This is a genomic window from Microcoleus sp. Pol7_B2 (assembly GCF_036701035.1).
Taxonomy (GTDB): domain Bacteria; phylum Cyanobacteriota; class Cyanobacteriia; order Cyanobacteriales; family Microcoleaceae; genus Microcoleus.
Genome location: NZ_JAUBQB010000033.1, coordinates 1 through 57,671 on the forward strand (window position 1 = coordinate 1; position 57,671 = coordinate 57,671).

Annotated in this window: 45 protein-coding genes and 1 pseudogene (1 of these 46 running past the window's edge); 31 read left to right on the forward strand and 15 right to left on the reverse strand. The window is 44.8% G+C overall.

What is annotated here, in order from left to right:
* Window positions 1–75: 75 nt before the first annotated feature.
* The 6 genes and pseudogenes from QUA57_RS14415 to QUA57_RS14440 all read left to right on the forward strand — a co-directional run.
* Window positions 76–408, forward strand: a pseudogene (locus QUA57_RS14415) (transposase); the annotation flags it as partial.
* A 63-nt stretch (window positions 409–471) separates the two neighbouring features.
* Window positions 472–678 carry a glycogen debranching protein gene (locus QUA57_RS14420; protein ID WP_333061728.1) on the forward strand — a complete coding sequence of 69 codons (207 nt, stop codon included), beginning with the start codon at window positions 472–474 and terminating at the stop codon, window positions 676–678.
* Between the two features lie 374 nt (window positions 679–1,052).
* Window positions 1,053–2,048, forward strand: coding sequence for an AEC family transporter (locus tag QUA57_RS14425; protein ID WP_333061729.1), 996 nt, complete (start codon window positions 1,053–1,055; stop codon window positions 2,046–2,048).
* A gap of 74 nt (window positions 2,049–2,122) precedes the next feature.
* On the forward strand, window positions 2,123–2,962 hold the full coding sequence (locus QUA57_RS14430; protein WP_333061731.1) for a Uma2 family endonuclease: 840 nt from the start codon (window positions 2,123–2,125) through the stop codon (window positions 2,960–2,962).
* Window positions 2,963–3,038: 76 nt separating this feature from the next.
* Complete coding sequence (locus tag QUA57_RS14435) at window positions 3,039–3,452, forward strand: nuclear transport factor 2 family protein (protein ID WP_333061733.1); 414 nt, start codon at window positions 3,039–3,041, stop codon at window positions 3,450–3,452.
* A gap of 362 nt (window positions 3,453–3,814) precedes the next feature.
* A complete protein-coding gene (locus QUA57_RS14440) occupies window positions 3,815–4,303 on the forward strand; it encodes a hypothetical protein (RefSeq protein ID WP_333061790.1) in 489 nt (162 codons plus the stop codon).
* 123 nt (window positions 4,304–4,426) lie between these two features.
* On the opposite strand, the gene QUA57_RS14445 is transcribed toward QUA57_RS14440, so the two are convergent.
* From QUA57_RS14445 to QUA57_RS14455, 3 genes are all read right to left on the reverse strand, one after another.
* Window positions 4,427–5,095 carry a 2OG-Fe dioxygenase family protein gene (locus QUA57_RS14445; protein WP_333061734.1) on the reverse strand — a complete coding sequence of 223 codons (669 nt, stop codon included), beginning with the start codon at window positions 5,093–5,095 and terminating at the stop codon, window positions 4,427–4,429.
* 188 nt (window positions 5,096–5,283) lie between these two features.
* Window positions 5,284–6,048: an aldolase/citrate lyase family protein gene (locus QUA57_RS14450; protein WP_333061735.1), complete on the reverse strand. Its 765-nt coding sequence runs from the start codon at window positions 6,046–6,048 to the stop codon at window positions 5,284–5,286.
* Window positions 6,049–6,137: 89 nt separating this feature from the next.
* Complete coding sequence (locus QUA57_RS14455; RefSeq protein WP_333061736.1) at window positions 6,138–6,650, reverse strand: hypothetical protein; 513 nt, start codon at window positions 6,648–6,650, stop codon at window positions 6,138–6,140.
* Window positions 6,651–6,811: 161 nt separating this feature from the next.
* On the opposite strand from QUA57_RS14455, the gene QUA57_RS14460 reads away from it, so the two are divergent.
* The 9 genes from QUA57_RS14460 (at window position 6,812) to QUA57_RS14500 (ending at window position 21,652) form a co-directional block, all read left to right on the forward strand.
* Window positions 6,812–8,920, forward strand: coding sequence for an FAD-dependent oxidoreductase (locus tag QUA57_RS14460; protein WP_333061737.1), 2,109 nt, complete (start codon window positions 6,812–6,814; stop codon window positions 8,918–8,920).
* Window positions 8,921–9,212: 292 nt separating this feature from the next.
* Window positions 9,213–15,029 carry a HAMP domain-containing protein gene (locus QUA57_RS14465; protein ID WP_333061738.1) on the forward strand — a complete coding sequence of 1,939 codons (5,817 nt, stop codon included), beginning with the start codon at window positions 9,213–9,215 and terminating at the stop codon, window positions 15,027–15,029.
* Window positions 15,030–15,209: 180 nt separating this feature from the next.
* Entirely contained in the window at window positions 15,210–16,037 is an 828-nt protein-coding gene (locus QUA57_RS14470; protein ID WP_333038100.1) for a protein-glutamate O-methyltransferase CheR, read from the forward strand.
* On the forward strand, window positions 15,991–16,716 hold the full coding sequence (locus tag QUA57_RS14475) for a chemotaxis protein CheB (protein ID WP_333061740.1): 726 nt from the start codon (window positions 15,991–15,993) through the stop codon (window positions 16,714–16,716). Before QUA57_RS14470 ends, QUA57_RS14475 begins: the two co-directional genes overlap by 47 nt.
* Before the next feature lie 7 nt (window positions 16,717–16,723).
* Entirely contained in the window at window positions 16,724–18,790 is a 2,067-nt protein-coding gene (locus tag QUA57_RS14480) for a response regulator (protein WP_333061741.1), read from the forward strand.
* Window positions 18,791–18,932: 142 nt separating this feature from the next.
* Window positions 18,933–19,760 carry a type I methionyl aminopeptidase gene (gene map / locus QUA57_RS14485; protein ID WP_333061742.1) on the forward strand — a complete coding sequence of 276 codons (828 nt, stop codon included), beginning with the start codon at window positions 18,933–18,935 and terminating at the stop codon, window positions 19,758–19,760.
* Window positions 19,761–19,965: 205 nt separating this feature from the next.
* Window positions 19,966–20,658 (forward strand): response regulator transcription factor, encoded by a 693-nt coding sequence (locus QUA57_RS14490; protein WP_333038110.1) that lies wholly within the window; start codon window positions 19,966–19,968, stop codon window positions 20,656–20,658.
* Between the two features lie 124 nt (window positions 20,659–20,782).
* Complete coding sequence (locus tag QUA57_RS14495) at window positions 20,783–20,941, forward strand: hypothetical protein (RefSeq protein ID WP_333061743.1); 159 nt, start codon at window positions 20,783–20,785, stop codon at window positions 20,939–20,941.
* Between the two features lie 351 nt (window positions 20,942–21,292).
* The gene (locus tag QUA57_RS14500) at window positions 21,293–21,652 is read left to right on the forward strand and encodes a hypothetical protein (protein ID WP_333061745.1); all 360 of its coding nucleotides are present in this window, start codon (window positions 21,293–21,295) and stop codon (window positions 21,650–21,652) included.
* Between the two features lie 260 nt (window positions 21,653–21,912).
* Here QUA57_RS14500 and QUA57_RS14505 read toward each other — a convergent pair whose 3' ends face one another.
* Entirely contained in the window at window positions 21,913–22,221 is a 309-nt protein-coding gene (locus tag QUA57_RS14505; protein WP_333251174.1) for a hypothetical protein, read from the reverse strand.
* Window positions 22,222–22,252: 31 nt separating this feature from the next.
* Here QUA57_RS14505 and QUA57_RS14510 point away from each other — a divergent pair, with 31 nt between their 5' ends.
* Together QUA57_RS14510 and QUA57_RS14515 are read left to right on the forward strand one after the other, a co-directional pair.
* Window positions 22,253–27,460: an nSTAND1 domain-containing NTPase gene (locus QUA57_RS14510; protein WP_333061747.1), complete on the forward strand. Its 5,208-nt coding sequence runs from the start codon at window positions 22,253–22,255 to the stop codon at window positions 27,458–27,460.
* Between the two features lie 357 nt (window positions 27,461–27,817).
* Complete coding sequence (locus QUA57_RS14515; protein ID WP_333061748.1) at window positions 27,818–30,103, forward strand: FdhF/YdeP family oxidoreductase; 2,286 nt, start codon at window positions 27,818–27,820, stop codon at window positions 30,101–30,103.
* Between the two features lie 163 nt (window positions 30,104–30,266).
* On the opposite strand, the gene QUA57_RS14520 is transcribed toward QUA57_RS14515, so the two are convergent.
* Together QUA57_RS14520 and QUA57_RS14525 are read right to left on the reverse strand one after the other, a co-directional pair.
* Entirely contained in the window at window positions 30,267–30,479 is a 213-nt protein-coding gene (locus tag QUA57_RS14520; protein ID WP_333061749.1) for a hypothetical protein, read from the reverse strand.
* Window positions 30,473–30,787, reverse strand: coding sequence for a glycosyltransferase family A protein (locus QUA57_RS14525; RefSeq protein WP_333061750.1), 315 nt, complete (start codon window positions 30,785–30,787; stop codon window positions 30,473–30,475). The genes QUA57_RS14520 and QUA57_RS14525 overlap by 7 nt, the downstream gene beginning before the upstream one ends.
* A 391-nt stretch (window positions 30,788–31,178) precedes the next feature.
* On the opposite strand from QUA57_RS14525, the gene QUA57_RS14530 reads away from it, so the two are divergent.
* Together QUA57_RS14530 and QUA57_RS14535 are read left to right on the forward strand one after the other, a co-directional pair.
* Window positions 31,179–31,586: a hypothetical protein gene (locus QUA57_RS14530; protein ID WP_333061752.1), complete on the forward strand. Its 408-nt coding sequence runs from the start codon at window positions 31,179–31,181 to the stop codon at window positions 31,584–31,586.
* Window positions 31,580–34,081 (forward strand): protein kinase domain-containing protein, encoded by a 2,502-nt coding sequence (locus QUA57_RS14535; RefSeq protein WP_333061754.1) that lies wholly within the window; start codon window positions 31,580–31,582, stop codon window positions 34,079–34,081. The genes QUA57_RS14530 and QUA57_RS14535 overlap by 7 nt, the downstream gene beginning before the upstream one ends.
* A gap of 102 nt (window positions 34,082–34,183) precedes the next feature.
* Here the strand turns inward: QUA57_RS14535 and QUA57_RS14540 are convergent, their stop codons facing one another.
* A complete protein-coding gene (locus QUA57_RS14540) occupies window positions 34,184–35,596 on the reverse strand; it encodes a hypothetical protein (protein WP_333061756.1) in 1,413 nt (470 codons plus the stop codon).
* Window positions 35,597–35,673: 77 nt separating this feature from the next.
* On the opposite strand from QUA57_RS14540, the gene QUA57_RS14545 reads away from it, so the two are divergent.
* Window positions 35,674–36,699 carry a hypothetical protein gene (locus tag QUA57_RS14545; RefSeq protein WP_333061759.1) on the forward strand — a complete coding sequence of 342 codons (1,026 nt, stop codon included), beginning with the start codon at window positions 35,674–35,676 and terminating at the stop codon, window positions 36,697–36,699.
* A 139-nt stretch (window positions 36,700–36,838) separates the two neighbouring features.
* On the opposite strand, the gene QUA57_RS14550 is transcribed toward QUA57_RS14545, so the two are convergent.
* Window positions 36,839–37,162, reverse strand: coding sequence for a TMEM14 family protein (locus tag QUA57_RS14550; RefSeq protein ID WP_333061760.1), 324 nt, complete (start codon window positions 37,160–37,162; stop codon window positions 36,839–36,841).
* Between the two features lie 126 nt (window positions 37,163–37,288).
* Here QUA57_RS14550 and QUA57_RS14555 point away from each other — a divergent pair, with 126 nt between their 5' ends.
* The 4 genes from QUA57_RS14555 (at window position 37,289) to QUA57_RS14570 (ending at window position 40,903) form a co-directional block, all read left to right on the forward strand.
* Window positions 37,289–38,593 carry an ATP-binding protein gene (locus QUA57_RS14555; RefSeq protein ID WP_333061761.1) on the forward strand — a complete coding sequence of 435 codons (1,305 nt, stop codon included), beginning with the start codon at window positions 37,289–37,291 and terminating at the stop codon, window positions 38,591–38,593.
* 237 nt (window positions 38,594–38,830) lie between these two features.
* Complete coding sequence (locus QUA57_RS14560; RefSeq protein ID WP_190739853.1) at window positions 38,831–39,277, forward strand: tellurite resistance TerB family protein; 447 nt, start codon at window positions 38,831–38,833, stop codon at window positions 39,275–39,277.
* Window positions 39,278–39,429: 152 nt separating this feature from the next.
* Window positions 39,430–39,855: a thioesterase family protein gene (locus QUA57_RS14565; protein ID WP_333061792.1), complete on the forward strand. Its 426-nt coding sequence runs from the start codon at window positions 39,430–39,432 to the stop codon at window positions 39,853–39,855.
* Between the two features lie 76 nt (window positions 39,856–39,931).
* Entirely contained in the window at window positions 39,932–40,903 is a 972-nt protein-coding gene (locus QUA57_RS14570) for a putative 2-dehydropantoate 2-reductase (protein ID WP_333061762.1), read from the forward strand.
* 46 nt (window positions 40,904–40,949) lie between these two features.
* Here QUA57_RS14570 and QUA57_RS14575 read toward each other — a convergent pair whose 3' ends face one another.
* The 4 genes from QUA57_RS14575 to menA form a co-directional block, all read right to left on the reverse strand.
* The gene (locus QUA57_RS14575) at window positions 40,950–42,395 is read right to left on the reverse strand and encodes a 2-succinylbenzoate--CoA ligase (protein ID WP_333061763.1); all 1,446 of its coding nucleotides are present in this window, start codon (window positions 42,393–42,395) and stop codon (window positions 40,950–40,952) included.
* Window positions 42,396–42,471: 76 nt separating this feature from the next.
* Entirely contained in the window at window positions 42,472–43,509 is a 1,038-nt protein-coding gene (locus QUA57_RS14580) for an o-succinylbenzoate synthase (RefSeq protein WP_333061764.1), read from the reverse strand.
* Window positions 43,510–43,520: 11 nt separating this feature from the next.
* Window positions 43,521–44,321, reverse strand: a complete 801-nt coding sequence (gene menH, locus QUA57_RS14585; protein ID WP_333061765.1) for a 2-succinyl-6-hydroxy-2,4-cyclohexadiene-1-carboxylate synthase — start codon at window positions 44,319–44,321, stop codon at window positions 43,521–43,523.
* Between the two features lie 133 nt (window positions 44,322–44,454).
* A complete protein-coding gene (menA, locus tag QUA57_RS14590) occupies window positions 44,455–45,351 on the reverse strand; it encodes a 2-carboxy-1,4-naphthoquinone phytyltransferase (protein ID WP_333061768.1) in 897 nt (298 codons plus the stop codon).
* Between the two features lie 405 nt (window positions 45,352–45,756).
* On the opposite strand from menA, the gene QUA57_RS14595 reads away from it, so the two are divergent.
* Entirely contained in the window at window positions 45,757–47,190 is a 1,434-nt protein-coding gene (locus tag QUA57_RS14595; RefSeq protein WP_333061769.1) for an isochorismate synthase, read from the forward strand.
* Window positions 47,191–47,242: 52 nt separating this feature from the next.
* On the opposite strand, the gene QUA57_RS14600 is transcribed toward QUA57_RS14595, so the two are convergent.
* On the reverse strand, window positions 47,243–47,542 hold the full coding sequence (locus QUA57_RS14600; RefSeq protein WP_333061770.1) for an antibiotic biosynthesis monooxygenase: 300 nt from the start codon (window positions 47,540–47,542) through the stop codon (window positions 47,243–47,245).
* Window positions 47,543–47,615: 73 nt separating this feature from the next.
* On the opposite strand from QUA57_RS14600, the gene menD reads away from it, so the two are divergent.
* On the forward strand, window positions 47,616–49,532 hold the full coding sequence (gene menD, locus QUA57_RS14605) for a 2-succinyl-5-enolpyruvyl-6-hydroxy-3-cyclohexene-1-carboxylic-acid synthase (protein WP_333061772.1): 1,917 nt from the start codon (window positions 47,616–47,618) through the stop codon (window positions 49,530–49,532).
* A 44-nt stretch (window positions 49,533–49,576) separates the two neighbouring features.
* Here menD and grxC read toward each other — a convergent pair whose 3' ends face one another.
* Complete coding sequence (gene grxC, locus QUA57_RS14610; RefSeq protein ID WP_333061774.1) at window positions 49,577–49,891, reverse strand: glutaredoxin 3; 315 nt, start codon at window positions 49,889–49,891, stop codon at window positions 49,577–49,579.
* A gap of 264 nt (window positions 49,892–50,155) precedes the next feature.
* On the opposite strand from grxC, the gene QUA57_RS14615 reads away from it, so the two are divergent.
* Complete coding sequence (locus tag QUA57_RS14615; RefSeq protein ID WP_190731630.1) at window positions 50,156–50,371, forward strand: hypothetical protein; 216 nt, start codon at window positions 50,156–50,158, stop codon at window positions 50,369–50,371.
* A 174-nt stretch (window positions 50,372–50,545) separates the two neighbouring features.
* On the opposite strand, the gene QUA57_RS14620 is transcribed toward QUA57_RS14615, so the two are convergent.
* Window positions 50,546–51,406 carry a WYL domain-containing protein gene (locus QUA57_RS14620; RefSeq protein WP_333061776.1) on the reverse strand — a complete coding sequence of 287 codons (861 nt, stop codon included), beginning with the start codon at window positions 51,404–51,406 and terminating at the stop codon, window positions 50,546–50,548.
* Window positions 51,407–51,467: 61 nt separating this feature from the next.
* Between QUA57_RS14620 and QUA57_RS14625 the strand changes: the two genes are divergently transcribed.
* The 4 genes in view from QUA57_RS14625 to cas3 are tightly spaced (at most 17 nt apart) and all read left to right on the forward strand, a layout consistent with a single transcriptional unit that may run on beyond the window.
* Complete coding sequence (locus QUA57_RS14625; protein WP_333061778.1) at window positions 51,468–54,257, forward strand: CRISPR-associated protein Csc3; 2,790 nt, start codon at window positions 51,468–51,470, stop codon at window positions 54,255–54,257.
* Between the two features lie 17 nt (window positions 54,258–54,274).
* The gene (gene cas7d, locus QUA57_RS14630) at window positions 54,275–55,294 is read left to right on the forward strand and encodes a type I-D CRISPR-associated protein Cas7/Csc2 (RefSeq protein WP_333061779.1); all 1,020 of its coding nucleotides are present in this window, start codon (window positions 54,275–54,277) and stop codon (window positions 55,292–55,294) included.
* 3 nt (window positions 55,295–55,297) lie between these two features.
* Window positions 55,298–56,059: a type I-D CRISPR-associated protein Cas5/Csc1 gene (gene cas5d, locus QUA57_RS14635; RefSeq protein WP_333061780.1), complete on the forward strand. Its 762-nt coding sequence runs from the start codon at window positions 55,298–55,300 to the stop codon at window positions 56,057–56,059.
* Window positions 56,052–57,671: the 5' portion of a type I-D CRISPR-associated helicase Cas3' gene (gene cas3 / locus QUA57_RS14640; protein WP_333061781.1), read on the forward strand. Its footprint extends 666 nt past the window's final position; 1,620 of the gene's 2,286 nt are visible here — the first part of the coding sequence; its start codon is at window positions 56,052–56,054; the stop codon falls past the right edge of the window. Before cas5d ends, cas3 begins: the two co-directional genes overlap by 8 nt.

Genomic DNA, 57,671 nt, shown 5'->3' on the forward strand with positions numbered 1-57,671 from the left:
GCACGCTAACTTACTCTCCATTTTTGGAAACAATACCTAATTTACCAGGGTTTGAGCCTTAACTGAACCGTATTGGACTTAATTGCACCAATGCTCTTTATGGGTAGTTTAAATGCAGAAGGATTTGAAGGATGGTTATCTTTGTATTTGTTACCAGATTTAACAAGTCAATCTATATTAATTATGGATAATGCACCCATTCATCGTAAGACGGTCATTAGACTATTGGTTGAGGATGCGGGTCATCAGATAATATTTTTACCAAAATACTCTCCTGACTTAAATGATATTGAGCATGATTTTAGTGCATTAAAGAGAGCTAAAATGTATGCGTCTCCTGGCACATCTCTTGATGAAGTTATTCGTGCTTATTGTGCAGAAAGAGTGTCTCATACTTATTTGAAATGACTATAATTGGCAAAAATATAGGAAAATTTAAATAACAGTAGATTTTGATTGAGAGAGTAGATCGTGATTATTTGGGTAAACGAGCAAATCGATCCGTCGGGCATTCTTTATTCTTGCATTGCTTGTTGCGATGAGACTCAAGCGAAGGATTGCCACGAATCTTTTGAGAAGAATTTGACGTCAGAGCAAAAACAGCAGGGCTGGGTTGCTACCTTGCGGACTGTTAGTTCTTGGGATGAGGTGCCTGTTAATGCTTTGAAATTGAATTAATGAGTGCAAGTCATTAGCAGCTTTAGTATCGCCGTATTTCCGTTAGAGCGAAACGGCAGGAAAACGTTCCACGTCTGTTCGGAAAAGGCAAGATAACTCGATCGCACATTGGTCAAATTAAAAAAGGTTTTGTGAATCTGAAGGCAAAAAGCTGCAAGCATTTGGGGCTGCCAGTCTGAGGATTGTGCCCTGCAAGGTGCAGGGATTTGGGCGGAATTTTTTGGGCCTGGAGTCCTGCGAACACGCTAGGACGAAAAAGCGTGCAAGTGCGATCCTCTTCGAGGGTTCCGCTAACGACAATTCGCATTTCTTAAACGGATTTTAGCATTACTATTAATAGATAGAGGCATTTCCAATTGTCTAGTTAAATTTTTATGATTGAAACCTTATTTCACGCTTATACCCCTCTAGTTATCTGGACGGGCTTAGGACTGCTGCTGTTTCGGTACATCCCAGTTGATTTTCCCAAGCTGCTGAGCCACTTTCTTTTCTGGATTGGGATACCGCTGCAAATTCTAGTGTTAGCCCGTCAGAGCGATTTTTCGGGTGCTGTGGGATTCACGCCGGCGATCGCCATATTCGTGTTATTTCTGAGTACGAGTTTTGCTTGGCTGACTTGGGTATTATTGCGTAGGCTGAGTGCGGCCCACATCCAAAAGCCCTATTTTCAGGGCAAAAATTCTCTGGTAAATTTATTTTTATTAAATTTTAATTCCCTGAAGCGATCGAGCGAAGGGAGTTTTATCCTAGCTGCGATGTTAGGGAATACTGGCTTTGTTGGATTAGCAATCACCCCGTCTATCATCAGCACCGATAACACCAACTGGGCTGTCTTGTACAGCGTCACTAACAACGTTATTGGAACTTATTGTTTCGGTGTATTTATTGCTAGCTATTTCGGGAACTCCGAGCAAAAAAATCACTGGTGGACTCAGATCCGCGACGTGCTGACAGTTCCCGCTCTGTGGGCATTTTTAATTGGTTTTTATACTAGGAACATTCCCCTGCCCGAGACAGTGGAATCGGGATTGCAGACTGCTGTTTGGGTGGTAATTGCCAGTGCTTTGCTGCTGGTTGGCATCCGGCTGAGGTCTATTAAGAAATGGGAAAGTTTTGAACTGGCTTTAATCCCGTCGCTGTTAAAAGTGGTAATTGTGCCGGTGTTGATCGGATTGGGTGCTAGTTATTTCGGATTGAGTGGCGATCCGAGGTTCGTGTTGGTGTTGATGTCGGGAACGCCCACAGCTCTTTCGGTGCTGATTTTAGCAGAAGTTTACGAGCTCGATCGCGATTTGTTAGCTAGCAGCATCGCCATCACTTCTGTCGGGTTGCTGTTGATGCTTCCGCTGTGGTTAGCTGGGTTTAGTTAATATTAGCTAGAGTTTCAAATCGGATTGCTTTAAAATTTCGCAGTACAATCAACCATAACTGCACGGAAAAGACTATGAATGAGATAATAACTGCTACAGGTCTGCCTCCTGCATTCCCCGATCATACCCAACTGCCAGACGAAGACGGTACATTTGTGAAAAATTTTCAGGAGCATCCCCAGAGTATCATTCTGACAGATTCGATCGGGCCGGTTGTAGAGCGGCTGCATCCAGACGGACAATATGCGATCGGGCAAGATTGCGGCATTTACTGGCGAGAAACTGACCCGCCAGAGCGAGGTGCAGAAGCACCGGATTGGTTTTACGTGCCGAATGTACCGGCAACACTCGATGGTTTTCGCCGTTCTTATGTACTTTGGCGGGAACACATGGCTCCGTTCATTGCTTTAGAATTTGCTAGCGGTAATGGAGATGAAGAGCGCGATCGTACTCCCTTGACTGTGGCCGCTGACGGTACCACCACTAAACCCGGTAAGTTTTGGGTGTACGAGAGAATTATCCGCATTCCTTACTACGGTATTTATGAAATGAGAACGGGCAATTTAGAGGTCTATCACCTGATAGATTTTGTGTATCAAAGGATGCAGCCAAACGCACGCGGTCACTATCCGATTCCTGTACTAGATGTAGAATTGGGACTGTGGCAGGGAAGCTATCAAAATCAAGAACTGCTTTGGCTGCGGTGGTGGGATTCCCAGGGGAATTTGCTGTTAACTGGCTCCGAACAAGTTGAAATTGAGCGGGCTAGAACCGAGCAAGAACGGGAAAGAGCCGAGCAAGAACGGGAAAGAGCCGAACAAGAACGAGAAAGAGCCGAACAAGCAGAGCGAAAAGTTACCCAGTTAGCCGATCGACTGCGAGCAATGGGAATCGATCCCGATGCTGAGGATTGATATCAAATTCCCAAAACTCTCTCTGTAGCGCGAGCATCCCGCACCTTACCTTTTATAATCACAAAAAACCAAGCTGATGGAAACTAAACCACCTCTACCGCCCTTTACGTTGGAAACGGCTAAAGCCAAAGTTCAAGCTGCTGAAGATGCCTGGAATACCCGCGATCCAGAACGAGTAGCCTTAGCTTATACGGAAGATTCTCAGTGGCGAAACCGTGCCGAATTCTTCAGCGGACGGGAAGAAATCAAGGCTTTTTTAAGACGAAAATGGGCAAAGGAATTAGATTACCGTTTAAAGAAAGAACTGTGGAGTTTTACAGAGAATCGGATTTCTGTTCGTTTCGAGTATGAGTGGTATGATGATTCTGGCTACTGGTATCGCGCCTATGGTAATGAACAGTGGGAATTTGCAGAAAATGGGTTAATGCGAAGACGTGAAGCTAGCATTAATGATGTTCCAATTCAAGAGTCTGAACGGAAGTTTCGATAAAATTTATCTGTGAGTTGCTAGACGCATAAACCTGGTTTTTTAGGAAAATATGCAGGTTTATAGTAAGAACTTTAGTCATGATTGACTAAAAGCCAGAAAGAGGAATAAAGTCCTCACTACTAACGAAAGGTTTGTAGTAAGGAGTTGAGTCATGATTATAACTCTTGCAAAAATACAAAGCACCTCACCCCAAACCTCCCCTTGAATCAGGGGAGGAGGCAAGATTATTCTTGTTTCCCCCCTTAATAAGGGGGGACTTGCGGGGGGTGAATTTGACTTTTGCAAGAACTCTAGAGAAGTTTATAGAGCATCTGCGATGGTGTAGAATCTGAAAAAACAATTTTAATGGAGTTTTGTTGCAAATGAAATTTTTGGCGATCGAAACACTAATTGTTAGTTCTATCCTTCTGTCAATCTCATCATTGTCCTCTGCTCAAAGTAATCTACAGGGCTCTACAATTCTCCCCACAGGAGCTTACTACGCTCAAGGAACAATGTTCAATAACTCCCGTAGAGAGATTGCACATCAAAACAATAGAATCTGCATCAAGATCGTCGATGGCCCTGCAAATCCCTACAAAGGAGTCGAATCTATCACAATTAGCAGCGTGTCTTTGAAAAATGGGAAATTCTATATTGATGCAACTGGCACAGAGCTAGTATTAAAAAACAATGGAAAAGCATTCTCTGGCGACATTCGCGGTACATGGGAGTATAGAGGTATCTCGCCCGATCCAAGGAGTCAACCCATACAAGCTAAAAAAATGGCAGAATGTGTAGCTGCTCAAGGACGATATGTGCAGAAGATGGAAGGAATATCTATTTCAGGAATCGATTTTCCCAAGCATTAACCTCGATCGAGATGGGTGGGGGCGAAACCAAAAGGTGCTCTGTGAGATCCAGTAATCGGTAATCGAAGTAAGGTGCGGAGTACGCACCCTACTTCATTAGGTTATGCGTCCAAGACTGTATCCTCAATCGCAAAGCAAACTCGGAGAAGTCAGCACAAAGACATCCCTGGTTCCCACCCCTTCAGATTCCGGTTTAATCGGCGTAGTAAAGTGGAAAAACTCGTGGTCGTTAACTAACAGCAATTCCCCTGGCTGCAGAACTTTATTAAAAACAGGCTTCTCTTTTTTAGCCAAGTACAAATGCGTTTCCCCGCCTACAATATTAGTTCTGTCAACCGAGAAAATCCCGATAAAATCAGTACCGTCTTGGTGAATGCCTTCCGGTGCGGGGTTGCCGAAATTGTGCGGCGAACAAGTCGTCCTGATTTGATGGATGCCGATTTCAGCTTCCGGGTGAATTTTGCAGGAATCGAAAAAAGCAAAAATCATCTGTTTGAAATTATCGAGGGCGATTAGCCGATCGTCCAATTCGGCAAATTCCCGCCTGATATCACCCACTAGCGGATTGTATGTTTTGCTTTGATACAAATAGCCGTGAGGTAACTTAACTAACTCATCTCCGTTGACTGCAAACCGCGACAATCTTCTCGAACGATACTTACCTTTCACATACGGATCGACAGGCATATCGTCAAAAAATTCCTTAAAACCTTCTAGCTTAATCGAGTTTACTTTTTTGAAAGTAAACATGAAGGCATAATCCAAATGAATGGATTCTAATACGGTTTTCATAGATTTTACTCCCTGAAGCCTTGCTCCCCTCCCTAATTTTGCCTTTAGGAGGTGTATGCTTCTACTCTAGCGCAGGTTTTTTGTATGTGTCGTAAAAGACACTACTAAAATTGCAAAGATATCGTAAAGCTTGCAAGATGGATCCGGGGGCTTGTTCTTCTTTTAATCCCAAATCCAAAATCTAAAATCTAAAATCGATTGACAGCTTTCACCAGCGACTGACAGGCGCGCAGGAAAACGGCAACATCGACCCCAAGTGTGACGTACTGAACGCCAGCATCAATCCACTGCTGGGCGATTTCGGGGTTGTCAGCAAAAGTACCGGCCGCTTTGCCTGCTTTGCGGATGGTTTGCACTGCCTCCTGCATCATGTCGATGACTCGGGGATCGCGGACTTGGCCGGGAATGCCGATCGACTGTGACAGATCGTAAGGCCCTAGAAAAATCACGTCCACCTCTGGCACAGTAACAATTTCTGCCAGGTTGTCGATGCCGCCTTTGCCTTCGACATGAATCACAACTAAGGATTCTTCGTTGAGTTTGTCGGTGATATTTGTACCTGCGGCGGTGTAAAGTCCCGCCCGCGTAGCGAAGGAAAGGCCTCGCGTGCCCAGAGGACTGTATTTAGCGCTTTTGACAGCGGTTTCGGCATCGATTTTGCTTTCTATTTGAGGTACTTGAACGCCTGCACTGCCGATGTCGAGAGCTCGTTGAATTTGCGGCCCGTCGTTTTTGCGGACGCGAATAATCGGTGCAATTCCAGTGCAGTCGGCGGCGCGACACAAATCTTCAGCAGCAAGCGGGTTCAGGGGGCCGTGTTCCATATCGATAACGGCGAAATCGAATCCAGCATGACCGCATATTTCCATGAATGCGGGATAAGCGCAGTTCATAAATAAACCGAGGACTGTTTCCCCTTGTTTAATTTTTTGTTTGAGTTGATTTTGACGCATAAATTTGGAGTTTTTTTACCGCCGCTGACGGCCGATGAACCTAAATTGTATTTAATAATACACCTAAAATCTTGCCGTTACAAATTACTTTAGGTTAAGAGAATAGACAAAAATTTTGTAGCTGCTTTTGCTTCTATTTTAAAAGGAATCAAGCACAAAAGCCAGCCAAAAATAAACATTCCTAAAATTGGTAAAAATATTGCTCCCACGGAGGGTTCGACCAACCAAGCAAATAAAGCAAACATTCCAATACTGCCAGTTGTCCACAGCCAAAGAATCAAAATTCCTATAACTATTTTATGTAAAGTCATCCTAATTTTGATGGAACAACCGAACTGTTGAGTCTGTATTTTTCCTTGTATAATTGGGAACAATAAATTTCGACCGATCATGATGCGATTGATTGTGAAAGTTTTGCCAGAAATCGTTCCTTCATAGGGTTTAGCAGGTGGCGGCCCAAAGGGTATAATTATTCTAACAACTTTGGGAGGAGTAACAACTTCGTCCAACCTGCGTAAAACCTCCGAAAAAGTTAAACTGGTGGTAATTGTTAAACTCTCAAAAGGAATCAATGACCTAAAAATTTTGACGATTTTGAGCATAAGGTAGAGCCGGCTGTTCAATAGTTGTTGCTGGTATTAATGCCTCTTCTCTAAAAAAGTTTTCCCTGACAACACCGCGAAATACCAGTATACTGCAAAATAAACATTTAGATGGCATGAGTGTTTTTCGCGCTATGTCAAAATTAATTCCACAATCTCTGATGAAACTTCGACAGTATCTATTTTTGCTCAAAGGTCGATCGATCCTTAGCCTCACCCTCGGCATAATTTCCGCGATAGGGAGCATTTCGCCAGTATTTGCCGCACCTCCGCGCAATCCAGACAATGCAGAAACTTGCGACATTCTAGTAGCAGGCGGCGGGCTCGCAGGCGCTGCTACCGCTTACGAAGGTTTGCTGGCGGGGCGCACAGTTTGCCTTACTGAAATTACTGACTGGGTAGGCGGTCAAATTTCCTCCCAGGGAACTTCCGCACTCGATGAAAGAGAGACTCAGCGATCGCTCTTATTTTACCCCCGCGGCTACCTCGAATTGCGGGGGCGGATCAAGGAACATTACGGGCGGCTAAATCCTGGAGGCTGTTGGGTTAGCTATTCGTGTTTCATGCCCTACGACGGTCACAAAATTCTATTTAACATCTTGCAGGATGCCGCTAGAAAAGGCAAAGGCACGCTGAAATGGTTTCCCAATACGGTTATTAAAGAACTAGCAATTACTCCTGCTGTGGGGGGAAATGCGGTTGGGGGCCAACAAATTAAAAGTGCGATCGCCATTCAACACAAACCCGCCGCCAACACGCCACCACTCAACACCGAAACTCTTTCTCAAACTATCGAAGATGCCTATCGCTACGAAAATTCTCCGCGATTTAACAAAACTATTATTCGGTTTATTTCTAAAGCATCTCAGAACCCCCCTAACAAAAAAAGGGGGGGAGATTCCCCAAGTTCCCCGCCTTTACAAGGGGGTGCTGATTGGTACGTTGTAGATGCCACTGAAACAGGGGAATTGATCGGACTTGCCGATGTTCCCTACCGCCTCGGAATTGACCCGCGTTCCCCCCTCGAACCTTCCTCCCCCAGCGCAACCGGCGACGCTTACTGCACTCAAGGTTTTACCTACACCTTTGCGATGCAGGCAACGAAGGAACCGCAACAGCATCAAGTGCCGTCTTTTTATCAACAATACGCTCCTTACTACAGCTACGAATTGCAGAGATTGGCGAGCTTTCCCTTAGTTTTCACCTACCGCCAAATCAGGAGCATGAGACCGGATGAAAAGCGACCTTCAGACCCGAAACAATTTCCGATTTATCCGGGCGATATTTCGATGCAAAACTGGACTTGGGGCAATGACTATCGTCCCGGTTCTGCCCAGGATAATTTAATTTATTCTCGCGAGCAGTTGGAAGAAGCAGGTCAACTGCAACCGGGGGGATGGATGGGCGGTTTGCGAACGGAAACTTTGCGAAAGGGAGAGGAAAATGCCAAAGGATTTTTCTACTGGCTGGTAACAGGAACTACTGACTCGCAGCTAGGAGATGGAGTGAAAAAGCCTAATCCAAACAATCGTTTTTTGAGCGGGTTGGATTCGCCGATGGGGACGGTGCACGGACTTTCTAAATATCCTTATATGCGGGAGGGCCGGCGCATTATTGGGCGGCCGAGTTTCAATCAGCCTCAAGGTTTTATGGTGTGGGAAGTTGATATGTCTCGCACTGACTTTACGGCTGATTTTTATCGCCAGAATTTGTCGGAGGAAGAGTATCGGAATTTGTGGTTGGCTGTGGGTGGTTTGAATGCGCCGGCTTTGGCTGTGGGAAGTCAATCTGTTGAGGATACAAAATCGCGATCGCGCGCTACGATTTATCCTGATTCTGTGGGTATCGGTCATTATGCGATCGACTTTCACCCCTGCATGACCAACAGTCCGCCGGAAGCACCGGGAAATACCGAACGGGAAGGTACTCGCAAAGCTCAAGGGCAAGCTTACCCCTTCCAAATTCCGCTGCGGGCAATGATTCCCCAGAAAATTGACAATATGTTAGTGGCAGGTAAAAGTATTGCTGTCAGCCACACAGCGGCGGCTGCTTATCGAGTGCATTCTTTTGAATGGTCTGCCGGTGCGGCGGCCGGAGTTACGGCTGCTTTTTCCTTGGAAAAAGGGATTCTACCTTATGAATTAGTGGACGAATTGCCCTCCCGCGAGCCGAACTTGGAAGTGTTACAGTTGCGGTTGCAACAAAATGCCAATCCGATCGCCTTTCCGGGTACTTCTATTTTCAATAGTTCGTGGCAAAATTGGAAATAATCGCAGTTGGTAATCTGTAGCGCTGGCATCCTGCCCGCCCTACAATAAAATTCACTCTTTGTAGAACAGGATGGAACAGGCTTTCGGGCTTGTTCCTGACACCCGACAATTAACTGGTTACCAAGAAGAGCCTGCGAACCAGTATAAAATAACCAATAACAAAATAGCTGATAAACAGCAATTTGTCATCCATCTTTCGACAGAAGCAATCAGACACTGCTTTAGTTGGATAATATCAATAATCTCAAAAATATTCCCCCCTTCCCCTTCAAACTCGTCAAAGGTAACGCTCATGTCAACTGCACAGATAACAAGCCCCAATTCCAATAATGGTTATGCCAAACAGTTACTTAGAACCTTAGTGGCAGTCAAAAAAGGGGACTTTTCAGTTCGGATGCCCATAGACCAGACCGGTCTAGCGGGGAAAATTGCTGACGAACTTAACGACATTATCGATCTCAATGAGAGAATGGCGGCCGAACTCGAGCGGATCGGCACAGTTGTCGGTAAAGAAGGCAAAATCGCCCAGCGGGCAACCATTGGCAGCGCCGAGGGGTCATGGGCAGCTAGCGTAAACTCTGTCAATACCCTAATTACAGATTTAGTGCAACCAACCTCTGAAACCGCCAGAGTAATTCGGGCCGTAGCAAAAGGAGATTTATCGCAAACCATCGCCTTAGAAATAGAAGACAGACCCCTCAAAGGAGAATTCCTCCAAACAGCGCAAATTGTTAACACAATGGTAGACCAATTGAGCTCCTTTGCGTCGGAAGTAACGCGGGTGGCTAGGGAAGTGGGAACCGAAGGGAAATTAGGGGTGCAAGCTGAAGTTAAAGGAGTTGCTGGAACTTGGAAAGATTTAACGGATTCAGTTAACTCGATGGCGGGGAATTTAACAGCACAAGTGCGTAACATTGCCGAAGTGACAACGGCGGTGGCAAATGGCGACTTGTCGAAGAAAATTACAGTAGATGTAAAGGGTGAAATTCTCGAACTGAAAAACACGATTAACATCATGGTGGATCAGTTGAGTTCCTTCGCATCAGAAGTAACACGGGTGGCGAGAGAAGTGGGAACCGAAGGGAAATTAGGGGTGCAAGCTGAAGTGCGGGGAGTTGCAGGAACATGGAAAGATTTAACGGATTCAGTTAACTCGATGGCCGGCAATCTTACCGCACAAGTACGGAATATTGCCGACGTGACGACTGCTGTGGCAAATGGTGACTTATCTAAAAAAATTACTGTAGATGTTAAAGGTGAAATTCTGGAGTTAAAAAACACTATTAACATCATGGTGGATCAGCTTAATTCCTTCGCTTCTGAGGTAACGCGGGTGGCGAGAGAAGTAGGTTCCGAAGGCAAACTCGGCGGTCAAGCAGAAGTTAAAGGAGTTGCCGGAACTTGGAAGGATTTAACGGATAGCGTTAACTTCATGGCAGGCAGTTTGACAGCACAAGTGCGGAACATCGCTGAAGTGACAACCGCAGTGGCAAAGGGCGATTTATCTAAGAAAATTACCGTAGATGTTAAAGGGGAAATTCTCGAACTCAAAAATACCGTCAATACGATGGTTGACCAGTTAAATTCATTCGCATCTGAAGTAACCAGGGTTGCTAGGGAAGTGGGAACAGAAGGGAAATTAGGCGTGCAAGCTGAAGTGCAGGAAGTAGCAGGAACCTGGAAAGATTTAACGGATTCAGTTAACTCGATGGCCGGAAATTTAACAGCACAAGTCCGCAACATTGCTGAGGTGACGACGGCTGTTGCTAACGGTGACTTATCTAAAAAAATTACGGTACAGGTTAAAGGCGAAATTTTAGAACTGAAAAACACCATTAACGTGATGGTGGATCAGCTTAATTCCTTTGCCTCTGAAGTAACCAGGGTTGCTAGGGAAGTGGGTTCCGAAGGTAAACTCGGCGGTCAAGCGGATGTCCGAGGCGTAGCAGGAACTTGGAAGGATTTAACGGATTCAGTTAATTTTATGGCGGGTAGTTTGACAGAGCAAGTACGGAATATTGCGGCTGTTACTACTGCTGTGGCAAATGGCGACTTGTCGAAGAAAATTACTGTAGATGTAAAAGGTGAAATTCTGGAGTTAAAAAACACCGTCAACACGATGGTGGATCAGTTAAATTCTTTTGCTTCGGAAGTAACCAGGGTGGCGAGGGAAGTGGGAACCGAAGGGAAATTAGGCGTGCAAGCTGAAGTTAAAGGAGTTGCTGGAACCTGGAAAGATTTAACGGATTCAGTTAACTCGATGGCGGGGAATTTAACAGCACAAGTGCGTAACATTGCCGAAGTGACAACGGCGGTGGCAAATGGCGACTTGTCGAAGAAAATTACCGTAGATGTAAAAGGTGAAATTCTCGAACTGAAAAACACGATTAACATCATGGTGGATCAGTTGAGTTCCTTCGCATCAGAAGTAACGCGGGTGGCGAGGGAAGTGGGAACGGAAGGTAAATTAGGTGTGCAAGCTTACGTGCGGGGTGTAGGGGGAACTTGGAAAGATTTAACCGACAACGTAAACTTGATGGCTGGGAATTTGACGGCGCAGGTGCGGAATATTGCGGAAGTGACGAAAGCGGTGGCAAATGGCGATTTGTCTAAGAAAATCACCGTCGATGTCAAAGGCGAAATTCTGGAGTTGAAAGACACTATTAACGTGATGGTGGATCAGCTTAATTCCTTCGCATCTGAGGTAACGCGGGTGGCGCGGGAGGTGGGAACTGAGGGTAAATTGGGCGGTCAAGCTGAGGTGAAAGGAGTTGCGGGAACTTGGAAAGATTTAACCGACAACGTAAACTCGATGGCGGGGAATTTGACAGCGCAAGTGCGGGGTATTGCTAAGGTTGTGACGGCGGTGGCGAATGGCGATTTGAAGCGCAAATTAATGCTGGAAGCTAAGGGAGAAATTGCGACTCTGGCAGATACGATTAACGAGATGATTGATACGCTGGCGACGTTTGCCGATCAAGTTACTACCGTGGCGCGGGAGGTGGGAATTGAAGGGAAATTGGGCGGCCAGGCGAAGGTTCCGGGCGCGGCGGGGACGTGGCGAGATTTGACGGATAATGTGAATGAATTGGCGGCGAATTTGACTACTCAGTTGCGGGCGATCGCAGAAGTGGCAATTGCTGTTACCAGAGGCGATTTAACGAGGTCAATTTCCGTCGCCACGGAAGGAGAAGTTGCGATCGTTAAGGACAACATTAACCAGATGATCGCCAATCTCCGGGAGACTACGCAGAAAAATACTGAGCAAGATTGGCTGAAAACAAACCTTGCTAAGTTTACTCGAATGCTACAAGGTCAGCGGGATTTAGAAACTGTTTCTAAACTAATTCTCTCAGAATTAACGCCGTTGGTTTCTGCTCAGCATGGCGTCTTCTTCATGATGGAATCGGTCGAACACGATCCGTTTCTCAAACTGTTAAGTACCTACGCATACCGCGAACGCAAACAGTTAGGAAATAGATTCCATTTAGGCGAAGGTTTGGTAGGACAGTGCGCTCTGGAAAAGGAACGCATACTGTTGACAGAAGTGCCGGAAAACTACGTTAAAATTGGCTCGGGACTGGGAGAATCTACGCCGCTGAATGTGGTGGTTTTACCCGTACTATTTGAGGGACAAGTGACGGCAGTAATCGAGTTAGCTTCGTTCCGCCGATTCAGCGAAATACACTTGACATTCCTCGACCAACTTACAGAAAGTATCGCCATTGTCTTAAATACAATTGCGGCGAGTATGCGGACGGAAGAGTTGCTGAAACAGTCACAGTCTTTGGCAGAAGAGTTACAAACTCAGCAAAAAGAACTAACGGAAACTAACAAGCGTCTGGAACAACAAGCGCAGTCACTCCGCGCATCTGAGGAACTGTTAAAGAGTCAGCAGGAAGAGTTGCAACAAACGAATGAAGAACTAGAAGAACAAGCGGAATTGCTAGCGCTGCAAAATAAGGAAGTGGAGCGGAAAAACCGAGATATCGAACAGGCGAGGGGGTTGTTGGAAGAAAGAGCAGAACAGTTGGCTCTAACTTCTAAGTATAAGTCGGAGTTTCTGGCAAATATGTCTCACGAGTTGCGAACTCCGCTAAATTCGCTGTTGATTCTGGCTCGATTGCTTTCTGACAATACTGAAGGCAATTTGACTCAGAAGCAAGTTGAATACACGCGCACAATTTACTCGGCGGGAAATGATTTGCTGGGGCTGATTAATGACATCTTGGATCTCGCTAAGATTGAATCAGGCACGATGTCGGTGGAAATAGAGCAAGTGTTGTTTACGGACTTGCGAGATCATTTGGATCGCACTTTCCGCCAAATCGCCCAGGATAAGAAGTTGAGTTTTAAAATAGAGCTTGAGGCTGGGTTGCCAAAAGGTCTCTATACTGATGCTAAACGGCTGCAACAAGTTTTGAAGAATCTCCTCTCTAATGCGTTTAAGTTTACAGAGCGAGGTGAGGTGAAATTGCATGCCGAAGTAGCGCGGGAAGGGTGGAGTTTAGAGATACAAAGTTTAAGGAGTTCCCCTACTGTTTTGGCTTTCTCAGTTAGCGATACCGGGATTGGGATTTCTGCTGAAAAACACAGGGTTATTTTTGAGGCTTTCCAACAAGCAGATGGTAGCACTAGCCGCAAATACGGGGGCACGGGTTTGGGTTTGTCAATTAGTAGAGAAATCGCTAATTTGTTAGGTGGAGAAATTAAATTGACAAGTCACCCTGGTGAGGGTAGTAAGTTCACGCTTTATCTGCCACAAACTTACCAAGAATCGCGAATAATGAATGATACGGGATCGGGAATGGGCAAGCAAACGCCTCAATTATCCCCTGCTAATCCTCCCGCACTTCCTTTGCCGAATTTCCACTTGCCGATCGCGCCTTACCCCTCACCTTTAATCTCTGATGATCGAGAAAATATTGAGAGTGGCGATCGCGTGCTTTTGATTATTGAAGATGATGTAAACTTCGCTCGAATTCTGTTGGATATGGCGCAGGAACAGGGTTTTAAAGGTTTGGTGGCTTTGCGGAGCGATATCGGTTTGGCGATGGCGCGAGAGTTCAAGCCAACTGCGATTATGCTGGATCTAAATTTGCCTGTGATGGATGGCTGGACAGTGCTCGATCGCTTGAAGCACGACCCAAGTACGCGCCACATTCCGGTTCACATTGTATCAGTTGAAGAAGGACGGCAGCGCAGTTTGCAGTTAGGGGCGATCGCCTACTTACAAAAGCCTGTCAGTCGCGAAGCATTGAGCAAAGCTTTGACTGATATTAAGGGGTTTGTGGAGCGGCCAGTGAAGAATTTGCTAGTCGTGGAAGACGACGAAACACAGCGTCTGAGCATTGTGGATTTAATCGGTAATCACGATGTTTCTACAACGGCTGTGGGGAGTGGTGCAGAGGCGCTAGAAATTTTGAAATCGGGGCATTTTGACTGCGTTGTACTCGATTTGGGACTACCAGATATGACTGGTTTTGAACTGATCGAGCAGATCAAGCAAGAGGCTACTTTGAAAAGTCTGCCGCTTATTATTTATACTGGCAAAGAGTTGACAAGATCCGAAGAAAGTCAACTCAAGCGCATGGCCGAAACAATCATTGTTAAAGATGTGCGATCGCCGGAACGTTTGTTAGATGAAACAGCTTTGTTTTTGCACCGAGTGCAAGCAAATTTGCCCGAACCCAAGCGCCAAATGCTAGAGCAATTGTATCAAACAGATTCGACGCTGGCGGGCAAAACAGTCTTGATTGTTGACGACGATATGCGGAATATTTTCGCCCTCACAAGTATGCTGGAACGCCATAAAATGGAAGTTGTGTATGCTGAGAATGGCAGAGAGGGCATTGCTAAATTGCAAAATACGCCTGAGATAAATATTGTGTTGATGGACGTGATGATGCCAGAGATGGACGGTTACGAAACCATGCAAGCAATTCGTAATATGCCTCAATTTGCTTCCTTGCCAATGATTGCTCTGACAGCGAAAGCTATGAAGGGCGATCGGGAAAAATGTATCGAAGCTGGTGCGTCTGACTACATTACCAAACCTGTTGATACGGAACAGTTGCTCTCGCTGCTGCGTGTCTGGCTTTATCGATAATGGAAGTAAGTTGTCAGTTGGCAGTTGACTGTTGGCAGTTTTTAGTTATTAGTTGTCAACAGTCAACAGTCAACAGTCAACAGTCATCAGTCATCAGTCAACAGTCAACAGTCATTAGTCAACAGTCAACAGTCAACAGTCAACAGTCAACAATGCCCAATAACCAATTAGTAATTAAAAATGTCCGAAAGCCATGAACTTGAAACAATCGAAATTCAACTCCTACTAGAGGGAATGTTTCGCTATTACGGATTTGATTTTCGCAATTATGCTCTTGCCTCTCTCAAGCGCCGTATTTGGAACACTATTCGCTCGGAACGGCTCACCACTGTCTCGGCACTTCAGGAAAAGGTACTGCACAATCCTGCTTATCTAGACCGTTTACTGCTGGACATTTCTGTCAATGTAACGGCGATGTTTCGCGATCCCAGCTTTTACATTAGTTTCAGAAATAAAGTGGTGCCGCTGCTGCGTACTTATCCTTTTATTCGGATTTGGCACGCTGGATGTTCAACGGGAGAAGAAGTCTATTCTATGGCAATCTTGCTGCAAGAAGAAGGACTGTACGACCGTTGTCGGATTTACGCTACGGACATGAATGAATTAGTTTTAAAAACAGCCAAAACAGGGATATTTCCGCTGAAACAAATGCAAGAATATACGCAACTCTACCACCAAGCGGGGGGCAAGAAAGCGTTTTCTGAGTATTACACTGCTGCCTATGAAAATGCGATTTTTCGCTCTTCCCTTAAAGATAATATTGTGTTTGCTCACCACAACTTAGCAACGGATAACTCTTTTAATGAATTTAATGTTATTTTATGCCGTAATGTGATGATTTATTTCAATCCACACCTCCAAGAGCGGGTACACAAGCTTTTTTATGAGAGCCTGGGAATGTTTGGGGTTTTAGGACTAGGACATCAGGAGTCTCTAACTTTTACACCTTATGAAAAATACTATGAACCCATTGAAAGTAGTGATAAACTCTACCGGAGAATTAAATAAAAAAAATTTTGAAATAGTGGTTGTGGGCACGTCTTTGGGAGGGCTACAGGCTCTGACTGTGCTGCTGGCAGATTTGCCACAAAGCTTTCCTTTGCCTGTAGTTATTGTCCAACACCGCCATAAGAGTTCTCAGAATAGGCTTACTGATATTTTACAACAGCAATGCTCTCTGCAAATCACAGAGGCCCAAGACAAAGAGGAGATCGTACCTGGACGGGTTTACTTGGCTCCTGCTGACTATCATTTGCTAATAGAATCGCCCTCTGACGAGGAGTTTAGCCTGTATGAAAACGACTTTACAGAAGGGGGGAGCGTGGCAGTGGAGTCAATCCACAATTCAAAATTCCCAATCCCCTATCGCGGAACTCCTAAATTTGCACTATCAACTGAGGGTCCTGTCAGCTACGCGCGGCCCTCAATCGATGTGCTGTTTGAGTCTGCTGCGGATGCCTTTGGGGAGAAAGTTATCGGCATAATTTTAACGGGAGCTAATTCGGATGGCAGTAAAGGGCTGGCAAAAATTAAAGCTGAGGGAGGATTGACATTTGTGGAGGAACCGGCTTCAGCTCTATGCCCGGCCATGCCAGCGTCGGCGATCGCAAATGTTGAAGTAGACTGGATTTTACCCCTCTCTAAAATCGCTCCCTGTTTAGTCAATTTGCTAAGAATTAAAGATTAAAAAAATTATGAATCTGCAGTCCCCCCATCGAGTAAATGTCCTTTTAGTTGACGATCGCCCAGAAAATTTGGTAGCTCTCGAAGCTATTCTCAACAGCCCCTCTTATCATCTAGTACAAGCTAATTCGGGCGCGGAGGCTCTGAGATGTCTGCTTAATGAAGATTTTGCAGTAATTTTGCTTGATGTGCAGATGCCGGGAATGGATGGATTTGAGACAGCAACATTGATTCGCTCTAGAGATCGATCGCGAGCCACTCCGATTATTTTTATCACAGCATTCAGCAGTAATGACACCCACGTGTTTAAAGGTTATTCTCTGGGTGCGGTGGATTACCTGTTCAAACCCTTGGAACCGGAAATATTGACCTCGAAGGTGCAGGTATTTGTGGAATTGTTCCAAAAAACAGTCGAGGTGAAGCAGCAAGCAACACAGTTAGCTGCAGTTAATAGTGAACTAAGTAAAAGTGAAGAGCGGTTTCGCACTTTGTGTGCTTGTTCGCCGCTGGGAATTTACTTAGCTGACGTTGAAGGCCGCTGTACTTACATCAACCCGCGTTGTCAAGCGATTTGCGGGCTAACTTTGGAGGAAAGTTTGGCAGAGGTTTGGCAGCGGGAAGTTCATCCAGAAGATCGCGAGCGCGTAGTCACAGATTGGTTAGCTTGGATTAAAGAAAGTCAGGAATATTCTAACGAGTTTCGATTAGCTGGTAGCGAAACTGTGCGTTGGGTTCACGTGCAGTCGTCACCAATGTTTTCAGATTTGGGAAAACTGATCGGTCACGTGGGCACGGTTAGAGATGTCACAGACCGCAAGCAAGCAGAGGAAGAACGCGGCAGACTACTCCGGGAACAAGTGGCGCGGCAAGAAGCTGAGAGAGCTAACCAGATGAAGGATGAATTTCTAGCTATTCTCTCTCACGAACTCCGCACTCCTTTAAATGCAATTCTCGGCTGGTCTAGGCTGCTTCGTACCAAAAAATTTGACCAAGACACTATTGAGAAAGCCCTAGAAACAATTGAGCGCAATGCTAAATCTCAATCTCAACTCATCGAAGATATTTTAGATGTTTCGCGGATTCTGCGGGGGAAACTAAATTTAAATAAGCATCCGATTCGGTTGGAATCTGCGATCAACCTGGCAATAGATTCTTTGCAGCCCCTGGCTGAGGAAAAATCAATAGTCCTAGAATTAACGTGCAGTCCAAATGTAGGTGAAGTTATCGGCGATTTCGATCGCTTGCAGCAAATTGTGTGGAATTTGCTGTCAAATGCGATTAAGTTTAGTCCGCAAGAGGGTAAAGTACAGGTGCGGTTAGAGTCAGTTGGAAATGAGGCTCAAATTGAGATAATTGATAGCGGCATTGGTATCGCTCCTGATTTTTTGCCTTATGTTTTCGATCGCTTCCGCCAAGCTGATAGCAGCACAACTAGGTCTTACGGGGGTTTGGGACTGGGATTGGCGATCGTCCGTCACTTGGTGGAACTGCACGGCGGTAAGGTGTATGCAGAGAATAATCCGGGCGAGGGTGCGAAATTTACGGTGGCTTTACCTCTTGCTCAGAGGAACGCCCTCGCTGCTGACGATGATTGGTCGTCGCTCAATGACGCGACAGAGGTTCTCCCCACTCTGGCTAATTTGCAATTGCTGGTGGTGGATGATGACGATGACACGCGGGAGTTTTTGATTGCTTTACTCGAGGACGAAGGAGCTATCGTGCGCTCGGCGGCATCGGTGGCCGGGGCTCTAGCTGCACTGGAGAGTTATTGGCCGGATCTGCTGCTGAGCGACATTGGAATGCCGGAAGCAGACGGCTATGAGTTGATCGCGCGCGTGAGAGAAATGGAATTGCTCAGGGGTGGAAAGATGCCTGCGATCGCTCTGACGGCCTACGCCAGAGAGGAAGAGCGCCAGCAAGCGCTGGAAGCTGGTTTCCAGATGCACTTATCTAAACCAGTTGACATAAATAAGTTAATTGCCACAATTGCTAACCTCACAGGAATGCTCGGAAATCCCGCTCCAACGGGCTCGGCGGTTGAAACCGCTTTGTTGACCCGCCAATCCCGTGCCGATTAGTGAGAAAAATATTAAGCTAGCTACAAGGACAAGCGATCGACAGTTCGGAACAAGACACTCGTTTTTCCACAAAAAAGTGGATATTTGCCGTTTTTTTGCTTCAACCTGCCGTCAAAGTACAAAATTACCCGCCAATCAATTCATGAATATTTTTAGCAGTCTGCTTTCTAGCCCAACTCAAGCACCCCAAGTCAAAAAACAGCGTCGAGGCATTGAAATTAAGTCTGAACGCGAAATCGAAATTATGCGGCAGGCAGGGAAAATCGTTGCAACGGTACTCAAAGAAATTTCCCAAATGGTGAAACCGGGAATGACTACTGCTGATTTGGATGCTTATGCCGAAAAACGCATCCGTGCTATGGGGGCAACTCCGAGTTTTAAAGGCTATCACGGTTTCCCAGGATCGATTTGCTCTAGCATTAATAACGAAGTTGTTCACGGCATCCCCAGCGCCAAAAAGGTAATTCGGGCAGGAGATGTTCTCAAGGTAGATACGGGGGCATATTACCAAGGTTTTCACGGCGATTCTTGCATCACGATCGCAGTTGTGGAAGTGACTCCGGAATCGGCAAAATTAATCCGAGTCGCAGAAGAAGCTCTGTACAAAGGTATCGAACAAGTGAAGGCTGGAGCCTATTTGCTCGATTTGGCTGGTGCGATCGAAGATCATGTCAAAAGCAACGGTTTTAACATCGTTGAGGAGTTTACCGGCCACGGTGTCGGGCGAAATTTGCACGAGGAACCGTCGGTTTTCAATTTCCGCACGCGGGAAATGCCGAACGTGAAATTGCGAGCGGGCATGACATTGGCGATCGAACCAATTCTGAATGCCGGTTCTAAGTACACTCGAACGCTTTCTGACAAGTGGACTGCTGTAACCGTTGACAATGCTATGTCGGCTCAGTTTGAGCATACTGTGTTGGTGACAGAAACTGGTTATGAAATTTTGACCGATCGTTCCAAAGTTTAAGTGGAAGGGTTCAATAATAATTTTGAGTTTTGAGTTTTGAGTTTTGAATTAAAGATTTAAGAACTTTTTCATCGTTAAATCAAAACCTAACTCAAAGCTCTTGAGTTGAACAATAATTTTTTTAGTTCCTTCGAGGGATGGAGTGACAATAAGACTTAAATGCGGCTAAATTAAAAAATAGTGGTAAAGCGTAAGGGTAACAACTATGTCAGCACGATTATTATTGGTAGATGATGAACCGGGCTTGCGGGAAGCAGTACAAGCTTATTTGGAAGATAGCGATTTTGCGGTTGAAGTTGCCAGTAATGCTCGGGATGGCTGGGAACTCTTGCAGCAGTACAATCCCGATTTGGTGATTTCAGACATTATGATGCCCCAGGTGGACGGTTATCAATTTCTCAAGCAAGTGCGGGAAGATCCTCGCTATAAGGCTTTGCCGGTGGTATTTTTGACGGCTAAGGGGATGACGAGCGATCGCATTCAAGGCTATCAAGCAGGCTGCGATGCTTATCTTTCTAAGCCCTTCGATCCCGACGAGTTAGTAGCAATAGTAACCAATTTGCTGGCCCGTCGCGCGGCTGCTAAGGAGACGAGCGAAAATGCTGAAAGTCCCGATATTGCTGCTTTGACAAGCCAAATGGCAAGAATTGAGTCTTTGCTGAGTGGGCGGAGTTCGATCGCCCAAAGTCCTTCGCCGATTAAAATTGATTTGACTCCGCGAGAACAAAGTGTTTTGGATTTGGTTGCTCAAGGTTTGATGAATAAGGAAATTGCCCGCCGCTTGGAAACTAGCGTGCGTAATGTGGAAAAGTACGTCAGCCGTTTGTTTAGCAAGACGGGTACTAACAGCCGTACTGAGTTGGTTCGCTTCGCTCTCGAACACGGCTTGACGAAATAGGAGTCCTCTCTCTCGACTTGGCTGGAGGCTCTGCCTCGCCGAGCTGCGTTACCAGGCTCTTCCTGGTAACGAGAATTATGCAACAACTTAGAAATGTTAAGATATAAGTATTGACAGATATCCGGTGGCTGTGGTATGTCACATCAGCTTGCTGGTGGCAGCGCGGGAGTGCGAAAACTGGTGTGCGAAAACTGGTGTGCGAAAACTGGTGTGCGATCGAACTTTTCACCCACTTTGCTTTGAGTCTGAGATTAACACTCGCAAAGGTTGGGGAATTACTTAACGGGAAAACCTGACTGTTTAAGAGTTTTCACGTAGTAAATAGAAAGGCAAACACTTGACCGGATATGCTCCGTTAAGCAAACTTGCCACAAACAATCACAGATAAGGTTATATCCTGTGGAAAAACAAGCCACTATTAATTAATGAATCTGCTCAAAAACGGATACTTGCGAACTACAGGAGTGGGAAGTAGCCCACAATTTTAGACCATAGTTAAAGCTCTCAGATTCATATGTGGAGTAAATCTAAAATCTAAAATCTAAAATCTAAAATCGGCTGACAGCGCCGGAAAGTAGCTGCAGAACTTGAATGTATAGCAGCACTAAAGTTTAGTTTATATCAGGAGGATACCATGAGGAAAATCACGGCGCGACAAACAATAAGTGCCATAGTAGCACTGCCGATCGTACTAATAGCCAATACAACTCAAGCTTTAGCCACTGATACCAGTCCGAAAATAGATCCAATTAAGAAAGTTTCGGATTTTGGCGATGAACCCAATTTTGATATTGGGCCACCAACAACAATCAGCATTGAAGAAAGCGAGGATTGGGATGAACCTGAGTTTGCAGCTACTTTAGATATGGAGATTAGTAAATTTATGACAAAAAATCTTCAACCTGTAATTGATGAGCCCCCGCCGATAGTTTATCTCAGTGCGGCCAGGGGCCAGTCAACCCGGGAATGCCGGATTTCTGGGATATGCGAATAACTGAATCGGATTTGTGCGATTTTGGCGATAGCTGGGAGTCCCGCAAACAAAGACTCTTTTGCTGGCTAGAATTTGAGCACTTATCAAGATTTCAGTAAAATCCGGTTGATTTTGCTGGGAATATGCGAATAACAGAGTATGTATTTTTTTGGGTATGCTTTAATGCGATCGGCTAAAATAATAAGTATGCAGGCTAAAATAAACTTAACTAATTGATAGTTTCCAGTGATGGGAAATCGCCCAAAGGGGCAGAAATAAAATTAATCATGTGATTGTTCGCTGTGATTAGCAAACGTAAAAACTGGTAAAAGTAAACTTAAAGCAACCGTCAAAACGGTTAGGACGTTCTTAATTGCACTTTCCCCTGCCGTCGATTCCTTCCATCCGTTACATCCGTTAAATAATCCGTTGCCGAACTTCCATCCGTTACATCCGTTAAATAATCCGTTGCCGAACTTCCATCCGTTACATCCGTTACATCCGTTAAATAATCCGTTGCCGAACTTCCATCCGTTACATCCGTTAAATAATCCGTTGCCGAACTTCCTTTTTTCGGCAGTTGACAGCACCTATTCTGAGAAACTTTTTCAAATATTAATTATGATTAATTCGCATTGCCAGCAAGAAACCGCAGCACAGCAAAACAAAAGTTCGCTGCAAACTCTCACCCGGACTCTGAGAATGTCTCAGGGGCAATTTTCGCTGATTTTGGTACGGTGCAATTACAGTGCGATGAGAGAGCAAACGGCACGGCAATTGCGGGAGGAGTCGGGTATCGAGATTCGAGAAATTGTCCTCCCGCCATCTGTTAAAACTCTTTACACGACGATAGAAACCAAAGTTTCCTGCAGCCACCCGTCAGCTTTAATGGTGTTTGGATTGGAATCGGTAAGTGCGATCGATCGACTGCTAACTTCTACCAACTACGTGAGGGAAGAATTTCGGAATAATTTTCCCTTCCCGGTGGTGCTGTGGGTGACAGACAAAATCTTAAAAAAACTGATTCGGTTAGTAACAGATATCGAAACTTGGGCGACAAGTGTTGAATTTGTGATTGGCCCCGACGACTTGGTGGATTTCCTGGGCAAAAGTGCCGATCGCATTTTTTCCAACATTTTAGAAAGTGGCAATTGGCGTTTAACTAATTCTACCATTCTCGGAGCCAATTCTTTGAGTGAACTAGAGTCGGCTAGCCAAGACTTGCAAACTTGCAATATCAGATTAGAACCAGCTATTGAAGCGAGTTTGCAATTTATTCGCGGTAGGCACGAATATGCTCGTCACCGCATCCCTGCAGCTCTTGAGTTGTATCAAAAAAGTCTCAGCTTTTGGAAGCATCAAGTAGCATTTATCGGAAAAAAAACAGAATTTAGCGATTTGTTATTTACTGTTCACCCAGCACCGGTGTTAGAGGGAATTCTGCTATTCCACATCGGTCTTTGCTACCGCTTCCAAGCAGAACAACGCCGCAGTGGAAACCGTCCTTACTGGACGGAAGCTAAGAATTATTTTCAGGAATGTATTGATGTTTTAGAACGCGCGGGGCGGCCGGATGCCGTTGGTATATTCATCAATCAACTTGGCGAAGTATTGCAGCAGTTAGAAGATTGGGATGCACTGTGGAATTTAGCTATCAAAGCTCGGAGGTTACATGAAAATATGGAAAATTCAGCAGTTAATTTGGCTCAAGATTACGGCTTTTTGGCTAGAGTAGCCTTAGAGCAAAAGAACTGGCAAGGAGCGAAAGAATGGGCTTTAATGGCTCTAGACGTTCTCAACTCAAATTTAGAAGCGATGGGACAGGGAACCCCTGTAAAGTCGCAGCATCTAGGCTTGTATCTGTTAATTTTAGCAGAGGCCCAGAGTCAGTTGGGTGAGGTACAGGAGGCTATCGCGCATTTAGAGCTTGCTCGCTTGGAAACCGAACCTTGCTACAACCCGCAACTGTATTTGCGGGTTTTAGAAATGCTGCGATCGCTCTATTTTCAGCGGGGAGAATATCTCAAAGCATTTCAAATTAAGCAAGATTATCGAGCGGTGGAACACACGTATCGGTTCCGAGCTTTTATTGGAGCCGGAAAGTTGCAGCCGCACAGAGAAGCGGTTAATTCCGTCGCCGAAACTATTGCCGGCGCTGCTACTATTGCTGACGAAATTACTGCTTCCGGCAGAGAGCAAGACCTCAACCGCTTGATATATAGAATGAACAATACCCCCGACAAACTGACAGTAATTTACGGTCAGTCTGGAGTTGGTAAAAGTTCCATTGTCACGGGAGGATTAGTACCAGCTCTCAAACAAAAAAAAATAGAAATGCGGACTGTTTTGCCCGTAGTGCTGCAAGTTTACAACAACTGGCCACGGGAATTGACCAGACAGTTATCTGCTGGGAAAGCTGAAATATTCGACCCGGAAATTGCCGAAGCAGTACCAGGAACTGATCCGGTAGATTTGACCGTAGAAGCAGCCGAAGTCAAGGGAAATCTTATTTCGCGATTTCATGGTGGAGCGACTGGGAATAATGAGGATCAAAAAGAGCACTCACAGCCAGTTGAATTAATCATACAACAACAGGCGATCGAATACGAAAACATTATAAAGGAGCTGCAAAGAAATTCCGAACATTTAGTGACTGTTCTGATATTTGACCAATTTGAAGAATTTTTTTTCGTGTGGAAAGAGCCAGCGGAAAGACAAATATTTTTTGATTTTTTGCGGGAATGCTTGAAAATAAAATATTTAAAAGTCGTCCTGTGTTTGCGGGAAGATTACCTGCACTATTTGCTGGAATTTTCCCGACCAAAAAACCAGACAGGATTCGTTAACAATGATATTTTGGAGGACATTCTCAGCAAAAACATTCTGTTTTATTTGGGAAATTTTTCGCTGATAGATGCGCGATCGGTAATTCGCACTTTAACTGAGCGAGCGCAGTTTTACTTAGAACCGGAGCTGATCGAAGAATTAGTCAAAAATTTAGCTGGAGAATTGGGAGAAGTCCGCCCGATCGAACTACAACTTGTCGGCGCTCAACTGCAACAAGAGAACATTAGAACTTTAACTCAATATCAGGAGCTTGGCAACAATCCGCAACAAAAATTAGTCGAAAGGTTTCTCGAAGAAGTCATCAAAGATTGCGGCCCGGAAAATGAAGTGGCCGCGCGCCGAGTTTTGTATTTGCTGACAGATGAAGATGAGATACGTCCCCTAAAAACTCGCGCCGAGTTAGCCTCTAATTTAGCGACATTTGCTGAAGCTGACAAATTAGATTTAGTATTAGAACTGTTAGTAAACTCTGGTTTAGTTTTTCGCTGGACAGAACTGCCAGCAGAGCTTTATCAGCTCGTTCACGATTATTTAGTTAGCTTCATTCGCCAGCAGCAAGAATTAGATAAAAAGGCAGAATTTGAGGAACTGCGAAAGCAAAACCAAATTAACCGAGATGAAATTGAACAAATTCGCAAAGACAGAGAGCAAGATGCTTTGCTGTCGGAAGCTAGAGACAAACAGTACCAAGCGGAAGCTCAACTTTACCACACTCGGAGATGGCAATTGCGGGCGGCGGTTCTAGGAGTGCTTGTACTCGCAGGTGTTTCGGGGATGGCATTCGAGCAAGCAAAATTAGCAGAAAGCGCACGGCAGGAAGCAGAAAAAAGTCGGACTGATGCCCTAAATTCGGCGTCGGAAGCTTTGGTGCTTTCTAATGAAAAAAACCAATTAGGAGTGTTGGGAAATAGTATCAAAATTGGTCGTGATTCTCTGAAAAGTACAGCGCTGCCTGTGGACACTAAAACTCAAATTGCAGAAAGACTCAGACAAGCAGTTTCCGGGGTGCAAGAACGCAACCGTTTCGAGCAGCACAGCAAGTTTGTTTTGGATGTGAGTGTCAGTCCAGACGGCAATTCAGTTGCTTCGGCAAGTGCTGACAAAACTGTTAAATTGTGGAGCAAAGAAGGTAAGTTATTAAAAACTTTCAATCATCCCGATAGCGTGACGAGTGTTAGTTTTAGTCCCGATGGGAAAACGATCGCTACTGGTTGTGCCGATCGCACAATTAGAATTTGGCAAGTAAATAACGACAAAAGTGCGATTCCCTACGGGATAGCTCCGCTTCACGGCATTTTATCGGGTCACCGCGATATCGTCACCAGCGTTAGTTTCAGTCCCGACGGCAAAACCCTAGCTTCCGCCAGTCACGACAACACCGTCAAAATCTGGAACCTTGCGAACAAAAAATTGCTGCAAACCTTAACGGGACACAAAGACTGGGTACTCGGCGTCAGTTTCAGTCCCGACGGCCAAACAATAGCCTCAGCAAGTGTTGACAAAACTGTCAAACTTTGGAACCGAGAAACTAAAACCCAGAAATTTACAATTAATCCCAAAACATTAACCAAACATTCTGACATTGTGTACAGCATTAAGTTCAGTCCAAACAGTCGAGAACTCGTCTCAGCAAGTGCCGACACCACAGCCAAAATTTGGAACCGAAACGGTGAGGAAATCAGAACTCTCAAAGGACACAACGATGAAGTTGTCAGCGCGAGTTTCAGTCGCGACGGCAAACAAATTGTCACCGGCAGCGCCGACGATACGGTGAAAGTTTGGAGTCGCAGCGGCACTTTGCTTAACACTTTTCGAGGACATCAAGACGACGTAAGAGCCGTAAGTTTCAGCGGTGACGGCAGTATTGCTTCCGCAAGTAAGGACAAAATAGTGAAAATTTGGAAACCGGATAGCACTCCGCTGAATAAGATTTTATCAGGACACGGAGACTGGGTTTACAAAGTCAGTTTTAGCGCTGACAGCAAAACAATTGCTTCTGCTAGCCGGGACAAAGCCGTGAGACTTTGGCGGGCTGACGGCAGTTTATTCAAAATCTTAGAAGGTCATAAGGATTCTGTTACCTGGGTGAGCGTTTCGCCTGATGATAAAACTGTTGCTTCGGCGAGCGATGACAAAACAGTGAAAGTCTGGAGTTTAGACGGCAAACTGTTAGATACTCTCAGCCACAGTGGCATTGTCCGAAGCGTGAGTTTTAGTCCAGACGGAAAGATAATTGCCGCCGCCAATGCCGATCGCAAATTGTACCTCTGGCGCTGGAACGGTTCTAAAGCAACTTTGTTTGCCAAACTCGATCACAGCAATCCAGTAATTAGCGTTAGCTTCAGTCCCGACGGCAAAACTATTGCTACTGCTACCGCTGCTGAGGACAAGGCAAGCGGGAAGAAAAAGGCTTTTGAAATTACCGGAGAAAAGAGAGTTTACCTGTGGCAATTTAACGGTTCATCTGCGAAAATTATGAAAACTATCGACCACCGGGACAGCGTTAAAAATGTTAGTTTCAGTCCCGACGGTAAGACTATTGCTGCTGCTTGCGCTGACAAAAAAGTTTACTTGTGGGGGTTTGATGGAAAGGTGGCGAATTTAACTGAAAAACTCGACCACAGCGATACTGTAGAAAGCGTGAGTTTTAGTCCAGACGGCAAGTTGATTGCGGCGGCGAGTGGGGGAAATACTGTTAAGCTGTGGGATTTTGACGGCAAGAAGGCGCTGCTATCGAAGACTTTGGAGTCGAGCGATCGCGTGTTGAGCGTTACTTTTAGTTCTGACAGCAAAACTCTGGCTTTTGCTAGTAGGGATAGGACTGTAATTCTCTTGCCTGTGGCGAATTTGGAACTGAATAATATCATTGCTCGCAGTTGCGAGTGGTTGGGAGATTATTTGCAGAATGACTCGAATGTTGCTGAGGGCGATCGGCTGCTTTGTCTTGGGTTTGGCAAGCAGGCGTTAAATAAGAGGAAGTAAACCTGGTTGGTAGTGAGGACTTCAGTTTTCTCTCTGCCTGTGCATGAGGATTAAAGTCCTTACTGCTAACCTATTCTTGAAGAGAAATTAAAACATCTATCTGTTGAGTAGTTTTTTCTGTTGTAAATTTGCGGTAAAATTCAAGTAATAAATTTAACTCCTCTGGCGGTTCCCCCGCCGAGTCAATAGAATTTACTCGGTATGCGGCAGAATTGTATTGTACAGTGCGCTCAAAAAAATCGCTTTGAAAAACAACAAAATTCTTGCCTTCAAAATTTTTATTTCATTCTGCCGAATGCCTTGTACTCCGGCTGCATTTCTTCAACTAATCCGCAATTCAAACAAAAGGTAAACCACATGGATGTCAACTCCCAAAATGCCCAACCAATCCCGCCATTCAACGAGACAAACGAGGAAACACCAGAGATAGGTGGCGGTTTGCCCGTAATAGAATATTGGGCAAAACATACATTGTCCCCGGAAGGGCCGAAACTTTGGAAAACTTTGCTGCACAAAAGTGCTTGTTTGTCCTGTTCTTGGGGCACTGGCGGGCAGAAAGGAGGTTTTACAAATGAAGAGGGCGAAAAACTTCAGCGCTGCATGAAAAGCGTTGAAGCAATCTCCGCTGAAATCAAGCCGGCTATCTCAACTCAATTTTTTGAAAAGAAGAGTATTGCTGAACTCCAGCAATTAACTTCAATGGAAGCAGACAGGCTGGGAAGGCTGAGTTTTCCGATGATTTTGCGGGCGGGTTCATCTCATTACGATCGCATTTCTTGGGAAGAAGTTTATCAAATTGCCGAAGCTGCTTTTCGCAAAACCCCGGAACGAGTAGCATCTTACAGTTCCGGCCGCTCTTCCAACGAAGCGGCTTTTCTGCTGCAATTGATGATGAGAGCGATGGGTTCCAATAACTTAGCAGATTGTTCCGATCTCTGCCACGCTCCCTCGACAACTGGCTTAAGCGAAATGTTTGCCACTCGCACCTCCATAGTGAGTCTAGAAAACTTAAAGCAAGCAGATTGCGTCGTACTCGCAGGTGCGAATTCTGCCTACAACCATCCCCGCTTCATGAACGAATTAATTAAAATTCGCGACAAAGGCGGTAAAATCATTGTAATCAACCCGGTGATGGAAATCGGGTTAGTCAAGTTTGGTTCTCCCGCATTTCCCGTCAAGTCGCTCATCCCCGGTTCCGATATTTCCTCCTTATACTTGCAACCAATTCCCGGCAGCGATACGGCGCTATTTGTCGGTATTCAAAAGTCTATAATCGAACAAGGACTCCTGGACAAAAAATACTTACAAGCGTATACAGAAGGTTGGGAAGCAGTAGTCCAGCACGCCCGCGAAATCGATTGGGAAACTATTACTAAAACCTGCGGAGTTTCCCAAGCCGAAATTGAGGAGGCAGCCAAAATTATCGGCACGTCCCAGCGGGTTGTATTCGGTTGGGCGATGGGAATTACCCAACACGATAACGGTGTAGATAACGTTTTCAGCATTGCCAATACTGCTTTAATGACAGGAAATGTCGCCAAAGAAGGGGCGGGATTAATGCCCGTCAGAGGACACTCAAACGTCCAAGGATTCGGCTCTATGGGCGTCACTGTGAAGCTGAAAAAAGAAATTCAGGCCGCTCTCGAAAAGTTGTTAGGGCGTCCCCTCAGCCGCGTTAAGGGTTACGAAACTCGATCGCTCATTGAAGCAGCAGATGCAGGCAAAGTCGATACACTGATTTGTCTGGGCGGTAATTTGTATGGGGCGAATCCAGATTCAACGCAGGCAAAACGCGCTTTAAGCAATGTTGAAACCGTTATTTACCTTGCAACCAAACCGAATTTAGGGCATTTTCACGGATTGGCAAAGCACAATACAATTGTGATTCCTGTACTGAATCGCTTTGAAAATCCCCACAAAACAACGGTGGAATCGGGGAATAACTTTGTGCGTTTAAATGATGAGGGTGAAACTCATCTCACTAATTCGGATTTGATTCCTGAAGTAAATTTTTTAACAGAATTAGCGAGCCGAATTCACGGTACTTATCCGGTAGATTGGCGCCAACTTCAGGACACCCGCTACGTTCGGCAATTGATTGCTAAAACCATTCCTGGGTTTGAAAAAATGGCAACAATCGATGAAACAAAAGAGGAATTTACCATCGGCGGTCGCATTTTTACGGAACCTAAATTCCCTACTGCTTCTGAGAAAGCGAAGATGTTTGTCGCGCCTTTACCTAAGCTGAGATTACCGGAAGCGAAAGAGTTTGGAGGATCGAAATCAACACAGGGTATTGTTGTGGCATTGATGACGGGACGCAGCTATTCTCAGCACAATACTGTGGTTTACAAAATTGATGACAAGTACCGGGGAATGCCGCACCGCAACTGCATTTTGATGAATCGTGCGGATGCAGAAAGCACGGGTTTTCAAGAACATCAGCGGGTTACGGTGCAGGGAAATGTCGGGAAAATGGAAAATGTCGAGGTGATTTATGGGGCGGTTCGTGAGGGTGCTGCTTTGATGTTTTATCCTGAAGTTAATGTAATTTTTCACCCGGAGATTGAAAAGCGATCGGGTACGCCTGCTTACAAGCGCGTACCTGCTTTTGTATACGCGGAAGCTCGGCAACGGATGTAAGGGAAGTAACGGATGTTATGATTAGCTCTGCCTTATTTCTTCTTCCTTCTTTCTTCTATAACTCACATTGTGGATGATTTTTAAGAACAGGCAAGATGCCTGTTCCACAACGAGTTAATTTTTTGTGGGGTGGGCCTCTTGCCTGCCCATATGCAAGTCTTAATTAACTCTTAATTTGCCAAGTTCTACCGCGCCAAGTCCATCCCCAATCGGTTTCAGTTTTAATCGCAGAACCAATCGCCATCGCGGCCACTAACGCACCTCCCAAACCTCCTAACCACCAGTATTTCGTCGGACAGTCACAAATCTCAGCACCCAAGCGGCGCAAAGTGTAATGCTGCCAAATTACGATTACGGATAAACAGATAGTTAACAAGGTAATTGGTTGGTTAGTCGCGGCTGACCTGCTAATATTTTAAGCCGGAGGTCGTTGAGAGGCTGTTGCAGGGTTGGCCCGATCGCTAACGTGTCGTCTGTCGAGCGATCGTCTACAATTAAAACCTCTAAGTTTTCCACAGACAACGGTGTACTCTCCAAAATGGCGATCGCGCAATCCCGAATATTCTCTGCCTCGTTGTATGCTGGTACGATTACCGAAACTTTAGGGAACTGCGCGGCGGACTCCGGTGACAGCTTAGCCAAACTTCTGTCGGTTCGAGGCGCATTTTCGACTGATCGGCGCAAATTCTTAGTGTAAGCTCTACTTACAATGAGAGAAAAAATTAGCAGGGTTAACAATATCAAAGCGAACTGACCTCAAAATTTCGGTACACGATTTGTCTCCCTAAATATTAAAAAATATTAAAACAAAAAGCTAGTCGATCGCCCGAAAAGTTATTTTGACCGCCTCTTTTGCTATAATTTGTGAGCATCTTTCGGCTCGCCCGCAGCGAGGGGCAAGACCCCTCACCCATACAGCGACCGAAAAGCCGAGGATAGATATCAGTTTTCAGAGGATATTGCAATGGGCGAATTTTTTACAGTCGATGTGTTTGCGAACACGATAGCGGTACTCGGCGCTTTGGGTTTTTTCTTTTTGGGATATCAAGCTTTGCAGATGTTGAAAAAATAAAGTATGTCAGAAATGAGATGTTGCACCATTGTCAAGAACGGGCAAGATGCCCGTTCCACAAAGAATGATTTTTCTTGTGGAACAGTCATCTTGCCTGTTCCTAAACAAGTATTTGAGAAGGGTGCAATATCTCACTTAGAAGTCAGAAGTCAGAAGTCAGAAGGAAAGAAGTCAGAAGGAAAGAAGTCAGAGGGAAGAAGTCCGATGGAAGTCGGAATAAGGAAAGAAAGAAGAAAGAAAGAAAAAACTATTACGAATACCCAATGCCCTGTTTTGCCAATGCCCAATGCCCTGTTTTGCCAATGCCCAGGAACACCGAATTTACCTGAAAAAGGCTATACAACTGACTCAACATTGCAACTGTTTCTTGCGAAAATCAACCAAAAAAAGGCTGCGTTATTATCATGGTGAGCCAACTTTTAGATGGACGCTATCAAATCATTGAAGTCATAGAAACAGGAGAATTTGGACAAACCTATCTGGCCAAAGATATTCGCCGTCCGGGAGAACCGCAGTGCTTTGTCAAGCACCTGCGTCCCGGTACCACCGAACCGAAATTAATTAATACTACGCGCCGTCTTTTTCAAAAAGAAGCAGAAGTTCTAGAAAGGCTCGGTCAACACGACCAAATTCCTCAGCTATTCGCTTATTTTGAGGAAAATGAAGAATTTTTCTTAGTTGAATCCTTTGTTGCGGGCCACTCGCTATCAACCGAGATTGTACCCGGAAAACCTCTAACAGAAGAAAAAATGATTCCTTTGCTCAAGGAACTGTTAGAAATTTTAGTGTTTGTACACGGACAGGGAGTAATTCACCGAGATATTAAACCAGCGAATTTAATCCGCCGCTATTCAGACAACAAGTTAGTTTTGATCGACTTTGGCTCGGTGAAAGAAATTCACATCGCTCAAAGACAAGCGCCGGTAACTGTGCGGATTGGCACGCTGGAATATATGCCGATCGAACAATTTCAATACAACCCGCAACTCAACAGCGATATCTACGCTTTGGGAATGATTGGCATCCAAGCAATGACGGGTTTGCCGGCTTACGATTTGCCGAAACTGCGGGATTTGAAAAATTCTAATAAAGGCGAAATTGTTTGGCGGCACTTAGCCACGTGTTCCCAAGCGCTGGCCGATGTTTTGGATAATATGGTGCGCTACGATTTTCGGGAGAGATACCAGTCGGCGGCGGAAGCTTTAGCCGATTTGAGGAAAATTGGCGATCGCTCGCGGGCGCGGATTCCCAAGCTAACAATATATCGCGAAGAAGTTGATCGGCGCAGCAGCAGCCGGGGTGATATTACAGTCGTCGGTCGGAGAATATTAGATGAACTGCGCGTCAGTTTGGAATTGCTGCCAGAAGAAGCAGAGGCGATCGAAGATGAGGTATTAAACCCTTACCGCAAATACAGAGAAAAAGGCGAACGCTACGAACAATCACTGCAAGAAGCAATGCAGCAAGAATATCCCTTTTCTCTGGAAACTCGCGACGAATTAAAACGCTTGCAGCAAGTTTTAGGGCTTACCGACGAAGATGCCGCAAAAATCGAAGAATTAGTCATTCCTAAATCTTTATTTGCTAAATTGTACAAGGCGATATCCACAGTTTTGGAGGGGCACCGTAACCCCAATCTGCCACCAGCGAGTAGCGCCCCTCAACTCGAATTGCAGGCAAGTCCGGCGGTATCCTCGCAGGTAAATCTGAACGGAAAAACCGATTTCTTGATCGCCAGCCCAGCAGCACTTGTCCCCAAAGAAACTCGCAAATTCAATCCTTATCTTGCCGGGGCAACAATTGCGGCTATCTTAGCTGCGATCGGCGGAATTTACGGATATCTCAAATGGCAAGAATGGCAGCAGCGAGCCCAGAAAGAATCCCAAGAGCTCAATCAAATTGAAGCGCTTTATAAAGCCAGCAATTATGAAGACTGCATCAGCCAAATACCAACAATTGCCAACACTTCCAGCAGCTATTCGTCCGCTCAGAAGTTACAGGAACAGTGCCAATCAGCTCTCCAGTGGAAGAACGCCAAAGTCAAAAATTTCGCTCAGCATTCAGATGCCGTTGGGTCTGTTGCTTTCAGTCCAGACGGCTTAATGTTAGCCAGCGGTTCTAAAGACAAAACCATCCAAATTTGGGATTTAGCTACAGGCAAGTCGATCCGCACTTTTCCAGGAGATTCCTCCACTATTTGGTCGGTTGCTTTTGACTCAAACGGTACGAAACTGGCGACTGGAACCGGTTTTTGGCGAGTCATGCTGTGGGATTTAAAAACAGGGCAAGTGATTCGCAGTCTCGACCACACTGCTTCTGTTTGGTCTGTCGCTCTCAGCCCGGACGGACAGCTTGTCGCTAGCGGTAGCGGAGACAAAACTACAAAGATTTCGGAGGCAGCAACTGGCCGTTTGATTCAGAGTTTTCCAGACCATACAGATTTTGTTTATTCTGTTGCTTTCACTCCAGATGGAAAAAGTTTGGTTAGCGCTTCAAAGGATAAAAAAATTACAGTTGTGGATGTCGCAACAGGGGCGTTGCTCAAAACTATTGAGGGACACGGCGACCCGGTGAGGTCGGTTGCTGTTAGCCCAGATGGCAAGACAATAGTTAGTGGTTCCTACGATGAAAGTATTAAAATCTGGAATATCGAAACCGGAGATTTAATTCGCTCTATCCAGGGACATTCTGACGATATTGTCTCGGTTGCTATCAGTCCGGACGGGAAGTTTATTGCGAGCGGGAGCAAGGATAAAACTATTAAAATTTGGGATTTTGCTACCGGAGAATTGCTGAATACTTTGACAGGACATTCCGATGAAGTTTATGTGGTAACTTTTAGTCCCGACGGCAAAACTATTGCTAGCGGTTCTAAAGACAATACTATTAAGTTGTGGCTGAGGTAATACGATTTTAGATTTTAGATGGAATGACTTACTGCATAATGGTGGGGGACTTGCCTACAGTTGCATTTTTTTGAGGAACTGATATCATTAGTCATTGGTCATTTAATTGCTATAATTCAGCTCGTTTTTTAAGGTTGGGGGAAAGTGCCAATAAGGCGTTTCTAATTCCTCCTTAGTTGGATAATTTTCAGTTGACTTCTCTCGGATTTGAAAAAAGTAGTAGAGGTTAGCCACAGTTAAATCGGATATTTCTTGCCAATTCGAGGCAGCTAAACCTTGATAGCCAGTAGCGATCGCCTGCTGGTTGACATAAAGTTCGTATCTCCGGCGGATTTCCGGCGACACAGCGAAGGTTAGCTGGTCGCGCAAGGATAGAAAGTGAGACTTTTGCTTTAAACTTTCATAAAGTGAAGGTTCCGCCGCTAATACCGCGAATGTAGTATACACGCTGCTTTTTAAACTTTCGCCGGTGAGTTTATCTAAACTAGCTAACTGGTGCTGCTCTTTTGGAGACAAAGTTTGCATCCAATCAACCTCATTTTGCCAAAATTCTATTACACTTAAATCATGACCCAGAATTCTAGTAACTTCGGGAAATAAAAAATCTAGTTCTGGTTCGGATTGACATCCTTTAACAACAGTTAGAAGATTTTGACAAATTTTTGATTGGAGTTCCCGCAGGCGATCGCTCACCATATCGTAGGCGCGCTGCAAGTGAAACGTAACGCCGATCGCCTGCTCGATCGCCCAAACACATTCCATTTGCCTGAGCTGTCCGGCAGAACACAGCCCCTCCAACAAACTAGGATTATCATAAATTTTTAAAGCCTCAAACAGCATATCCCGCCCGCTATTAATTTCGTAATTCCGAAGTTTAATATCTGGCACTGTTAGGGCTGACTGACAGCGTTTAATAGCTTTAGAAAAAATCTCGTAACCGTTAACCAGTTTCTGGCGGTGCATTTCAAAACTAGAGTCGTGAGCCACCTTAAAAATCTGCTGGATTACCTCTACTCCCCTATCTTTGAGTATGTGTCTGAGATCGATAAACCCGTCTTTAATTTTTAGCTTCTGGTGCTTTGCCTCTTCTCGGATTTTTAATACTTGGTTGAGGTTTACTGCGGACAAAACTGTGTTCGATACAGTGCCAATACCAATGACAGCAGCAGTCGCTTGCATCACTGCCAAATTAATTTTCAGACAGTTAAGCATTCTGTATGTTTTTTGAAACCCCTGATGAGTTTGAGCCACCTGCAACGGCGCCAGTGTCACGTACACGGGAGCTACCAGCGGCTGTATGGGGCCACCTCCGGCTAACTGTGCGAGCAATCCTATAACTCCGCGCGAGGATAGAGTTTCACTTCTTGATTGATAAAAGATTTTTGCAAGCTCCACAAACTCCCCTGTCAGCGGATCTCTAGCTGCCGGGAGCAATTTTCCTGTTTTGGCAGCAGGCTGTACAAGGTTGCCACTATTGAGTCGCGCCTGAGTTGCAGGGGTGAATATATAATCCATGTTCTGGCTCAGTTTCCATTCAAAAAGGCAGATGTTGTGTATTGTATGCTGTTTAGGGAAACGAGAGATGAAGACAGATGAATGAGTATCTCAAGGCATTCCAGGCTATTACCCTGTTTAGCGATCGATTGTTGGCAGACGAATATCAATCCGTGGAGATTAAACAGTCAGCTACCCAACTCAGTTTAGATGTGGAACCTTGTATTGACGAAATTAAGCAATCTGCCATCAGACTCAAGGGGCTACTTCAGGTATGTTTCAAAGATGTATCTCAAGCTGAGGATGTCTGGAATAGCAAGCCGAGAATTGCTGGAGCATCGCCTGTTGATGTCTGGGAGCAAATTGGCGAACTAAGCGGATGCGATGTGAGAATTCGCAGTTTAGGAAAACAGGGCAAATATGATGCTGTTGTTAAAGTTCGCCAATCTTGGAGCGACAAGGCGACCAAGTTAAAAAATCAGTGGTTTTTGTGGGATAAAAACCCTCCAGTCTTTCAAAGAGATACTATTGGTTCTTTTGAAAAAGATACTTTGCACAAAGAGTTGCGGAATGAAGTTGATGTCCAAGCCGAGCGAGTGATTTTAATTATGGAGAATGAACTTAGTTTAATTTTTAAAGAATTACAATCTATTGATATAGAAAAAATTGAACTTTGTATTGAATGCTTCGACCTAAAAAATCAGTCTAAATTTAGAGAGCGACTACAATCAATAGGCGGGGAGATTGTATCGAAGTTTACGGAGCCACTAAAATATTTGCCGGAGCCTTATATGAAGACTTTTAAAGAAACGCTGAAAGAACCTGTAGAAAATCTGGTTCATAAAAGCAATATGGGAATCAGTGTAGTTGATTTTGAAGAGTGCTGTAAAGTGATTGGGTTAATCCTGGAAAATGTGATTTTAGCAATTTTTGAGGAGCGCCTGAAACTGGCAATTCAAACAGTTGAAAAAGCGATTAAATTCTACAATAATTTTTTAGAGAAGCAGGCGCGGTATCAGAAAGAGACGCCGGAACAGCGAGCGGCGGAAAAAGATTGGATCGAATGCCAGCGGCAGCAACTCAGGGAAGTTCAGCAGTATATTGATGCAGTCATTAGTCATTAGTCACTGGTTATTGGTTAGTAGTTATTGGTTATTGTTTATTGGTTATTAGAACGAACAACTAACAATTAACAAATAACCACTGACCACTAAAAACAGTCAACAGTCAACAGTCAGCAGTCAACAGTCAACAGTCAACTGATTATTGATATTGACCGCTGATTTCGTAAACGATCGCGCCCAAAGACGCTAAGCTAGCTAAAATTAGCATTCCTGCCGGCATGAATTTTTGAGTTTTAATCAGGCGCACAATAAAGACTATTACTAAAACAGCGGAGATGGCTGCTGCTAATGTTAAACCCCAACTTTGTCCCATAAGCTGGGCGGTGCCGGCAAAAATTAGCAGCGAACCGCTAATCAAGCCCGAAATCAGCGAGGCTTGGCTTTTGGCCTTGATATAACCCATGATGCCGCCAACCAGTGTTAAAATGCCGTAGCCGATCGCCGCTGCTGTACCTAAATTCATTTTTAATCCTCCCGATTTCACTCTTTGCATCTAAATTTATACAGCGCGGCCTGCAATTAGTGTCACGAATTGTTAGAAAATTTATTAAAGCCAGTCAGGATATGTAACTGTTATACTATTGCCATTATGTCAGCCCTAACTTCTGCTGCGATCGCCCAAATCCGTTACCTCCAGCGCCAAGCGGCATCCCTGCTGCTGTATCAATCAGTTCTCAAAAGCCCCGCAAGTCAAGCTTTTCTCGATTTACTGCAAGCCCTTCACCACAGCGAAGTCAGCGGTTTGGAATGTCAGGTAGCTTACGGGAACTGGTTCAAAGTTCAGGCTGCTAAAAATTTAAGCTGGAAAGATTCTCTGATTTCCGAAATTCTCAAAGACGAAAACCCCTTTTCTCGCCGAGCACAGCAAACAGATTTTGCAAGTTTGCCCCCCGCTTTGGTGGAGGCCGCCCGACATGATTTACAAGTGCTGCAAAATATTTACGAATGCAGCAGCGAACAGTTGAGCAAGTGGGTGCGGGTAGCGGGTCAACTTGACGCAGTGCCTCCGATTTGGTATTCAGAAACTGTAGCAGAACCGGGAGATTTGCCGCTGCACGGGAAACTAGAAAAATGGTCGAGCGCGGCAGAATCTTTGGCAGTTTATTACCGACAGTTTGGCACGGGTTTGTTTGCCGAACATCGCGCTTTTAGGTGGCGGGGAGGGCAGTTTGCAAGTATTTCACATCCCGATGGCATAACTTTAAAAGAGTTGGTTTGCTGCGATTGGCAGCGGGATGCTCTGGTGAAAAATACGGAGTTTTTGCTAGCAGGTTATCCGGCTTTGCACGTCTTGCTGTACGGCAGCCGCGGTTCGGGCAAGTCTTCTTTGGTGAAGTCGCTGTTAAATGAGTTTGGATCTCGCAACCTGCGCTTGATTGAAGTATCTAAATCGGATTTGCAAGATTTGCCGCTAATTGTCGAGCAGTTGCGGGGAGTTCCTCAAAAGTTTATTATTTTTGTAGACGACCTTTCTTTTGAGGAAGATGACGATGCTTTTAAAGCTCTGAAAGTTGTCTTAGAAGGAAATGTCACTGCTCGCTCTCAAAATGTGGTAGTTTACGCAACATCTAACCGCAGGCATTTAATTCGAGAGTTTTTTGACGACAGGCCTCGCCCCCGCGATGGAGATGAAGTTCACGCTTGGGATACTGTGCAGGAAAAACTTTCATTTAGCGATAGATTTGGCTTGACTTTAACTTTTGAACCGGCCGATCAAAACACATATTTAACAATTGTCCGACATCTGGCAGAACTTGCAGGAATCAAACTCGCTCCCGATGATTTGGAACACCGCGCTAAAGAATGGGCAACTCGTCGCAACGGGCGATCGGGCAGGACTGCGCGGCAGTTTGTTGATTTCCTGAAAGCAGAGTTAGCCCTTTTTGACAAATAGATGGTCTGCGATCGAGGGCGGGTTTTAGCCGATATATGGGAAGGCAATTCAGGATAGAAATTAACCCGCCCTTACAGCACCCAAGGGCGAAATAAAAATTCTTAATTTTTTCATAATTTTATTGATAACAACTAACTAACAAAATTTGATATAATTATCAAAATCTCCCAAGAAACCTCCAGAGCCAGAACCAATCCTGACTCCATAAATCGACCACTAAATAATGAGGAAAGTATCATGGGTTTATTTGATAAAGTATCGCAGACTCGCCAAGAAACGGACGTAACGTTAGGACCGGCCGAAGCATTTGCTGCGATCGCGCTAATTGCCGTAGCAGCCGACGGCTACATCAATGACAGCGAAAGTAAAGCGATTAGCATGACACTATCTCGGATGCAACTGTTCCGCAGCTATCCGGATGACGTGATGAGAAAAATGCTCGATCGCCTGCTGATGATTCTGCAACGGCAAGGAGTTGAGGTACTGTTTAATGCTGCTTTGGCAACGCTTCCCGACGAACTTAAAGAAACAGTTTTTGCTGTCACAACTGATATCGCTTTAGCAGATGGCGAGGTTTCAGAAGAAGAAGAACAACTTTTGAACGATCTTTACAGTGCATTGGGGCTTTCCGAAGATATTGCCCTCAAGATTATAGACGTGATGTTGATTAAGAACAAAGGTTAAGAAAGAACGGGGAAGAGTAAGGAGGGCGAATTTTACAACATAAAAAATTAGCGCCTACTTACTTAGCTGACAACTTCTCCAAAAGTGCGGTTTTACCGATATGATGGTTGGTAAAATTGCGATCAAATTTGCGATCGCCGTTACTACCTCAAATGCCTTTCACTTACATTCGCACTGTTCGCTTTCAAGATACCGATGCTGCTGGAGTCGTTTACTTTGCTAACGTTTTGGCGATGTGCCACGAAGCTTACGAGGCATCTCTAGCAGCATCGGGAATCAATCTCAAAGCATTTTTCAGCAATCCCGAGGTTGCCTTTCCCATAATTCATGCTAGTGTAGATTTTTATCGCCCAATGTTTGCGGGCGATCGGCTGACGATTCAATTGACGCCCAAACAAGTTGCTGGCGATGAATTTGAAATTACCTATCAAGTATTTTCTGGGGAAGTTGCAGGAAGAAGCGCGGCGAAAGCTATTACTAAGCACGTCTGCATCAATGCAGTTAGCCGAGAGCGAAAACAGCTATCTGAAAACTTGATGCAGTGGATGAGGAAATTTGAGATTGAGATTTCCGATTAGTTCTATCTTTAAATAATAGCAGGGTATGACCGTCAAATTTCTGTTTTGTTGATATTATTTCTGACTTTTTGATATTATGTCAAATCGCAATTATGCCATTGTGGGCACAGGAGCTTTAGGCGGATTCTACGGTGCTAGACTGCAACAAGCAGGTTTAGAAGTCAATTTTTTGCTACGCAGCGATTACGATCAGGTCAGAAAACACGGTTTGATTGTCGAGTCTCCCGAAGGCGACTTCACCCTCCCCCACGTCCGCGCCTACCACAACACGCATAAAATGCCTAAGTGCGACGTAGTAATTGTAGCGCTGAAAACAACTCAAAATCACTTGTTGCCCCAAATTTTGCCTCCTTTATTAAAGGATAACGGGGCGGTTTTAGTATTGCAAAACGGATTGAATGTCGAACCGGAAGTAGCTAAAATTGTTGGTGCAGAACGAGTAGTTGGCGGGCTGTGTTTTCTCTGCTCTTATAAAGTTGGGCCCGGTCACATCTGCCACCTCGATTACGGCACTATCACCCTGGGAGAATATGCCCAGGACTACAAAGCAATTGGTATTACTGATAGATTGCACCAAATTGCTAAGGATTTTAAACGTGCTCAGATTCCTATTAAAATGAGCGAAGATTTGCTATTGTCAAGGTGGAAAAAGCTGGTTTGGAATATTCCTTATAATGGGCTGTCTGTAGTGTTGGATGCGAGAACGGACGAACTGATGGCTAATCCCGATACTCTGATTTTAGTCAAGGAAATGATGGGGGAAGTGGTAGCGGGAGCCAAAAGTTGCGATCGCATTATTCCCGATGACTTTATCCCACAGATGCTCGAACATACTCAGAAAATGAAGCCTTACCGCACCAGCATGAAAATCGATTATGATGAATCGCGGCCCCTGGAAGTTGAGGCGATTTTTGGTAATCCGATACGGGTGGCGCAGCAAGCAGGTATTAAGTTGCCCCAAATAGAGGTAGTTTACCGAATGTTGAAGTTTGTGGACGTTCAAAAGCAAGAAGCAGAGAGGACGAGAAAGCTGTTAGGTTTGCAGTAATATCTCTTCGTCGGCTGAGGCAGACTTCGTTTGTGTAGGATGGGTTTCAACCGCCGAATCTCTCATATTTTATAGCAATTTCTTGCAATTGTTCTCGATTGACTTTGCCTTGAGAATTGCGCGGCAATTGTTCGACGACTACCCAATATTTCGGCCGCTTAAACTTGCTCAACATATATTCTATTGCCGCTTGCAGATGTTTGACAGTAACTTCGGAATTAGCGGGAACGTAGATAGCCGTAACGACTTGACCCCAATCTTTGTCTGGCAAGCCAATTACAGCAATATCCGCAACTAAATTAGTCGATCGCACAACGGCTTCAACTTCCGCCGGAAATACATTTTCTCCGCCTGTGATAATTTTGTCGCTGCTGCGTCCGACGATATTTAAGTAGTTATTTTTATCAAAAAATCCCAAATCGTCTAATTGGAAATATTCGCTATCGCAAAAATTTTTAGGATAATAACCCAACGCCAAAGATTTAGCATTTACCGTAATATTTCCGATTTGATTATCGCACAAAATCTCGCCATTAGCACTGCGAATAGTTATTTTAGCGTGCGGTAAGATTTTACCGGAACTGTTATTGCCAGCGAGAAAATCTTGGGGTTTTAGTGTAGCAATTTGCGAGGCAGTTTCGGTCATGCCATAACTGGGCGCTAATTTGATGTGATAGTTTCTAGCTGTTTCTAAAAGTTCCGGCCAAGCGGGAGCACCGCCCAAAAGTACGGCACGAAACCGTCCCAGCCAATTAGCTGTATCTGGGTTTTGCAGCAGCCGTTGCAGTTGAGTTGGAACTAAAGAAATGAAAAATTCTTCGGGTTCGATATCGCATTTTTTGCCTGCTTCCAGTGCTTTGAACGACCAAATTTCCAGTTTTCCAGCAGTGGTAAACGATCGCATGAATTGCATTAAACCGCTGACGTGGTATAATGGCAAAACGCAGAAAGAGTTGATTTTGTCAACTTGAAAATATTGTTGAAAGCCTTGTACTGATGCGGTTAGTGTTTCCCAAGTGTGGATGGCAAAACGGATTTTTCCTGAAGAACCGCCGGTGGGAATCATAATCGTATCAGAACCGCTTTTAGTCGGCGAATGGAATTGGGGCGAATTCCATTCGCGGCTATACAAAGGAAGTCCGCCTTCGCGGACTGGGATATGGGGAGTGGTGGGAAGCGGGTATTGTCCCCAAATTAAGTCGGGTTGGACTAAATCAAAGACTTGTTGCCATTCTGGTTTTACCCAGTTGGGATTGCACAGAAAAATCGGGCATTTGGCGGCGCGGGCGGCGATGAAACTGGCAAGAAATTGCACGGGTTCGGGTTCTGCGAGGCAAATTTTTGGGGGTGTTTTTTGTGGGGGATTTTGGGTGATTTCTTGAAATAGCCGATCGACAATTCGGGAAAATTCGCGATTGTCACAACCGATGAGCCAATTATCAGGCAAGCCAGATGCGATATCCCGGATATTTACTGTTAGATTTGTTGCCATAGATGCTTTCACCAAGTTTATCGATTCAAAACAATTACCTAACCCGCTTGATTTAGTCCAGGGAGTAATCTAAAATCTAAAATCTAAAATCTAAAATCGCATGATTGTCATCGAACCAGCAATCGGTGCCGAAGCCGAGTGCTCTCTTATTTAAAGACAATTGTGTTGCTAAATTTAATGCTGCTTGTCTGCCGATTTGGGTTTCAAATACTGATGAGAAAACAGCGTCTATATTGTGAGTTTGACAAAATTTTCGCAGTTGGGATGGGGAACCGCATATCGCAGGTTTAATGACGAAAATGCCCCGCCAGCCTTGGCTGTAGCACTCTTGGATGCGATCGAGGTTGGCGGCAGATTCGTCTAGGGCGATCGGAGTTGCATAAAGAGTATTCAATTCTACCATTTCTTGAAACTGTGTTACGGGCAGCGGCTGTTCCAAAAATTCAATGTCTGCGGAAAAGTCGGGAGTTGCTTTTACCTTGTCGCAAGCTTCCAGCCATGTTTTAGCCTGCGAGTAACTGAGTCCGCCGTTGGCATCTAACCGCAAAAATGCCGATTCTCGATCGCACAAATTGTGCATTAGTTGGATTAGCTGCTGAAAAATCTTTAATTCTTCCTCAATTGCAGCAACACCAATTTTCCATTTAAACGTCCGATATCCCTCTAACCAAAGCACTTGCAAAGCCTGCAAAGCTGTTTCACCGGCTGGCAATAAACCGCTGAACCGATTTTGCATTTTCTCCCCCTTTTGGGAAAAGTAAGTTAAATTTTCGCTTTTCTCGCCCCCTTGGCAAGGGGGGGCTGGGGGGGGTAAATTTTGCTCGTTTGATAGTGCTGACTCAAAGCCAAATTGACAAGCCGGCAATTCAGCGGAAATAGCAAAAATCATCTCTGATGAAATATTACCTGGCAACTGGTAACAAAAATCTAAAGCTTGCTCAAAGCTTTCGGAACCAAACCAACTCAAAGGGGCAATTTCTCCCCAACCAATTTGATTATTTTCGCCCACAAGTCGCAGGATAATTCCTGATCGAGTATCCCAGATGCCGTGACTTGTTTGCAAGGGACGCTTAAATTTTCGCTGATAAGTGCGAAACTCGAATTGATAAAGCATTAGTTTTTTAGTTAATCATAAAATTCTCTCACAACAGCGACAAACTTATCAAGATTTTCAAAATGGATATTATGACCAGCTTTTGGTACAATTTCCAGAGTAGCGGCAGGACACAAGCTGGCAATTTCGGTATTTATAGTTGTAAATTTATCATCATAAGCTCCCGCTAGCAAGAGGATGGGAATTTGATTTTGTGCGAGTTTTTCCCAGAGAGAGGGCTGGTTGCCGGTTCCCATATTGCGGAGGGATTTGGCTAATTCTAAGGGATTGTTTGCTAAGCGGCTTTCTAGGAGTTTGTCGAAGTGGGGAGAGTTTTTTAAAGATTTGAATAAAGGGGGATCGTACCAGTTTAATAAAAAATCTTTAATGTTGCTATTTTCCAGCTTTTGTGCTAGCTGTAAATCGGCTTCCCGGCGGTGCGATCGCTCTTTTTCTGTTTTCAATCCTGGCGAAGCTGACTCTAACACTACTTTCTCGAATCTTTCTGGAAAATGTAATGTCATGTAAAGTGCCAATCTACCGCCCATTGAATAGCCCAACAACAAACATTTGTCTATTTGTAAATCATCTAATAAGTGTATCAATGCTTGGGCTGTCTTTGATATATTGTAGCAACTTTCGTCGCCGCTGACTCTAGTTTTTCCGTGACCCGGAAGGTCAACTGCTAGACAGCAATAACTTTTAGAAAGTAAGGGAATGATCCTACTAAAGTCTTGACTGCTGCCCGTGAATCCATGCAAAAATAAAAGTGTCGGCTGATTCTTGTTGCCAGTTAAGGAATAGTGAAAGTTATAATTATTAAATTTGTCCATAGACAATTATACGATTCAATGTGAGGTACGGATTGCTGGATTAAAGAAGATTTTGAGAAGTCGCCCAACTCCACCAACTCCCTCAACTTAGCAAACCATACCTCTAATTTACCGGAATTTTTGATTAGCGGCTCTACAAAGCAAACCCCAACGCCAGCAGCAGTCCGCTCGAAAAATGCAGCGTAACTGCGATAAACTTAGAGTTGCTGACCTTGACCGGTTGGTTGTGATAGTCTGTGACATGGCGGCAAAGGTCGATCGCAAATGGCAAACTCCCAAAAATCAACAGCGTCCAAATTGGGAACATTCCCAAAGCCACAAATACCACAGTCAAAACATAAATGCTGCCGCACAACCACTGCAACAACTGGGCACCTTTTTTCGTACCGAGTCGAACAATTGGGGATTTTTTACCCGCCGCCAAATCGTCCTCAACTTGGTGAAAATGAGAACAAAATAAAATGATACTCGTTGTAATTCCCACGATTGCCGAAGCCGCTAAATTAGTGGCAGACCAAGTTTGAGTTTGACTGTAATAAGCAGCGGCAAAGGCTAGCGGCCCGAAGGTGAAAAAGCAAATAATTTCCCCCAAACCTTGATAGCCAAGACGAAACGGAGGCCCTTGATAAGTGTAGCCGAGAGCACAGCACAAAACTACCAGCAAAATTACTGTTGGGTCTTTTTGCCACCAGCTTATGGCGCAGATTCCTGACACTCCAACTGCTAAAAACAGATTGGCTAGCCCGAAAATTAAAGCTTTATTTCCGGTTAAGTTAACTAGAGAATGCGCTTTGTTTTTATCGATGCCTGTTTCTGAGTCAAATACATCATTGCTGAGATTCAACCATGCTATAATCAAAATGGCTGACATTAAAAATGTCGAAAAAATTGACGAATTAATCGTTTGAGTTTCCGCAAAAGCAATTGCAGTTCCAACTGAAATAGGAACCACCGCAACGCTGTACATGGGCGGCTTGATTGCCGCCAGCCACAATTTACTATTTGAACGTTCAATTAACTTTGTTGTCATTACACAAACTTGATTCAATTGATAGCAGCGTAGTAATTTTACAATTTTATTGGTGAAGAAACTCTACTCTGTATCTGGTTGAGTGCGCGGGGGGCATCCGTTGAGAGGCTTTGCGGGCGATCGCACGCCCGGTAATGCCCGTCTGTAAACCTCTGCGGGGTCGATCGCATGAGAGTCGAGATTGAGTCGCTCAATCTTAAAGTTTTATGTCTAAATGTTTCGATTGATCGCGCGTTGGCGAAGCCCTCCAAGAGGATCGTCTGTTTTTTGCCCCAAGCGAGCCCAAACTTTCCGGGAAACTCGAAAGGTCATGTTTTGCGATCGCCCTCCCGTGCTTAGATCGAAATAGGGGTTCTAGCGGGACAAAACCGCACTCTTTCTGACAAATCTGCTATTCTCGCTTTCATGACAGTAATACCGCACCGCGCTAATCTTTTACAAGACCGCAATCAACTGCATCAGTTTCTGTTAGATTGCCAGCAGTCTTTAACGGAAAAAGATCAAACAAAGATAGTTAGTATTTCTCAGGAGATTGCCCCCGTCGATCCGCTAGTTGTACTTCAAGAAATTTCCGAACCTTGCCAGCGGCACTTTTACTTTGAAAAAAGAGACCCGATTTCAGGCAATAGTTTTGCGATCGCCGCCCTAGATTCGACTATCCATCTAACAGTAGCCGGAAGCGATCGATTTACCCTCGCTCAAAATTTTATTCAATCTTGTCTTGCCCGAACAATTACCATCGGTACAGAACGCTTGCCCTTCAGCGGGCCGCACTTTTTTTGTAGCTTTGCTTTTTTTGATGAGAATGTGACCACCAATTCTTACTTTCCCCCTGGCACCGTATTTTTACCAAAATGGCAGATTACTCGCCTGAAAGATAGCTGCATAATTGTTGCCAATGCCATCATAAACAGCGATCTAAATGTTAAGAGTATTACAGATAATATTTGGCAAAGTTTTTATAAAATTTCGTGTTCTCCTTACAAAAAAATCACTTCTATTAGAAACAGTTCCATATTTTTAAAACAAATTCCTGTGAATGATGCCACTCAATTTAAAACCTCCGTCAAGTCAGCTTTAGAATTAATCCACTCTCAATATTTCAGTAAAATTGTTTTATCCCAAGCAATAAATGTCATTTCCAAAACCCCTTTTAGTTTAATAGACTCCTTAAATAACTTGCGCCTTACTTATCCCGGTTGCTACGTATTTTCTACCAGTAACGGCAAAGGTCAAAATTTTATCGGTGCCAGTCCAGAACGCTTAATCAGCATCCACAAAAATGAGTTAGTAACAGATGCCTTAGCTGGTTCGGCACCGAGGGGGAAAAATGAAGCGGAAGATGCGAATTTAGGCAAAGGTTTACTCAACAGCGAAAAGGATATTCGAGAACATCGAGTTGTAATTGATTTTATAGTCGATCGCCTGTCGAGTCTCGGTATCAATCCCGAATTTTCCCCGGTTCCCAGGCTGCTGCAACTGTCAAACATTCAGCATTTGTGGACACCCATAAGGGCTAGAATTCCCCGTGATATTCATTTATTAAAAATTTTATCCCAACTGCATCCAACGCCAGCGGTGGCGGGCGTACCGAGAGATATTGCCCTACAGCAAATTCGCGGCTGCGAAAGCTGCGATCGCTCTTTGTACGCAGCACCCCTCGGCTGGATCGATCGCACCGGCAACGGCGAATTTGCCGTCGGCATTCGATCGGCTTTAATCGATGGCGATCGGGCTATACTTTATGCTGGTGCTGGTATTGTGGCGGGTTCCGAACCCGAAAAAGAACTAGCAGAAATTCAGCTCAAATTGCAGGCACTTTTAAATGCTTTAGTTTAATTCAGCTAATTTGCAGGATGTAGAGTTGTCTGGCTAATTGATTGAGTCTGTGTTAATGTTTAATTTTCACCTCCTCAAAATGTTCTACTATGGGAAAAGGATCGTAAAAATGGTGAAGCATTCTTTTCCACTCTTGATATTCAGCGGAATTCCTAAATCTAATGGTATGAGCTTCTAAATTTTCCCATCTCACCAATAATAGATATTTTCCTTGAACTTCTGTGCAGCGATGAAGTTCGTGAGATAAATATCCATCTATAGACGCTATCAGACTGGAGGCTTCTCTAAAAGCTATCTCAAAATCCCCCTCCCAGCCAGATTTGACATTAAGCACAACCGCCTCAAGAATCATAAAAATGTATCCTGACAATTATTTGAGTATAATATCCTAGCACAATACAGAGTTGAGCTACTCAGGTTTAGCAATGCCAATAGATTTTCGCAACACAAATACCGTCTGGGCTTCCGTATTAGCAGAAACTTTGCAGCGGTTGGGATTAACTACCGCCGTGATTTGTCCCGGTTCGCGATCGGCACCGCTAACAATAGCCTTTGTTCAAAACAAAAAGATAGAAACTATTCCCATACTCGACGAACGTTCAGGCAGCTTTTTTGCATTAGGAATTGCCAAAAAATCCTATTTACCAATTGCACTAATTTGCACATCGGGAACCGCCGCAGCCAACTTTTATCCGGCGATAATAGAAGCCAGAGAAAGTAGAATTCCGCTGCTAATATTCACCGCAGATCGACCTCCAGAACTGCGGGACTGTCACGCCGGACAAGCGATCGACCAAGTGAAACTATACGGCAATTATCCCAACTGGCAAGCCGAATTAGCGATACCTTCTGCGTCCACAGGAATGCTAGACTATCTGCGGCAGACGATCGTGTATGCTTGGGAGCGATCGCAATTTCCAACACCGGGCCCCGTCCACCTCAACATCCCGTTTCGCGACCCACTTATACCCGTTCCAGACATAGCCGTAGAAGCTTTAGAAACAAAATTTAATCCCGAAGATTTCTTTGCAGGATTAGAACCAATTTTCGCGGGAGAAAGCTCTACCCCCCCCAGCCCCCCCTTGTTAAGGGGGGGAGAAGAAAGTACCATGCAACAGTGGCAAAAGTGCAGCAAAGGGATTATTATTGCAGGCGTTGCACAGCCTGAATTTGCCGAAAAATACTGTAGTGCGATCGGCAAAATTTCCAAATCCTTAAACTGGCCCGTTTTAGCAGAAGGACTATCCCCAGTCAGAAACTACGCCCAACTCAATCCTTATCTAATTTCCACCTACGATTTAATCCTGCGAAACCGCGAACTACCAGATAAATTAACCCCAGAAATTGCCATTCAAATCGGAGACTTACCCACAAGCAAAGAACTGCGAAACTGGCTAGACAAAACCCAACCAAAACGCTACATAATCGACCCCAGCCACCACAACTTCGATCCGCTACACGGCAAAACAATTCACCTGCGAACCTCCGTAGAAAATCTCGCAACTAATCTCGCAACTATATTAACTCTTGTCCCCCCCCTTAATAAGGGGGGGTTAGGGGGGGATCGATCCCCTGCTACCACTAATATCTCCCATCAAATCCCCCCCCTTACCAATGGGGAATCAACTCTTGTCCCCCCCCTTAACAAGGGGGGGTTAGGGGGGGTTCAAACCTCTCCCTCAAACGAATACCTGCAACTTTGGCGCAACACCGAAATCCAAGTCAGACAAACAATAGACCAAAAAATCTCAGCAATTAACAACATAATCGAACCCAAAGTTTCCTGGCTGCTTTCCCAAATTTTGCCACCTGGAACACCGATATTTATTGCCAACAGTATGCCCGTCCGAGATGTCGAGTTTTTCTGGAAGCCAAACAACTTAGAAATAAAACCTTTTGTCAATCGCGGCGCTAACGGTATAGACGGCACATTATCAACAGCTTTGGGAGTGGCTCACCGCAATCAAAGCAGCATCATGCTAACAGGCGATTTAACACTTTTGCACGATACGAACGGTTTTTTAATTAAAAATAAATTTGTCGGTCATCTGACAATCATATTAATTAATAACAACGGTGGCGGAATTTTTGAAATGTTGCCCGTTGCCAAATTTGACCCGCCCTTTGAAGAGTTTTTTGCCACGCCGCAGCATATCAACTTTGCTCAGTTGTGTGCAACTTACGGCGTGGAACACGAGATAATAGACGATTGGGAACAGTTCAAACAAAAATTAAGTTTTTTGCCAAATAGCGGGATTCGCGTCTTAGAATTGCAAACAGACAGGCGCGCTGATGCTAAATGGCGGCAAGATAATCTAAGTAAATTTGCCAAAGATTTGTAAATTTGTAGGTTGAGCAGGTGGAACGAAACCCAACCTACACTAATTTAAACTGCTGGTTGAGCTAGCAGCGAATCTAACTGTCCTTCTGCATCGAGTTTGTGAATGTCATCGCAGCCGCCTACGTGTTGGTTATTAATGAAAATTTGGGGTACGCTGCGGCGTCCTTTAGCGCGATCGGCCATTGCTTTTCTAGCGGCTTCGTCGCCATCAATTTTGTATTCCGTGAAATTTACGCCTTTCCACCACAGCAAAGTTTTGGCGCGGATGCAGTAGGGACAGGTTTGCCAAGTATAGATTTCCACATTGGCTTTGATGCGATCGGGCTTGCGGCCCAAAATGGGATTGAGAAAATCAAGCATTTTCGGTACTGGGGTAAAAATTAAACTGGTTGGGGGATTAACGATCATTTTAGCGAAATGCCGTCAGCCCCACGTCCTACCCAAAAATCGGCGCGGGATGAAATTGCCTGCAGCAACCTGTGACCCTGTGACCCAAGTCACAACTTTACTCTACTCGGATCACTTGCTTTCACCCTAGAGAATCACATTCGCGACCTTATTAATATCACCGATATTTAGAGGAAACCAGAAGATGATAAATATATCGAATTCAACCGCACTGCCATGCACCCCGTACAACTCCTCCCCGGCGCTATCTCTGAAATCCTCGCTTCTGTAACCGATACAGGCGTTTTGACTCTGGCGGATCGCTACGGTTTGATGGCCGCCACCTTCGACGACTCTCTGAATGACGAAGACAGAGGCTGTGTCAACCGCTTGCTGCGGGCGGTGCTCAGAGGCCGGGTGAAAGTAGTCAACGAACTTTCAGCAGCATTCTAATCGGGATTTGAAGTTTTGTTCTGAAGGCAAGGTGAGTCAGCGGTAGATGAAAATAGTGGAAACTCAGGCAGGAGTGGAAACAGCAGTAATTTGAATTCGATTTAAAAGTTTTCTCCTCTAAATCAACAACGGTTTATTTGTCAAAGCAGCCTTTACCGGCTGCTTTTTTTTGATTTAATCGCGGATTTCCAGGTTGTACTGGCGGCAGAGGGCGATCAGTTTTTGTTGGAAGCGATCGCGCACACTGTCTGGAGACACAATGACGCAATCTTCCCAATACCGCGATACCTCTCGCATCAGCCAAAAAGGATTAGAGACATTCCGCACGACTTGGCGGATATCTCCCACGACTTCATTGCTGATATCTCTTGCCCTCGGATCGTAGGCGTTCACCATGCCACGATAAAAGTGTAAGTACACTTTTAAATAATCCAAGCCTTCATCGCGCCACTTTCCGTCCGTTTTGACGATCGACTGAATGCGATCGAACCGCAAACAGCGATTGTGGATGAGTTCGGGATAATCGGGATTTTTGATGTCATCAGTCTCTTCACACCAAATTTCTAGGTAAAAGCGCTTTTCTTCAAAGGAAATCTCGGCATAGCGCGCTGTATAGGCCAAATTCTCTCCTTTGGGATTGCGGTACAGAACCAGAAAGGGTTGTGCGTCGTTGATGTATTCTTCGGCTTGAATGCGCCACGCTGCGGTGGGCTGGATGACTTGTTGGAGGAGCGATTGGCGCAGGGGGGCTGTGAGGTTTCCCCGACTTACAAGCAGTTGTGAGACTGATCGCGCTTGCTCAACATAGCCTGAGTCGATCAGCAGTCTGATGCCTTGTTGTAAGGCTGCGACGTCGGTGGAGTTGAGGGTGAAGGGTTCACCAACTTCTAACTTGTGCTGGGCGATCGCGACCAATAACCCCGATACGCTGGGACTTTTGCCCCATTTGATACCGAGGCGAAGGGCGATCGCCTCTAGCTGTTCCTTGGTTTCCGGCGGGACTGAAAGGGTGAGTGCTTCTTTTTTTCGCGACATTTTCAAACTATACTTGCACTTAACAAATTTCGTGCTATATTGACTTTATTGTAAATAATAAGTGCCTGCAAACTCAGAAAGTACCATCATTGCACTTACAGAAGTTGTTGGCAACTCAAAAGCTTGTCCCAAGCAGGAAATTTTACATGAGGAATCGATCGTGTCAAACCAGCGCCGACTTTTGAACCGTCCTCCCAAAACCTTAGAAGAACGGTATTTCAGCGAAATTCGACCCCAGCTTTACGAACGTCACGCAGCCCATCACCAGTACGGCGTCAGGGAAGGGACAACCCTTGCCGAACATCTTGACTCGGCCTGTCAGTTCATGTTGAGAGTCAGCCACATCGGGGGAGTCCCCGAAGACAAGCGACCTGTACTGCTAGCAGCAACGGCCGTTCACGACCTCAACAAATTAGATTCGCAAGAACGGAATGTCAAAACTTTAGCCAGAAATCGAACTTTCTTGCAAGAACAGTTAGAAAAAGCTTGCGTACTCAGCTTTGTTGTCACAGAAAATGACTTTGAATTAGCCAGAAAGTTGATAGAACGCCACTCAGGTCACAACCGCAGCGATGCGGCGATATTTTTACCCGAAGATCCCGCGATAGATCGCTGGGCTGCCATGTTAACAGGGGCGGATTTATTCGATTTAGGAATTCCCGAATCCGAACGATTTCGGAAAGTCCAAACAGAATTAACCGTTGCCTTTAATCGTCCCAGTAAACTTTTTCGAGTGCGGGTATCTGAAGACAGAGGTTACATCACACCTTTATTACTTGGGGCTTGCGAAGAAGTTTTGCAAAAATACGGGTTGACTCCATTAGCAATTTTTCCCGATGGAGAACTGTTTGAGGGAGAAACTTTGCCAACTGTTGATTTAACAACAGAGATAGCTGCTTGTTGGCAAGGAAAAATTGACGGAGTTTTTGGCAATAATATCGAACGGTTGGTACGAGCGACCAAAGATGGGATTAAAATTGCTCAATCAGCCATCCAGCAAAATGTTGAGGAAGTGCTGCTAAACGTGCAGACTTTATTGGAAAAGAAAAAAGCTGGATTCAAGACAGATAAAATCAATAAAGATATTGCCAAGTGGGGCGATACTGCGGGTGTAGATGCCGTGCAGAACGCAGTAGCCGTTGGTTTGCTGGCGGTTGGCAGTGCAGAAGAATTTGCGCTTGCCGAAGGATTGAAAGCTGCTTATCTCAGCTATCGAGAAGCAGGAATTAATCCTAAAGAAGTTTGGGACAAAATTGCTAATCGCGTTGGTATTTCTGAGCAACAAAGAGCAGCACTTGAACCCTTTAACGGACAATACGGGCGACCTTTATTTGGAGCCAAAGCCGCTCAAAAAGGATTAGAGGGCATTCTCGAAGCACTGCGCGAATCTTTCCAACTCAGAAAAGAAAGCACGCACAAACCAGAGGCATCTGAAGCTTCAGAAGAAATCGTGGCAGCAGTTGCCAGAATTTTAAGCTTACCTATTGCAATTCGATGGAACGGAATTGACGAACTGAATGCTTATATAGAAACAAATCCTCGAAAACGCTGTTCTCTTGGGTCTACTTTCAGCCAAACCGACGACTTAGTTTCTGGCAATATGCCCCCAGGCACAAAAGTTCAAGTATTTTCTAATCGCTTACCCGGTGGAAGCAGTGCAGAACCAAAAAGGCAAGCAGACTCAATGGCAGCCTTGGCTTATCAGTTAATGGCGATCGGGGCAAACTTTCCGGCTATCAATAAAAAAGATCCGCTCTATTTGCACCTAGCATTACCGAAAGGTTCTTCTCCAGAATTACTCAGAATTTGGCGAGAACATTTAAAAGAACTTGCTGCTACAAATGCTGAAGGCGGTACAGTAACAGTTGACGAGTTTAAGCTGTACAAAGACAACATTCTCGAATTCAAAGCTAACAAAGTTGTAGGAATTGCATTTCCCAAACGTCCAGAATTTATCCATGCAACTGTTACCGAAGCCTTAGTTTGGGGAGATGCTAATGCTTCTGTTGCCTTGCTTAAGTCACTCCGACTAGCTTTAGAATTATCCCTATCCTTAGAGTTTGGCTTTCCCTTTACCCTCAGTGGCAACTTAGAAGTAGAAATATCATCAGATATTTACGGGCGAGTAGAGGGAATTCCGGCTGCACTCCAAACTTTGCTAGGAAGCGGACAATACAGCCGTCAAGAAGCCGAGGAAATTCTCAAGCGGCTGCGCTGTATCGGCCAATTAGCGATCGCAGTTGCCAGCATTCAGAAAGCCGATGATTGTTTGTACGATTTAGCCCGTGCAGCGGCACAACCTTTTGACCTTTATTATGTGCTGCTGCGCTGGACTTTGCGAGAACAAGATGAACCTAATATGAGTGTAATTTGGAGTCGCATTCGCGAGCCTTTGAATAGTTTACTGGAGAGTCTTATGCCCAATGAAAATGCACTTTTAACGCAATATCTCAAAGAAGCGGCTCAAATAGCGGCGGAAGCTAAAATTTGGGGAAGTTCTTTTAAGCGCACAGCCCAAGCCGAACCTTTTACAGCTTTTACTTCCGCCATCCGTTCCCAAAAAGCTCATTTAGATTTGGATGTAATTTTTGCTGCTTTAGTACAGCAATATCATACTCGCCTCGATCGCATTCGCGAACATGGAGTCGGGAACACTAAGTACGAGCAAATCAAAGCATACTATGGGGTTTTGCGAAAGCTGTACAAAGAGGTTTACAACGAGCGCACTGACCAGCTTTTGACCGACCAAAAAACCCTAGAAGCAGCTTATCTATTTTTCTTAGAAGATGCTCGCCGTTCGCTCAAGATTGAGTCAGAAAATGATTCTGTTGAAACTACCAAATCTGTCTAATTAATTAAGAGGTTCCCATGTCAATTAACAAACTGAATCCTGTTTTGTCCGCAACTTACGAAAATTTTCCCAAAGGGCGGGTTATCACTTTAGTTGTTCTCAGGACAACCCATTCTGAAACCATTTTTCGCACAGAAGGTTCTGGCGAACCAATGTGCAGCGAATTTGTGCCTGCTGGTTTAGAAGATAAAAAGACAATCGTGCAGCGTTTGGTGATGACTAAGCGCAAGCAGGTAGCACCAGAAAGGCGGCGGGGGCGCGAATTTTTAAGGGCGCACGAACTTCTTTATACCAGTCCCAAAGAAGGAGCTCTTTGTTCGCTAAACACCAATGCACCTTGCGAAATGTGCGTCGATTGTTTTCTGTACGGTTTTGCTGCTGGAGGCGGCGGCGCTCAAAAAAGCCGAGTTTGGACTGAAGATGCTTTTAGTATTTTGACGACTGCTCAAGCTGTAGGAGATCGCACGATCAATGCTATCTTTGAAAACGGCACAATGCGCGATGAAAACGGCAAAGCATCAACCGCTTTAAATACCAGTGAATATATAAAACCTGGAGTCCATTTTATTGATGTCGTCACCCTCAAAGATGTCACGGCTGACGAGTTGCGCTATGTCATCGGCAACATTCTGTTAACAAGTCGATACGGCGCTGTTTCCAGCCGAGTTGGACGGATGGAAAACAAAATATTAGGAGTCTTTGGCAGCATTGCAGAGCTTCCTAGTTCTCTAGAATTGGTACAAGCTACCTATGATGCTTTGCCAAAGCCGTTAGAGCATCCTTTCGATACTGATGATTTGAGTGCAGCAATCAAGCAAGTCATTTCAAATTGGACTAACAAGCGCGGAGTTTCGATACAGCTTTCTGAAGATGAATTAACAAGTTTAATTGAAGACGTAGACCGCCACTGGTCTGAAACAAAACGCGATGAATTTATGAAGCGATTGGATAAATCCTACCAGCCTTTCCGTCTGCCTCCTGCTGAGAAAAAGGGCAAAGGCAAAAGTAAAAAGACACCTGTAGAAACAGAGAGTTAATCTATGTCAACACTTCCGTTTGAAAAGGCAAAAATAGTCGAGCTGTGGTGTGCAGAACCAGTCTTTTTTGCCTCTAGGGAGTTGTCTGATACCTATTACACTGAAGGTGCGATCGGGAACTATGCTCTTGCCTATGCCTTTGGCTGGGTACGTTCCCCCTATCGCCTTCAAGGTGAGGCAACCGGACGACCAACCTACAAAGAAGATTTAGAACCAATAGCACAAGCTTGTTATGTATTGCCAGCTTCACCAATCAACGGCCGAGTAACATTCAGATTTGAGCGGTTCAATGCACTTTCTGATGCTTATTGGTACGCGATGACTAATAACCGCGTCGCTACAGCCCGTGAAGATTTACCAATTCAAAGACAAGGAAAAAAACCGAGTTCATTTCGAGCAAGTAATTTTCCTCAAACCGGACGGTTGCGGATGATTGAACGCGGCAACAAATTTCACACTTTGGTGTTGGGAAATTGCGAATTACCGGATTACATTCGCTTGGGTAAATTCATGAGTAAAGTCAAGGTAAATGTTTTATCTGAACTTAAAATAGCTCTTTTGCCGAGTGGCGTTTATCAAAGTCAGGCTTATTTAAGTGTAGCTGATTTACCGCCCCATTTAGATCTTTTGTCATTTGATTTAATTTCCATGCCGCCAGCACCTTTGTTGAAAAACCTTTCTTTCCGAGGTGCAGCTTGGCAGATTGGTGAAATGATTGTTCCCGCCAATTTATATTTTTGTTGTGGAGGCAGACAAAATGGCTAAGGAAAAGTTAGTTACAAAGCTAGAACCTCGCAGTATTTCAGCTTGTGCATTGCTGCCAAATGAATTGGCATTTATGAAAAATGCACTACAGCATCAAGTTGATGTATTTGAACAGTCTCGAAACGCTGATATTATTCTCGATCTGTCTCCAACTGGCACGGGAAAAACTCAAGCTGCACTAGCAGTGCTAAAGCACAATCCAACTCAAAGTGCTGTCTATATTGCGCCAACTAATGCTTTAGTCGAGCAACAGCGGGAAGCGGCCGAAAAGTTTGTCCGCGAAGCTGGTTTGCGTCACGTTGTGAAAGCTGCTTCTGCTAGAGAAGTTAGGGAATGGCCTAATGATAAAGTGGGCAAGCGTCCGGGTGAGAAGCTGTACAATGTACTGCGAAATCCGGCTACAGTTTTCTCGGATGTAGGGGCAGATAGACCAATTATTTTGGTGACAAATCCTGACATTTTTTACTACGCGACTTTTTTTGCCTACAACAAGAACGATCGCACTAACATCGCCAGTGCTTTTTATCAAAAGTTTGGGACAGTCATTTTTGATGAATTTCATTTATATGATGCCAAACAGTTAGTTAGTTTGCTGTTTTATCTAGCTTATTCATACGTTTTTAGCTTTTTTCAATACGGGCGGCGAGTGGTTTTGCTGACAGCAACACCGGAACCAGCTTGTGAGTTAGCATTGAAAAATTTAGAGTTCAAGGGTGTCAGAATAGCCTGGATTAATGAAGAAACAAGCAATTCTCATCTTTTACCGTCGCAAACAGCAGTTAATCTTGAATTGCGAGCGCAACCTGAAAGAGACCAGTTTTTACTAGAATTAGCCGAGGAAGTTGTCAACCGTTTTCGAGAAAATTCCGATCGCAACGGTGCGGTAATTCTCGATTCTAAAGACCACATCAATCGTTTGGCAGATTTGCTTTATGCAAGAGGTTTGGGTGGTAAATTCGGACGGCTTACGGGTTCGACTCCCCAACGCGATCGCAAATTAGCCGCACAGTGTCCGATTATTTTAGCAACAAGCACTGTAGATGTCGGATTTAACTTTGAAAGAAATCCTGTACCCACGCGGCAAAATCTAGATTGGTTGATTTTTTCCAGTCGCGATCGCTTTTCTTTTTGGCAGCGATTGGGACGAGTGGGACGGGTATTGGGCAAGACTGAAACTAATATTGATTCCGAGGCGATCGCCTATTTACCAGATAAGGCTTGGGAGCAAGGTTTATTCACTCTCGACTGTTCGGGAGGACGCGCGGCACTCAAACACATTCTTGACAGCATTCCCTGTCTTGACAAACCCTTCTTAGACGTTTATTGGCGTTCTGAAGCCTGCCTAGAAATTGCCCGCCCTCTGTTAGAACTCGAAGAAAAATTTGAGAACTTACCTGGTAGCGAATTAATAGACCAACTTTTCAATACTCTGAAAGAAACACTTGGAGGAAATCGCGACTGGGACTATTACCACTGCCGAATGCGGACTCTGCGCGGGGCAGAAGATATTGTCAAAGTCTCTGCGAAAAAACTCACTCTCAAAAGTCAGTGGAAATACATCAAGGGCGGTCAAGCTTTTGTCAAAAAGTTTTTAGAGGTTCACTATCCGCTT

What these genes read in the sequence shown, in the direction of transcription:
- QUA57_RS14440 (WP_333061790.1), top strand. Translation starts at nt 3,815, where the DNA reads ATGAAATTTTTGGCGATCGAAACACTAATTGTTAGTTCTATCCTTCTG.
- cas5d (WP_333061780.1), top strand. Translation starts at nt 55,298, where the DNA reads ATGTCAACACTTCCGTTTGAAAAGGCAAAAATAGTCGAGCTGTGGTGT.
- QUA57_RS14500 (WP_333061745.1), top strand. Translation starts at nt 21,293, where the DNA reads ATGAGGAAAATCACGGCGCGACAAACAATAAGTGCCATAGTAGCACTG.
- QUA57_RS14535 (WP_333061754.1), top strand. Translation starts at nt 31,580, where the DNA reads ATGGTGAGCCAACTTTTAGATGGACGCTATCAAATCATTGAAGTCATA.
- QUA57_RS14540 (WP_333061756.1), bottom strand. Translation starts at nt 35,596, where the DNA reads ATGGATTATATATTCACCCCTGCAACTCAGGCGCGACTCAATAGTGGC.
- QUA57_RS14565 (WP_333061792.1), top strand. Translation starts at nt 39,430, where the DNA reads ATGCCTTTCACTTACATTCGCACTGTTCGCTTTCAAGATACCGATGCT.
- QUA57_RS14570 (WP_333061762.1), top strand. Translation starts at nt 39,932, where the DNA reads ATGTCAAATCGCAATTATGCCATTGTGGGCACAGGAGCTTTAGGCGGA.
- QUA57_RS14480 (WP_333061741.1), top strand. Translation starts at nt 16,724, where the DNA reads ATGAATCTGCAGTCCCCCCATCGAGTAAATGTCCTTTTAGTTGACGAT.
- QUA57_RS14490 (WP_333038110.1), top strand. Translation starts at nt 19,966, where the DNA reads ATGTCAGCACGATTATTATTGGTAGATGATGAACCGGGCTTGCGGGAA.
- menH (WP_333061765.1), bottom strand. Translation starts at nt 44,321, where the DNA reads ATGGACAAATTTAATAATTATAACTTTCACTATTCCTTAACTGGCAAC.
- menA (WP_333061768.1), bottom strand. Translation starts at nt 45,351, where the DNA reads ATGACAACAAAGTTAATTGAACGTTCAAATAGTAAATTGTGGCTGGCG.
- QUA57_RS14530 (WP_333061752.1), top strand. Translation starts at nt 31,179, where the DNA reads ATGTCAGAAATGAGATGTTGCACCATTGTCAAGAACGGGCAAGATGCC.
- grxC (WP_333061774.1), bottom strand. Translation starts at nt 49,891, where the DNA reads ATGCTTGATTTTCTCAATCCCATTTTGGGCCGCAAGCCCGATCGCATC.
- QUA57_RS14615 (WP_190731630.1), top strand. Translation starts at nt 50,156, where the DNA reads ATGCACCCCGTACAACTCCTCCCCGGCGCTATCTCTGAAATCCTCGCT.
- QUA57_RS14555 (WP_333061761.1), top strand. Translation starts at nt 37,289, where the DNA reads ATGTCAGCCCTAACTTCTGCTGCGATCGCCCAAATCCGTTACCTCCAG.
- QUA57_RS14465 (WP_333061738.1), top strand. Translation starts at nt 9,213, where the DNA reads ATGTCAACTGCACAGATAACAAGCCCCAATTCCAATAATGGTTATGCC.
- menD (WP_333061772.1), top strand. Translation starts at nt 47,616, where the DNA reads ATGCCAATAGATTTTCGCAACACAAATACCGTCTGGGCTTCCGTATTA.
- QUA57_RS14600 (WP_333061770.1), bottom strand. Translation starts at nt 47,542, where the DNA reads ATGATTCTTGAGGCGGTTGTGCTTAATGTCAAATCTGGCTGGGAGGGG.
- QUA57_RS14450 (WP_333061735.1), bottom strand. Translation starts at nt 6,048, where the DNA reads ATGCGTCAAAATCAACTCAAACAAAAAATTAAACAAGGGGAAACAGTC.
- QUA57_RS14595 (WP_333061769.1), top strand. Translation starts at nt 45,757, where the DNA reads ATGACAGTAATACCGCACCGCGCTAATCTTTTACAAGACCGCAATCAA.
- QUA57_RS14550 (WP_333061760.1), bottom strand. Translation starts at nt 37,162, where the DNA reads ATGAATTTAGGTACAGCAGCGGCGATCGGCTACGGCATTTTAACACTG.
- QUA57_RS14560 (WP_190739853.1), top strand. Translation starts at nt 38,831, where the DNA reads ATGGGTTTATTTGATAAAGTATCGCAGACTCGCCAAGAAACGGACGTA.
- QUA57_RS14460 (WP_333061737.1), top strand. Translation starts at nt 6,812, where the DNA reads ATGAAACTTCGACAGTATCTATTTTTGCTCAAAGGTCGATCGATCCTT.
- QUA57_RS14425 (WP_333061729.1), top strand. Translation starts at nt 1,053, where the DNA reads ATGATTGAAACCTTATTTCACGCTTATACCCCTCTAGTTATCTGGACG.
- QUA57_RS14475 (WP_333061740.1), top strand. Translation starts at nt 15,991, where the DNA reads ATGAACCCATTGAAAGTAGTGATAAACTCTACCGGAGAATTAAATAAA.
- cas7d (WP_333061779.1), top strand. Translation starts at nt 54,275, where the DNA reads ATGTCAATTAACAAACTGAATCCTGTTTTGTCCGCAACTTACGAAAAT.
- QUA57_RS14515 (WP_333061748.1), top strand. Translation starts at nt 27,818, where the DNA reads ATGGATGTCAACTCCCAAAATGCCCAACCAATCCCGCCATTCAACGAG.
- QUA57_RS14470 (WP_333038100.1), top strand. Translation starts at nt 15,210, where the DNA reads ATGTCCGAAAGCCATGAACTTGAAACAATCGAAATTCAACTCCTACTA.
- QUA57_RS14435 (WP_333061733.1), top strand. Translation starts at nt 3,039, where the DNA reads ATGGAAACTAAACCACCTCTACCGCCCTTTACGTTGGAAACGGCTAAA.
- QUA57_RS14510 (WP_333061747.1), top strand. Translation starts at nt 22,253, where the DNA reads ATGATTAATTCGCATTGCCAGCAAGAAACCGCAGCACAGCAAAACAAA.
- QUA57_RS14620 (WP_333061776.1), bottom strand. Translation starts at nt 51,406, where the DNA reads ATGTCGCGAAAAAAAGAAGCACTCACCCTTTCAGTCCCGCCGGAAACC.
- QUA57_RS14545 (WP_333061759.1), top strand. Translation starts at nt 35,674, where the DNA reads ATGAATGAGTATCTCAAGGCATTCCAGGCTATTACCCTGTTTAGCGAT.
- QUA57_RS14455 (WP_333061736.1), bottom strand. Translation starts at nt 6,650, where the DNA reads ATGCTCAAAATCGTCAAAATTTTTAGGTCATTGATTCCTTTTGAGAGT.
- map (WP_333061742.1), top strand. Translation starts at nt 18,933, where the DNA reads ATGAATATTTTTAGCAGTCTGCTTTCTAGCCCAACTCAAGCACCCCAA.
- QUA57_RS14575 (WP_333061763.1), bottom strand. Translation starts at nt 42,395, where the DNA reads ATGGCAACAAATCTAACAGTAAATATCCGGGATATCGCATCTGGCTTG.
- QUA57_RS14580 (WP_333061764.1), bottom strand. Translation starts at nt 43,509, where the DNA reads ATGCTTTATCAATTCGAGTTTCGCACTTATCAGCGAAAATTTAAGCGT.
- QUA57_RS14445 (WP_333061734.1), bottom strand. Translation starts at nt 5,095, where the DNA reads ATGAAAACCGTATTAGAATCCATTCATTTGGATTATGCCTTCATGTTT.
- QUA57_RS14430 (WP_333061731.1), top strand. Translation starts at nt 2,123, where the DNA reads ATGAATGAGATAATAACTGCTACAGGTCTGCCTCCTGCATTCCCCGAT.